This is a genomic window from Streptomyces sp. NPDC004629, from assembly GCF_042873595.1.
Classification (GTDB): Bacteria; Actinomycetota; Actinomycetes; order Streptomycetales; family Streptomycetaceae; genus Streptomyces.
On sequence record NZ_JBIALO010000031.1, the window covers coordinates 1 to 56255 of the forward strand.

The 56255-nt window shown below is 72.2% G+C and carries 47 protein-coding genes, 3 tRNA genes and 2 pseudogenes; 20 read left to right on the plus strand and 32 right to left on the minus strand.

Going from position 1 to position 56255, the window contains the following annotated elements; all coding sequences use genetic code 11:
* Window positions 1-430: 430 nt before the first annotated feature.
* Window positions 431-586 (plus strand): annotated as a pseudogene (locus ACFYTE_RS34025) (NUDIX domain-containing protein); the annotation flags it as partial.
* A gap of 401 nt (window positions 587-987) precedes the next feature.
* Here the strand turns inward: ACFYTE_RS34025 and ACFYTE_RS34030 are convergent.
* The 4 genes from ACFYTE_RS34030 to ACFYTE_RS34045 all read right to left on the minus strand — a co-directional run bounded on the left by ACFYTE_RS34030 (window position 988) and on the right by ACFYTE_RS34045 (window position 6111).
* Window positions 988-2925: a galactose oxidase-like domain-containing protein gene (locus tag ACFYTE_RS34030; RefSeq protein ID WP_388718974.1), complete on the minus strand. Its 1938-nt coding sequence runs from the start codon at window positions 2923-2925 to the stop codon at window positions 988-990.
* A complete protein-coding gene (locus ACFYTE_RS34035; protein WP_388718976.1) occupies window positions 2922-4928 on the minus strand; it encodes a glycosyltransferase family 2 protein in 2007 nt (668 codons plus the stop codon). Before ACFYTE_RS34035 ends, ACFYTE_RS34030 begins: the two co-directional genes overlap by 4 nt.
* A 321-nt stretch (window positions 4929-5249) precedes the next feature.
* The gene (locus ACFYTE_RS34040; RefSeq protein WP_388718978.1) at window positions 5250-5972 is read right to left on the minus strand and encodes a FadR/GntR family transcriptional regulator; all 723 of its coding nucleotides are present in this window, start codon (window positions 5970-5972) and stop codon (window positions 5250-5252) included.
* 65 nt (window positions 5973-6037) lie between these two features.
* Window positions 6038-6111, minus strand: a tRNA-Lys gene (locus tag ACFYTE_RS34045).
* Window positions 6112-6296: 185 nt separating this feature from the next.
* On the opposite strand from ACFYTE_RS34045, the gene ACFYTE_RS34050 reads away from it, so the two are divergent.
* The 4 genes from ACFYTE_RS34050 (at window position 6297) to ACFYTE_RS34065 (ending at window position 11448) form a co-directional block, all read left to right on the plus strand.
* Window positions 6297-7598 carry a peptidoglycan-binding protein gene (locus ACFYTE_RS34050; RefSeq protein WP_388718980.1) on the plus strand — a complete coding sequence of 434 codons (1302 nt, stop codon included), beginning with the start codon at window positions 6297-6299 and terminating at the stop codon, window positions 7596-7598.
* Window positions 7599-7727: 129 nt separating this feature from the next.
* Entirely contained in the window at window positions 7728-8849 is a 1122-nt protein-coding gene (locus tag ACFYTE_RS34055; protein WP_388718982.1) for an SPFH domain-containing protein, read from the plus strand.
* Window positions 8850-8946: 97 nt separating this feature from the next.
* A complete protein-coding gene (locus ACFYTE_RS34060; protein ID WP_388718984.1) occupies window positions 8947-9552 on the plus strand; it encodes a lytic polysaccharide monooxygenase in 606 nt (201 codons plus the stop codon).
* A 204-nt stretch (window positions 9553-9756) separates the two neighbouring features.
* The gene (locus ACFYTE_RS34065) at window positions 9757-11448 is read left to right on the plus strand and encodes an AMP-binding protein (RefSeq protein ID WP_388718986.1); all 1692 of its coding nucleotides are present in this window, start codon (window positions 9757-9759) and stop codon (window positions 11446-11448) included.
* Here the strand turns inward: ACFYTE_RS34065 and ACFYTE_RS34070 are convergent.
* From ACFYTE_RS34070 to ehuB, 6 genes are all read right to left on the minus strand, one after another.
* A tRNA-Lys gene (locus ACFYTE_RS34070) sits at window positions 11414-11487 on the minus strand. The genes ACFYTE_RS34065 and ACFYTE_RS34070 overlap by 35 nt on opposite strands.
* 145 nt (window positions 11488-11632) lie before the next feature.
* Entirely contained in the window at window positions 11633-12391 is a 759-nt protein-coding gene (locus ACFYTE_RS34075; protein ID WP_388718988.1) for an IclR family transcriptional regulator, read from the minus strand.
* 226 nt (window positions 12392-12617) lie between these two features.
* Window positions 12618-13337 (minus strand): ectoine/hydroxyectoine ABC transporter ATP-binding protein EhuA, encoded by a 720-nt coding sequence (ehuA, locus tag ACFYTE_RS34080; RefSeq protein WP_388719139.1) that lies wholly within the window; start codon window positions 13335-13337, stop codon window positions 12618-12620.
* 52 nt (window positions 13338-13389) lie between these two features.
* Entirely contained in the window at window positions 13390-14040 is a 651-nt protein-coding gene (gene ehuD / locus ACFYTE_RS34085; protein ID WP_388718990.1) for an ectoine/hydroxyectoine ABC transporter permease subunit EhuD, read from the minus strand.
* Window positions 14037-14765 (minus strand): ectoine/hydroxyectoine ABC transporter permease subunit EhuC, encoded by a 729-nt coding sequence (gene ehuC, locus ACFYTE_RS34090; RefSeq protein WP_388718992.1) that lies wholly within the window; start codon window positions 14763-14765, stop codon window positions 14037-14039. The genes ehuD and ehuC overlap by 4 nt, the downstream gene beginning before the upstream one ends.
* Entirely contained in the window at window positions 14762-15679 is a 918-nt protein-coding gene (ehuB, locus tag ACFYTE_RS34095; RefSeq protein WP_388718994.1) for an ectoine/hydroxyectoine ABC transporter substrate-binding protein EhuB, read from the minus strand. Before ehuB ends, ehuC begins: the two co-directional genes overlap by 4 nt.
* 47 nt (window positions 15680-15726) lie before the next feature.
* Here ehuB and ACFYTE_RS34100 point away from each other — a divergent pair, with 47 nt between their 5' ends.
* A complete protein-coding gene (locus tag ACFYTE_RS34100; RefSeq protein ID WP_388718996.1) occupies window positions 15727-16233 on the plus strand; it encodes a DUF3830 family protein in 507 nt (168 codons plus the stop codon).
* Here the strand turns inward: ACFYTE_RS34100 and ACFYTE_RS34105 are convergent.
* Window positions 16214-17602, minus strand: a complete 1389-nt coding sequence (locus tag ACFYTE_RS34105; RefSeq protein ID WP_388718998.1) for an amidase — start codon at window positions 17600-17602, stop codon at window positions 16214-16216. The two genes, ACFYTE_RS34100 and ACFYTE_RS34105, sit on opposite strands and share 20 nt — an antisense overlap.
* Window positions 17603-17616: 14 nt before the next feature.
* Window positions 17617-18564 carry a D-2-hydroxyacid dehydrogenase gene (locus ACFYTE_RS34110; protein WP_388719000.1) on the minus strand — a complete coding sequence of 316 codons (948 nt, stop codon included), beginning with the start codon at window positions 18562-18564 and terminating at the stop codon, window positions 17617-17619.
* A gap of 209 nt (window positions 18565-18773) precedes the next feature.
* Here ACFYTE_RS34110 and ACFYTE_RS34115 point away from each other — a divergent pair, with 209 nt between their 5' ends.
* The 3 genes from ACFYTE_RS34115 (at window position 18774) to ACFYTE_RS34125 (ending at window position 21701) form a co-directional block, all read left to right on the plus strand.
* Complete coding sequence (locus ACFYTE_RS34115) at window positions 18774-19559, plus strand: decarboxylase (protein ID WP_388719002.1); 786 nt, start codon at window positions 18774-18776, stop codon at window positions 19557-19559.
* Window positions 19556-20287 (plus strand): aspartate/glutamate racemase family protein, encoded by a 732-nt coding sequence (locus ACFYTE_RS34120; RefSeq protein WP_388719003.1) that lies wholly within the window; start codon window positions 19556-19558, stop codon window positions 20285-20287. Before ACFYTE_RS34115 ends, ACFYTE_RS34120 begins: the two co-directional genes overlap by 4 nt.
* Before the next feature lie 325 nt (window positions 20288-20612).
* Window positions 20613-21701, plus strand: a complete 1089-nt coding sequence (locus tag ACFYTE_RS34125) for an LLM class flavin-dependent oxidoreductase (RefSeq protein ID WP_388719005.1) — start codon at window positions 20613-20615, stop codon at window positions 21699-21701.
* Here the strand turns inward: ACFYTE_RS34125 and ACFYTE_RS34130 are convergent.
* Window positions 21680-23524, minus strand: a complete 1845-nt coding sequence (locus tag ACFYTE_RS34130; RefSeq protein ID WP_388719007.1) for a putative bifunctional diguanylate cyclase/phosphodiesterase — start codon at window positions 23522-23524, stop codon at window positions 21680-21682. The two genes, ACFYTE_RS34125 and ACFYTE_RS34130, sit on opposite strands and share 22 nt — an antisense overlap.
* Before the next feature lie 358 nt (window positions 23525-23882).
* Here ACFYTE_RS34130 and ACFYTE_RS34135 point away from each other — a divergent pair, with 358 nt between their 5' ends.
* Window positions 23883-25094 (plus strand): M6 family metalloprotease domain-containing protein, encoded by a 1212-nt coding sequence (locus ACFYTE_RS34135; protein WP_388719141.1) that lies wholly within the window; start codon window positions 23883-23885, stop codon window positions 25092-25094.
* Between the two features lie 151 nt (window positions 25095-25245).
* Here ACFYTE_RS34135 and ACFYTE_RS34140 read toward each other — a convergent pair.
* The 3 genes from ACFYTE_RS34140 to ACFYTE_RS34150 form a co-directional block, all read right to left on the minus strand.
* Window positions 25246-25319 (minus strand) — tRNA-Lys (locus ACFYTE_RS34140).
* Window positions 25310-25888 carry a bifunctional DNA primase/polymerase gene (locus ACFYTE_RS34145; RefSeq protein WP_388719009.1) on the minus strand — a complete coding sequence of 193 codons (579 nt, stop codon included), beginning with the start codon at window positions 25886-25888 and terminating at the stop codon, window positions 25310-25312. The genes ACFYTE_RS34140 and ACFYTE_RS34145 overlap by 10 nt, the downstream gene beginning before the upstream one ends.
* 145 nt (window positions 25889-26033) lie before the next feature.
* A complete protein-coding gene (locus ACFYTE_RS34150) occupies window positions 26034-26405 on the minus strand; it encodes a hypothetical protein (protein ID WP_388719011.1) in 372 nt (123 codons plus the stop codon).
* A 304-nt stretch (window positions 26406-26709) separates the two neighbouring features.
* Here ACFYTE_RS34150 and ACFYTE_RS34155 point away from each other — a divergent pair, with 304 nt between their 5' ends.
* The gene (locus tag ACFYTE_RS34155) at window positions 26710-27204 is read left to right on the plus strand and encodes a recombinase family protein (protein WP_388719013.1); all 495 of its coding nucleotides are present in this window, start codon (window positions 26710-26712) and stop codon (window positions 27202-27204) included.
* A gap of 79 nt (window positions 27205-27283) precedes the next feature.
* On the opposite strand, the gene ACFYTE_RS34160 is transcribed toward ACFYTE_RS34155, so the two are convergent.
* The 10 genes and pseudogenes from ACFYTE_RS34160 to ACFYTE_RS34205 all read right to left on the minus strand — a co-directional run bounded on the left by ACFYTE_RS34160 (window position 27284) and on the right by ACFYTE_RS34205 (window position 37156).
* The gene (locus tag ACFYTE_RS34160; RefSeq protein WP_388719015.1) at window positions 27284-28138 is read right to left on the minus strand and encodes a hypothetical protein; all 855 of its coding nucleotides are present in this window, start codon (window positions 28136-28138) and stop codon (window positions 27284-27286) included.
* The gene (locus ACFYTE_RS34165) at window positions 28119-29024 is read right to left on the minus strand and encodes an aldo/keto reductase (protein ID WP_388719017.1); all 906 of its coding nucleotides are present in this window, start codon (window positions 29022-29024) and stop codon (window positions 28119-28121) included. Before ACFYTE_RS34165 ends, ACFYTE_RS34160 begins: the two co-directional genes overlap by 20 nt.
* Window positions 29021-30061, minus strand: a pseudogene (locus tag ACFYTE_RS34170) (cupin domain-containing protein); the annotation flags it as partial. The pseudogene ACFYTE_RS34170 and the gene ACFYTE_RS34165, both read right to left, overlap by 4 nt.
* Window positions 30062-30248: 187 nt before the next feature.
* On the minus strand, window positions 30249-30995 hold the full coding sequence (locus tag ACFYTE_RS34175) for a Scr1 family TA system antitoxin-like transcriptional regulator (protein ID WP_388719019.1): 747 nt from the start codon (window positions 30993-30995) through the stop codon (window positions 30249-30251).
* Window positions 30992-31504: a DUF6879 family protein gene (locus ACFYTE_RS34180; protein WP_388719021.1), complete on the minus strand. Its 513-nt coding sequence runs from the start codon at window positions 31502-31504 to the stop codon at window positions 30992-30994. The genes ACFYTE_RS34175 and ACFYTE_RS34180 overlap by 4 nt, the downstream gene beginning before the upstream one ends.
* Window positions 31488-31697: a hypothetical protein gene (locus tag ACFYTE_RS34185; RefSeq protein ID WP_388719023.1), complete on the minus strand. Its 210-nt coding sequence runs from the start codon at window positions 31695-31697 to the stop codon at window positions 31488-31490. Before ACFYTE_RS34185 ends, ACFYTE_RS34180 begins: the two co-directional genes overlap by 17 nt.
* 170 nt (window positions 31698-31867) lie before the next feature.
* Window positions 31868-33217, minus strand: coding sequence for an AAA domain-containing protein (locus ACFYTE_RS34190; RefSeq protein ID WP_388719025.1), 1350 nt, complete (start codon window positions 33215-33217; stop codon window positions 31868-31870).
* Entirely contained in the window at window positions 33214-34734 is a 1521-nt protein-coding gene (locus tag ACFYTE_RS34195) for a hypothetical protein (protein WP_388719027.1), read from the minus strand. The genes ACFYTE_RS34190 and ACFYTE_RS34195 overlap by 4 nt, the downstream gene beginning before the upstream one ends.
* 255 nt (window positions 34735-34989) lie before the next feature.
* Window positions 34990-36165 (minus strand): hypothetical protein, encoded by a 1176-nt coding sequence (locus ACFYTE_RS34200; RefSeq protein WP_388719029.1) that lies wholly within the window; start codon window positions 36163-36165, stop codon window positions 34990-34992.
* Window positions 36119-37156, minus strand: a complete 1038-nt coding sequence (locus ACFYTE_RS34205) for a phosphatase PAP2 family protein (RefSeq protein ID WP_388719031.1) — start codon at window positions 37154-37156, stop codon at window positions 36119-36121. The genes ACFYTE_RS34200 and ACFYTE_RS34205 overlap by 47 nt, the downstream gene beginning before the upstream one ends.
* A 216-nt stretch (window positions 37157-37372) precedes the next feature.
* Here ACFYTE_RS34205 and ACFYTE_RS34210 point away from each other — a divergent pair, with 216 nt between their 5' ends.
* Complete coding sequence (locus ACFYTE_RS34210; RefSeq protein WP_388719032.1) at window positions 37373-37969, plus strand: histidine phosphatase family protein; 597 nt, start codon at window positions 37373-37375, stop codon at window positions 37967-37969.
* A gap of 6 nt (window positions 37970-37975) precedes the next feature.
* On the opposite strand, the gene ACFYTE_RS34215 is transcribed toward ACFYTE_RS34210, so the two are convergent.
* Entirely contained in the window at window positions 37976-39421 is a 1446-nt protein-coding gene (locus ACFYTE_RS34215) for a hypothetical protein (RefSeq protein WP_388719034.1), read from the minus strand.
* Between the two features lie 254 nt (window positions 39422-39675).
* Here ACFYTE_RS34215 and ACFYTE_RS34220 point away from each other — a divergent pair, with 254 nt between their 5' ends.
* Both ACFYTE_RS34220 and ACFYTE_RS34225 read left to right on the plus strand, forming a co-directional pair.
* Complete coding sequence (locus tag ACFYTE_RS34220) at window positions 39676-40062, plus strand: hypothetical protein (protein WP_388719036.1); 387 nt, start codon at window positions 39676-39678, stop codon at window positions 40060-40062.
* A gap of 370 nt (window positions 40063-40432) precedes the next feature.
* Window positions 40433-41302 carry a spermidine synthase gene (locus ACFYTE_RS34225; protein ID WP_388719037.1) on the plus strand — a complete coding sequence of 290 codons (870 nt, stop codon included), beginning with the start codon at window positions 40433-40435 and terminating at the stop codon, window positions 41300-41302.
* A 295-nt stretch (window positions 41303-41597) separates the two neighbouring features.
* Here the strand turns inward: ACFYTE_RS34225 and ACFYTE_RS34230 are convergent, their stop codons facing one another.
* Entirely contained in the window at window positions 41598-42128 is a 531-nt protein-coding gene (locus ACFYTE_RS34230) for a hypothetical protein (RefSeq protein WP_388719039.1), read from the minus strand.
* A 99-nt stretch (window positions 42129-42227) separates the two neighbouring features.
* On the opposite strand from ACFYTE_RS34230, the gene ACFYTE_RS34235 reads away from it, so the two are divergent.
* From ACFYTE_RS34235 to ACFYTE_RS34260, 6 genes are all read left to right on the plus strand, one after another.
* Entirely contained in the window at window positions 42228-42932 is a 705-nt protein-coding gene (locus ACFYTE_RS34235; RefSeq protein ID WP_388719041.1) for a response regulator transcription factor, read from the plus strand.
* Window positions 42929-44302, plus strand: coding sequence for a sensor histidine kinase (locus ACFYTE_RS34240; protein WP_388719043.1), 1374 nt, complete (start codon window positions 42929-42931; stop codon window positions 44300-44302). The genes ACFYTE_RS34235 and ACFYTE_RS34240 overlap by 4 nt, the downstream gene beginning before the upstream one ends.
* A gap of 186 nt (window positions 44303-44488) precedes the next feature.
* Window positions 44489-45949, plus strand: coding sequence for a cellulose binding domain-containing protein (locus ACFYTE_RS34245; RefSeq protein ID WP_388719045.1), 1461 nt, complete (start codon window positions 44489-44491; stop codon window positions 45947-45949).
* A gap of 189 nt (window positions 45950-46138) precedes the next feature.
* Window positions 46139-46978, plus strand: a complete 840-nt coding sequence (locus ACFYTE_RS34250; RefSeq protein WP_388719047.1) for a hypothetical protein — start codon at window positions 46139-46141, stop codon at window positions 46976-46978.
* A complete protein-coding gene (locus ACFYTE_RS34255) occupies window positions 46978-49113 on the plus strand; it encodes a bifunctional serine/threonine-protein kinase/ABC transporter substrate-binding protein (RefSeq protein ID WP_388719049.1) in 2136 nt (711 codons plus the stop codon). Before ACFYTE_RS34250 ends, ACFYTE_RS34255 begins: the two co-directional genes overlap by 1 nt.
* A 10-nt stretch (window positions 49114-49123) precedes the next feature.
* Complete coding sequence (locus tag ACFYTE_RS34260; protein WP_388719051.1) at window positions 49124-51298, plus strand: bifunctional serine/threonine-protein kinase/ABC transporter substrate-binding protein; 2175 nt, start codon at window positions 49124-49126, stop codon at window positions 51296-51298.
* Window positions 51299-51450: 152 nt separating this feature from the next.
* On the opposite strand, the gene ACFYTE_RS34265 is transcribed toward ACFYTE_RS34260, so the two are convergent.
* From ACFYTE_RS34265 to ACFYTE_RS34280, 4 genes are all read right to left on the minus strand, one after another.
* Window positions 51451-52878, minus strand: a complete 1428-nt coding sequence (locus ACFYTE_RS34265) for a GH1 family beta-glucosidase (protein ID WP_388719053.1) — start codon at window positions 52876-52878, stop codon at window positions 51451-51453.
* Window positions 52879-53001: 123 nt separating this feature from the next.
* Window positions 53002-53904, minus strand: coding sequence for a carbohydrate ABC transporter permease (locus ACFYTE_RS34270; RefSeq protein ID WP_388719055.1), 903 nt, complete (start codon window positions 53902-53904; stop codon window positions 53002-53004).
* Window positions 53901-54926 carry a carbohydrate ABC transporter permease gene (locus ACFYTE_RS34275; RefSeq protein WP_388719056.1) on the minus strand — a complete coding sequence of 342 codons (1026 nt, stop codon included), beginning with the start codon at window positions 54924-54926 and terminating at the stop codon, window positions 53901-53903. Before ACFYTE_RS34275 ends, ACFYTE_RS34270 begins: the two co-directional genes overlap by 4 nt.
* Window positions 54923-56251: an ABC transporter substrate-binding protein gene (locus tag ACFYTE_RS34280; protein WP_388719057.1), complete on the minus strand. Its 1329-nt coding sequence runs from the start codon at window positions 56249-56251 to the stop codon at window positions 54923-54925. Before ACFYTE_RS34280 ends, ACFYTE_RS34275 begins: the two co-directional genes overlap by 4 nt.
* Between the last annotated feature and the right edge of the window lie 4 nt (window positions 56252-56255).

A 56255-nucleotide genomic window follows, 5' to 3' on the forward strand; every position in this document is an offset into this window, starting at 1 on the left:
CACCCCCCAGGTCATGCCTTCGACAGGGGGACACAGTCATGCCGGGCCCGGAGGCCAGCGGCCCTCTTGCAGGACCGCGAAAAAGATAACGGGGGGGGATGCGTCAGTACCTGCGGGCACTCGCCTATCTCCGGGCGAGCGACTACCGGACGGGCAAGCGGCTGGTCCAGTTGGGCATGGCCACCCTGCAGCAGGCAGAGCCGGGGCATGTGACGGATGCCGTCACGGGACAGCTCCACCTCGGCCCGAGCCGCGAAGTCGCCCTGTACCGGGACGCCGCGGCTCACCTGACGAGCAGAGGCGTTGAAGTGCTGCTTCTCGACAACGGCGCCTACACCCCATCGGACGTAGCTCGGCGAATCGCCGACGCCATACCGGCCCTCCCGCTAGCCTCAGTCCCCTCCAACGCCCCATCAACCCCTCAAGGACCATGAGCGAAACGCCGGCCACGCCCGTCATCGACACCCACGTCATCCTTCGCGACGGCGACAAGATCCTTCTCTCCAAGCGGGGCGGCCCCTACGGCTATGGGCGTTGGCACATGCCGTCGGGGAAGCTCGACCAAGGCGAGCCTCTTCCCGATGGCGCCGCCCGCGAACTGTTCGAGGTGGTTCACCGTCCACGATTTGCCGGACGACATCATCGAGTACCCGCAGGCCGGCCTGTGCGGCTACCTCGACGGCAGCGGCCCCCTCGCAGAACACGGCTGGCGGTAGCCCCACCAAGACATACGGCCCCGCCCAGCCAAAACAAGCAGCCACGCCTAAACCGCGCCCCAAAGGGGCGCGGGGAACTACGCGACCAGCCAAAACGAACCCGCAGCCGCAAGGGACCCCAAGCCAACCCGGCGTATAGACGAACGCGACCAACCGAGACGGACCCGCAGCCGCAAAGGGCCCCGAGCCAGCCCCGCGTATAGGCGGACGCGACCGGCCAGAACGGACCCGCAGTTGCAGTCGGCCCAAGCCAGCGCAGCGCACCGCAGCCCTACGGGATCTTCACCCACTGTGCCTTGGACGGAGTCCCCTGGGCGTCGTCCACGAACAGCATGTACCACCCGGACTGCACCAGGTTCCGACCCTTCGGCACGGTCACCGTGATCTTGTCCCCGGACGTGGTGAAGTCCAGCGCGATGGACCGCTGGTCGACGTCCGTGACATGCGTGGAGGCGCTGGGCCTGATCAGCCGGACCTTTTTGATCGTCGAGGCGTGCCGGGAGGTGAAGGTCCCCGAGGCGCCACGGGCGATGGTCTGCGGCCCGCCGGACAGCGAGGGCCGCGAGTCCCGGTAGAGATACGGCGGCGTGTAGATCTCGATCCGCTGCTCGAACTTGCCCGGCTTGGTGTTCGCCTTGTCCGCGTACAGCGAGTCGGACCCGAAGAACATCACCCGCCCGTCGGGCAGCAGGATCGACCCGGAGTGGTAGTTGCGGCCCACCAGCGGGTCGGCCACCTGGGTGAAGCTGTTGCTGTCGGGGTGGTAGATCCGCGCCTGGTGGATGTTGGAGTCGCTGCGCCCCCGGTAGTCCTCCGAGCCGCCCGAGACCAGCACGGTGTCGTCGGGCAGGATCGAGGACTGCGGATAGCGGGTGCCCTTCTCCAGCGACGGCCCGTCCACGAACTTCGGGTCCTTGGCCTTCAGGTCGATCAGCCGGGTCTTCTTGCTGGACACCTTGGACTCGCCGACCCCGCCGCCGCCGATCACCAGGTACTTCTCGTCCTGCGCGGGCGGCAGCAGCACCGTGCCGGAGGTCTCCAACAGGTTCGCGTCGCCCAGCCCGGGCAGCTTGGTGAACTCATTGGTGTCCACGTCCCAGATGCCGGGGTCGCGGCCCACGTCGTCGGGGCCGTAGCCCGCGTTGGACCCCGAGTAGAAGATCTTCCCGTTCTCCATCAGGAACAGGGCCGGATAGGTGGGGAACTGCCGGATCTTCTCGGTGTACGTCCACTTCTTGGTCTTCGGGTCGAAGATCTCGTTCTTGCCCGGGACCAGCTGCCCGATGTCGTCGAGGCCGGAGACGCTGAGGATCCGGCCGTCGCTCAGGGTGGTCAGCGTCGGGTACCAGCGGGCCTCGTTCATCGGGTCGACCTTGATGTACTTCTCGGCGACCGGGTCGAACTCGTAGGCGTCCCGTATCCCTTGGAAGTCCTTCTTGTCGAGGGCGAGTTTCTGCGCGATGCCGTAGGTGTTGCGTGTGTCGGCGCCGGTCAGTCCCTGGACGCGGTAGTTGTCCTGGGTGCCGGTCTCGTACTGGGTGCCGCTCTGTCGCGCCTCGACATAGATCCGGCCGAGCCCGGGGTCGTTGCGCAGGAAGGCGCCGGTCGTCTTGTCGAAGACCTTCTTCGCGCGCGGCACCAGGACGGGGTCCTTCGACACGAAGGTCTTGCCGTTCTCCTTGCCGGTGAACTTGGTGCCGGCGGGCAGCGTGATCGGCTTGTCCGGGTTCTCGTTGTGCACGACCATCAGGCCGCCGGCCTTGGTGACGTCGCCCTTGAGCTTCTCGTACCGCTTGGTGCCGCCGGCGATGAGCAGGTTGCCGTTGGCCAGTTGGGTGTGGCCGGTGCAGAACAGGTCGTTGGGCGTGGGCACCTTCTTGATCGTGCCCTTGACCGGGTCCCAGATGCGGGAGTCGAACTTCTTCGCGTCGAAGTTCTCCTGGTCGTTGCCCGAGCCGGCGACCAGCAGCACCTTGCCGGTGTGCAGGAGCGCCGCGTGGATGGTGTGCTGGCGGTACTCCTCGGGGAACTCGATGATGTCCCACTTGCCGTTGGCGGCCTTGTACTCGGGTCTGTCGATCTTGTACTGGTGGTATTTCTCGGTTCCGAAGCGGTACAGCCACGGTCCGTTCATCCCGGCCAGCGCGAGTACCACCGCCGTGCCTATCGCGAGTCGACGAGCACGGCGGCGACCGGCACTGTCGTTCATTCCTTACGTCCCCCAAGTCCGCCCAGGGCGATTTGCATGGTCTGCTCGTTGGTCCCGTTCGAGGCGGCCCGGGTGGGCCGCTGCTGCGGGGCGTGCGGCGCGTGCGGCACGCCCGTCGCGTCCTGCGGTTCGTGGCCGGCCGCCGTGCCGGGCGCCGTGCCGGGCGCCGTGCCGGGCGCTGCGGCGCTCTGCGGGCCGGCCGCGGGCCGCTTGCGTTCCTGCCGGAGCATGTACCGCCAGGCGAAGATCGGCGCCGCGGTGATCAGCATGGCGAAAACGGCCCAGGTGATCATCGCAGGGTGGGAGTGCCCGAAGACGAAGCCGGCGGTGAGCGATCCGCCGAAGACGAGGATGAAGAACCAGTGGATCCGGAACGTCCCGAACAGCGTGTCGGGGCTGGCCGATTCGCCCTTGGGCGTCACCACGAACTTGCTCTTGCGGCGCAGTACGGCGTCCATCAGCGAGCGGGCGTAGATCGGCGCGGACAGCGCGGACATCACCATGCCGGCGACCCCGCCGGAGCCCTCCGGCTCGTGCGGGGAGACGTTGTGCCGGCGGTTCCAGATGTACAGGCCGATCTGGAGCGCGGAGGCGTTGCCGTAGAGCATCAGCCACACCGTGGGATCGATGTTCACGCCGGAGGCGCCCAGGCCCAGGAACAACGCGCAACTCAGCGCTGCCAGGATCCAGTTGAGGGCGGACATCGGATAGAAGATGATCATCATGGTGTAGTTGAAGAGCTTGCCGGGCGGCAGGGAGAACAGGCCCTTCCAGTACTGCTTGAGGATCGTCTCGTAGGTGCCCCGGGACCAGCGCAACTGCTGGGTGAAGAAGTCGGTCCAGGCGTTCGGGCCCTCGCCGACCGCGAGCACGTCCGGCGTGTACACCGACTTCCACTTCCGGCCGGTGGCCGGGTTCTTGGCGCGGTGCATCTCGAAGCCGGTGGCCATGTCCTCGGTGATCGAGTCGTACAGGCCGCCGATCTGCTTGATCGCCCTGATGCGCACGGCGTTCGACGTGCCCACGAACATCGGGGCGCCGTACCGGTTGCCGGCGCGCTGGATCAGCGCGTGGAACAGGAACTGCTGCGACTCGGCGGCCTTGGTGACGAAGGTGTCGTAGTTGCCGTACACCTGTGGGCCGATGACGAAGCCGACGTCCGGGTCGCGGAAGTAACCCAGCATCCGCTCCAGGTAGTTGGGCAGCGGCACATGGTCGGTGTCGACCGAGGCGAAGAAGTCGTACTCGGCGCCGTGCGCCTCCAGCCAGGCGTTGTAGTTGCCGTGCTTGGTCTTGGCGCGGTGCGGGCCCTTGGGCCGGTTCCAGTGCGCGACGCCCTTGCGGGAGAAGTGGTGCACGCCGAGCCGGGCGCAGACCTCCTTGACCTCAGGGTCGTCACCCTCGTCGAGCAGCCAGACGTGCAGCAGGCCCCGGTGGCGCAGCCGGACGGCCGCCTCCAGGGTCTTGGTGACCATCTCCAGCGGTTCCTTGCCGGGCACGAAGGAGGTCAGGAAGGCGACTTTGGTGCCGGTCTCGGGAACCACCGGGACGGGGTCGCGGGCGACCAGGGTGGCATGCGCGTTCGACAGCACGTTCATGCAGCGGAAGAACTCGATCAGACCGATGGAGACCAGCATCACGATGTCGAGCGCGGGCAGGAAGTCGTAGGCGGGGTAGTCGCGCTCGGTCCAGTGTTCGGGTTGCAGCAGCCACGCCAGCAGGACCAGCGAGAGCAGCGGGGCCGCGCCCAGCATGAGCGCGGCGCGTAGGCGGTGCGGCTCCTGCGAGAGCAGCGAGCGGTACTGCACCGTGTACGGCTTGCCGGGATCGGGCTGGGTGAGGGGGCCCGCCAGCCGGCTGTAGTGCTCGTAGTCGTATCTCGGCAGGTTCTTCTTGATCCGGCGGAACGTCCCCGTGTTGCCGGTGCGGTGTCCGGGCACCCGGAGCTGCGTGGTCTGTGACGGGTCGAGGTTCTGCCGGGCGCCCGTCGGCGTCGACGTCATGAGTCATCCCCCCACACGCGGAACACCGCGTGTCAGTCGGTTCGTTGCGCCCCCTCGGGTCCCCCTCGACCGTCACGGGCGCATCAGTGATGGGTCGCGGTCACAGCCCCCACGTCTCCCACACCTTATCGACATGGAACCGCGACGTTCCGGTTGCAGGGTGCCCCCCTCGACATCCGTTCGTGGACGGGTCCCCTCTCCCCCGTCGCTCCGGCAACCGGTTCTCTTCCCCCCAAGTGCCGCGTATAGGCGGCAGCTTGAACAACCAGGTTTCTACGGTGCCGAGCATGATCGCAAGATGCGAAACGCTGTGTTTACCGGTCATACGCGTTCATTGTGGGGCGTGTGGGGATCTGGTGGACGCGTCGCGACGGCCGGGGACAGCCGGGCGCGGATGTGGCCGAAGTGGTCTCTTATGGCCTCCTCCGCGCGCATGGAGTCGCCGGACCGGACCGCGGCCAGGATCTCCCGGTGCTGACGGCCGGTGACCCGCGGGTCCTGCGGCGGCTCCACCAGATCCCGCTGTACGCGGTCGAAGGCGTCCCAGAACGCCTCCAATACCTCGCTCAGCAGGGCGTTGTCCAGCCCCCGGTAGAGCATGGCGTGAAACGCCCGGTCGGTCTCGACGAGGCCGGCTCCCTGCGCGGCCCGCTGTTCCATACGGTCCACAAGGGTCTCCAGTTCAACCAGGTCGGACTCGGGGAGCCGTCCGGCCAGCCGGGAGACCAGCCCCGCCTCCATCGCCTCGCGCAGTTCGAGCAGCTGGAGCAGGGAGTCCTCGCCCCGGTGGTGCCCGGCGACCGTGCGGAAGGCAAGGCCCTCGACCATCGGGGCGAGGGACATCGGGCCGACGTAGGTGCCGAAGCCGTGCCGTATCTCCACGATGCCCATGGCCTGGAGGGCCTTCAGTGCCTCCCGTACCGAGTTCCGGCTCGCGCCGAGCAGCTTCATCAGCTCGGGCTCGGTCGGCAGCGGCGCACCGGAGGGCAGCCGTCGGTCGACGATGAGCTTCTTGATCCGCTCCTGCAGGTCTCGGGCTGCCATGGCCAGAGCGTATCCGGCCAAACAAGCGACAGGCCCTTCGGTGTGCGAAGGGCCTGCCGTCATCGTGCGCCGCCAGGGACTCGAACCCCGGACCCGCTGATTAAGAGTCAGCTGCTCTAACCAACTGAGCTAGCGGCGCCTGCTGACGCGAGAACTCTACCCGACCTCGGGGTGTGGTTCTGACCGCCGGGAGGCGGCGCGGAGGTGCCGGTCCGGGGCGCGTACATCATTCGGACCGTCAACATGCGCGTCGCGATGACAGTTGAGAAACTGACCAATGTGCACAAACGCGGACATTTCAGCCCGGAATGTGAGGGGGATCGCATGGCGACTCCGGTCTTCGAGGAATTCGATCCCGTGAGCGACTGCGAGTGCCCCGGATGTGTCCACTGGCGGCGGGTGAGCCCGCGTACGCTGCCCGGTCGGTTCGGCGGGCACCCGGCGGCCCGGCGGGCCCTGGTCGTGGCCGCCGCCACATCCGCCCTCGCCGCGGGCCATGCGGCGCCCGCCCTCGCCGTACCGTCCGCTCCGCCAGCCCCGCACCGGCCGGGCCTTCCGGCGGGCCCGGGCCCCGACACCCCGCAGGGCAGCCAGGTCCCGCTGCACGGGCCGAGCGGCAAGCCCGCCGTCTCGGCCCAGTCGCGCACGATCACCCGCACGGAGATCATCAACCGGGCCAAGACCTGGGTCGCCGCCCAGGTGCCGTACAGCACGGGCGCGTACTGGTCGGACGGCTACCGCCAGGACTGCTCGGGCTTTGTCTCGATGGCCTGGGGCCTGCCGGGCAACGAGTGGACGGGCAGCCTCGGCAAGTTCGGTGTGAAGATCAAGAAGGAGGACCTGCAACCCGGCGACATCCTGCTCTTCCACAACTCCGCCGACCCGCACAAGGGCTCGCACGTCGTCATCTTCGGCGGCTGGACGGACTACACGCACACCTACTACACGGCCTATGAGCAGACGCGCCCGCACACCCGCCGGATGGCCACCCCGTACTCCTACTGGAGTAATTCCGATAAATATGTCCCCTACCGCTACAAGGGCCTCGCCGCCGGCGCAGCGGGTGGCGGGGCGACCGCCGCGGTCAGGAGCGGGTCGTTCCCGGGGGCGGCCTACTTCGGACCCGGCGCGAACAACAAGTACGTCACCCGGCTCGGCGAGATGCTGGTGGCTCGCGGCGGCCGGGCCTACTACACCCAGGGGCCGGGACCGCGCTGGGGTGAAGCGGACCGGCGGGCGACCCAGGCGTTCCAGAAGGCCCAGGGCTGGAGCGGCGCGGACGCGGACGGCGTACCCGGACCGCGCACCTGGGAACTGCTGGCGACCGGGAAGGGCAAGGACATCCGGGCCGCCAGGGCCGGCGCGCCCGCGCCCGCCTCGCACGGTGTGCCCGGCTACCCGGGCCGCGCCATGTTCCGCCCCGGCGCGGAGAACACCTACGTCACCCAGCTGGGGCGGCAGCTGGTCAAGAAGGGGTACGGCCGCTACTACACGACCGGTCCGGGACCGCGTTGGGGCGATGCGGACCGGCGGGCCGTCGAGGCGTTCCAGCGCTCCCAGGGCTGGCGGGGCGGCGCGGCGGACGGCTACCCGGGGCCGGAGACCTGGCGGCGGCTGTTCGCCTAGGCCGCACCATTTCTCCCTATTTCTCATCTTTCTCCCCATTTCTTTCCCGTTTCTCGTCCTTCTCTTCTTTTCTCGTCTTCTCTGTCACTCACCTGTCATGACGCATCTGGCGCGGAGGCTGGAGCACGCATGAGCACGACGACGTCACACACGCCCGAGTCGGAGGGACCCGTCGAGGGGCCGTCCCGTCCGACCCGGCTGATCCACAACGAGTCGACCACCGAGATCCCCGTCCACCTGCTGTTCCGCGATGACCCCGCCCCGGTGTCGGTGCCGCTCAAGCCTGCGGTGGTGGCCCGCCGGCGGGGCACCGGCGAGCAGCCCCGGCTCAGGCGGCAGGGGCCGGTACGGGCCCGGAAGGTGCCCGAGGTCGATCCGCTGCTGGTGGAGCGTCCGGCGCGGGCGCTGCCCGGGGCCGCGGGTGTGCTCGCCGGCCTGGGCGGGGTCGCCGGGTGCGTGGCCACCTCCTGGTGGGCGGGGGTGCTGCCGCGGCTCGCGGCGGACGCGCTGTGGCTGCCCGGGTACGCGGGCGCCGGTCTTGGTCCGGCCCAGTGGGCGGCGTACGCGGGGGCCGGGGCGCTCGGCGCGCTGGGCTTCGGCGGGCTCACCCGGGGCGCGACCGGCCGGGCCTGGGTGCTCGGTCTGTTCGGCCGCTACCGGGGGACCGTGCGGCGCACCGGCCTCATGTGGGTGAACCCGATGCTGCGGCGGCGCCAGGTCGATGTGCGGCTGCGGCACTGGCGCAGCAAGCCGATGTCGGCCGCCGACGGCAACGGGGTGGCGCTCAGGGTGGTGGTCCTCGTGGTGTGGCGGGTGCGGGACACCGCGCGGGCCGTGCTCGGCGTGGCGGACCACGAGAGGTATCTGCGGGAGTGCGTGGAGGCGGCGCTGGCCCGGGTGCCGGTGGACATGCCGGGCGGGGCGCGGGGGGCCGCGGAGGCGGCGGGGGAGGCGCTGACCCGGCTGGTGGCGGCGGACGCGGCGGGCATCGGGCTTGAGGTGTTCTCGGTGCAGCCGGTCCGGGCCGAGTACGCGCCCGAGGTCGCCGCGGCCATGCACCGGCGCCGGATCGCCGCGCTGGACGCGCAGCAGCGCTCCTCCATGCTCACCTCGGTGGTGGACTCGGTGGAGGACACGGTGACCCGGCTGACCATGCGCGGGCTGGTCGAACTCGACGACTACGAGCGCAAGGCGCTGGTGCGGGATCTGACGGTCGCCTTCTGCGCGGGCCGTACCGAGTCCGCTCCGTGATTGGTATGGACATGCCCAACTGACGGCAATAATCTGAGACTTGGTCTAGACCTGCACGGCTCAGTGAACTTCCCCCACGTTCTCCAGGAGCGGCAGCATGCGTACACAGACCAAGTTGTCCGCCGTCGTGGTGGGTCTGGCCACCGTCGGAGCCTTCGCGCTCTCCTCCGGCGGGGCCAGCGGCCACGGCTACACGGACCTGCCCATCAGCAGGCAGAAGCTCTGCCAGAACGGAACGGTGGCCAACTGCGGCGACATCCAGTGGGAGCCGCAGAGCGTCGAGGGTTCGAAGGGCTTCCCGGCCGGCGGACCCGCCGACGGCCAGCTCTGCAACGGCGGGGTGAGCCGGTTCGCCCAGCTCAGCTCGCCGACCGCGCCGTCCGGCGGGGCCTGGCCGACCACCAAGGTGACCGGCGGTCAGAGCTACACCTTCCGCTGGCAGTTCACCGCGCGGCACGCCACGACGGACTTCCGGTACTACGTCACCAAACCGGGCTGGAACCAGAACCACGCCCTGTCCCGCTCCGACCTCACCACCACGCCGTTCCTCACGGTCCCCTACAACAACCAGCAGCCGCCGGCCACGCTCTCGCACAGCGGCACCCTGCCGACCGGCCTGAGCGGACACCACGTCATCCTCGCGGTCTGGACGATCGCCGACACGGGCAACGCGTTCTACGCCTGCTCCGACGTCACGTTCTGACCCCGCCCGGCCAAGGCCCGCGTGCACCGCACGACGCCACCCCCGCACGCGGGCCCACCACCCGTGCGACCCGCTCGACGCGGCCAGGCGCGCCGCAGGACCCTGACGCGAACGAGAAGCCCGGCAAAACGAAAGAACCCGGTGACGCAGTCGCCGGCACCCTTGCCTCCACATCTGACGCTACGTCAGCTACCGTGCGGCGGCATGGAGTTCCGTAGGGGTACGGTGGCGGAGTTGGTGGCGGGGCGGTGGGGGGACCGGCGGCCGGGGCTGTGGTTCGAGGAGCGGGTGCTCAGCCACCACGAGGTCGCGGCCGGCGCAGCCGCCCGTGCCGCGCTGCTGGCCGACCTGCTGCCGGCCGGAGCCGAACCGCACGTCGGGGTGCTGCTCGACAACACCCCGGAGTTCCCGCTGTGGCTGGGCGCCGCCGCCCTCGCCGGCGCCGCGGTCGCCGGGATCAACCCCACCCGCAGGGGCCCTGAACTGGCCCGCGACATCCTGCACACCGAGTGCCCGCTGCTGGTCACCGAGCGGGCGCGGCTGCCGCTCCTCGACGGCCTCGACCTGCCCGGCGTACGGCTGCTGATCACCGATACCCCGGACTACGCCGACCTGCTCGCCCCCTACGCCGACGCCACCCCCGACCCCTCCCGGGCCGCCCCGGAGGACCGGGTCCTGCTCTGCTTCACCTCCGGCTCCACCGGCGCCCCCAAGGCCGCGCTCTGCTCGCAGGGCCGGCTGGCTGCCGCCGGACGCTCCCTCGTCGACCAGTTCCGCCTCGGCCCCGACGGCGTGCACTACATCTGCATGCCCCTGTTCCACGGCAACGCGGTGATCGCCGACTGGGCGCCCGCGCTGGCGGCCGGCGCCGGGGTGGCGCTGCGCCGGCGGTTCTCCGCGTCGGGCTTCCTGCCGGACGTACGCCGGTTCCGGGCGACGTACTTCACCTATGTCGGGCGGGCCGTGCAGTACGTGCTGGCCACCGAGCCACGCCCGGACGACGCCGACAACCCGCTGCGGCTGGGCTTCGGCACCGAGGCGGGTGCGGTGGACGCGGCGGCCTTCGAGCGGCGGTTCGGGGTGCCGCTGGTGGAGGGGTACGGCTCCTCGGAGGGCGGCGCGGCGGTGCGCTGGACGCCCGGCACGCCCGCCGGTGCGGTGGGGCGCGGCGCTCCCGGGCTGGCCGTGCTCGACCCGGCCGACGGCACGGAGTGCCCGCCCGCCCGCTTCGACGAGGCCGGCCGGCTGCTCAACGGCGACGAGGCGATAGGCGAGCTGGTCAACCGGGGACCGAACCCCTTCGAGGGGTACTGGCGCAATCCGGCGGCGGAGGCCGAGCGGCGGCGACGGGGGTTCCCCGGGTCCGGCGAGACCGGCGGCGGGGGAGGCTGGTACTGGACCGGAGACCTGTTCTGCCGTGACGCCGACGGATACCTCTACTTCGCGGGCCGCGGCGACGACCGGCTGCGGGTCGACGGTGAGAACCTGGCCGCCGCGATGATCGAGAACATCCTCGCCCGGTACCCGGGTGCCGACGCCGTCGCCGTCTACGCGGTGCCGGACCCGGTCACCGGCGACCAGGTGATGGCGGCGATCGCGGGGACCTTCGACCCGGCGGACTTCGCCGCCTTCCTCGCCGCCCAGCCCGACCTCGGGACGAAGATGGCGCCCCGGTTCGTCCGGCTGGTGGAACGGATGCCGGTCACCGCCACCAACAAGATCCATCGGGCGGAGCTGCGCCGCCAGGGGCCGCGGTGCGCCGATCCCGTGTGGTGGCGGCCGCCGGGCGAGGAGGCGTACCGGCGGTTGACCGCACAGGACGCCGAAGGGCCCCTCGTCGCCACGAGAGGCCCTTCACCGGTGCGCCGCCAGGGACTCGAACCCCGGACCCGCTGATTAAGAGTCAGCTGCTCTAACCAACTGAGCTAGCGGCGCATGACTCCCGCCGTCCGCGTCTCGCGGTCGGCGACGAAGAAAATACTACCCGGTCCGCGGGGATGCTCCGGACCACCCCGGATCCGGTGCCGGCGGTGCGGCCGGCGCCACCGGTGCTCGATCGCCAGCGACAGCAGCCCCCGTGCTAGATCGCCAGCGACAGCAGCACCGGTGCCGCGTTGCGGTTCAGGGCGTCCGCGGCCTGCCGCAGCCGGTGCGCGTGCGCCACCGGCAGTGACAGCGCCAGACAGCCCACCGAGGAGCCCGCCGTGATCGGCACCGCCGCGCACACCGTGCCGACCGCGTACTCCTGGAGGTCGAGCACGGGCACCGTCGGCGGCTGGGACTCCAGACGGGACAGCAGCAGCCGGTCGCTGGTGATGGTGCGCGAGGTGAGGCGGGCCATCTTGTGCCGGGAGAGGTGATCGCGGCGGGCGTTGTGGTCGAGCTGGGTCAGCAGGCTCTTGCCGACGGCCGTGGCGTGCGCGGAGGAGCGGAAGTCGACCCACTCGTTGACCGCGGGCGTGGCCGGGCTGTCGGCGTACTGGGTGACCTTCACCTCACCGTCGACGTACCGGCTCAGATAGACGGCCGCGCCGACCGAGTCCCGCAGCCGGACCAGGGTGAGCTGGAGCTTGTCGCGCAGCGCCCGCTCCCCGTCGTGCGCGGAGCCGAGGCGGCTCAGCGCGTCCCCGGTCACATAGGCGCCGTCGGCGACCTGCTCGACGTATCCCTCGCGGCGCAGCATCCGCAGCAGCGCGGTCAGCCGCTCGTGGCCGAGGCGGGTCCGGCGGGCCAGCTCGGTGTCGGTGACGCCCGTGGTGTGCCGTGCCACCGTCTCCAGGACGCGCAGGGCGTCCTGGGCGGAGTGGTACGGGGCGGTCGGCTCGTGCATCAGCGCCACGGTGATCCCCCCTGCGCTTGCTGTCTGGGCCGTGATCCGGACGGCGGATCGTTTCCACGATAACGGTCAGGCGTCCGCTGGGGAGGGGGCCTTGACGAGATCATGGTGCCCGTAACCTGCGGTATCGCCGCACCGGCATATGCCTACGGCATGCCCCAGCGGGTGACCTGCTGTGTTGACACCCTCACCTGCTGCAATTGCACCGCCAGGGCGAAAAAAAAATCGGTCACAGGACGGCGCCAAGGAACTCCCGGGTGCGCTCCTGCTCCGGATCGCTGAAGATCCGCTCCGGTGACCCCGCCTCGATGACCCGGCCGCCGTCGAACATCAGGACCTGGTCGGAGATGTCCCGGGCGAAGTTCATCTCGTGGGTCACGCACAGCATCGTGATGTCCGTGCTGCGGGCGATGTCCCGCAACAGGTCCAGGACGCCCGCGACCAGCTCAGGGTCGAGCGCGGAGGTCACCTCGTCCAGCAGCAGCACCTGCGGCCGCATGGCCAGCGCCCGAGCGATCGCCACCCGCTGCTGCTGGCCCCCGGACAGCTGGGACGGGCGCATGCCGCACTTGTCGCTGAGGCCGACCAGCTCCAGCAGCTCGCGGGCGCGCGCCTCCGCCTCGTCCCTGTCCAGGCCGAGCACGGTGACCGGGGCCTCGGTGATGTTCCGCAGCACCGTCATGTTCGGGAACAGGTTGAACTGCTGGAACACCATCCCGATCTTCTTGCGGACCTCGCGGACCTCCTTCTCGGAGGCCGGGAACAGCGGCTGCCCGTCCACCGTGATGGTGCCCTCGTCCGGCTTGGCCAGCGTCATCAGCAGCCGCAGGATCGTGGTCTTGCCGGAGCCGGACGGGCCGATCAGGGTGACGTGCCGGCCCGCCTGCACGGACAGGTCGAGCCCGTCGAGGACCGTGTGGTCCCCGAACCGCTTGGTCACCCCCGCCATGTGGATCAGTCCGGTCGGACGGTCCTCGGCGGCGGTCGGCTGCTTACTGGTCTCAACGGACAAGGCGACGCTCCAGGGTGCGCAGAAGGAGGGAGGCGAGGTAGGAGATGACGATGAAGGCCACGCCGATCACCGTCACCGGCTCGGTGAACTGGAAGTGCTGCTGGGAGAAGAGCCGCGCCCGGCCCAGCATCTCCAGGACGGTGATCGTCATCAGGATGGGCGTGTCCTTGAGCATCGAGATGACGTAGTTGCCGAGCGGCGGCACCACCCGGCGGATCGCCTGCGGCAGGATCACCGCCGTCCAGGTCCTGCGCACCGACAGGCTCAGCGCCGTCGCGGCCTCCCACTGGCCGACGGGCACCGCCTCGATGCCGGCCCGGTAGACCTGCATCGTGTACGTCGAATAGTGCAGCCCGATCGCGAAGACGCCGGTGGTCAGCGCGGAGAAGGTCAGGCCCCACTCGGGCAGCACGTAGAAGAGGAAGAACAGCTGCACCAGCAGCGGGGTGTTGCGGACGAACTCCGTCACCACCCCGACCGGCCAGCGCACCCACCGGGTCGGCGTCCGCATCAGCAGCGCCCACACCAGGCCCAGGCCGAACGAGAGCACCGAGCCGAGCGCCAGCGCCTGCAATGTGACCAGCAGGCCGTCCCAGAAGTGCGGCATGAAGTCGCCGACGGCGTTCCAGTCCCAGGTCATGCCGCACCACCGCCCGCGGCGCCCACGCCGGTCGTCTGGGCGCGCTTGACCTCACGCGCCGTCTTTTCCGTGCCGGGGTCCTTGCCGAGCCCGGCCTTCAGCCGCTTCTCCAGCGCCCGCATCAGCCGGGTGATCACGAAGGCGATCACAAAGTAGATCAGCAGGACGTAGGTGTAGACCTCCGCGCTCTGCTGGAGCGCCAGCCGCACCAGATTGGCGCTGAACGCCAGATCGCCCATGCCCATGACGGACACCAGCGCGGTGCCCTTGAGCAGTTCGACCACCAGATTGCAGAAGGAAGGGATCATCTCCGGCACCGCCTGCGGCAGCAGGATCAGCCGCAGCCGCTGAAGGGGCGTGAAGCCGAGGGCGATGCCGCCCTCCTTCTGCGCCGCCTCGACCGCGTTCAGCGCCCCGCGCACGACCTCCGAGCCGTAGGCGCCGTAGGTCAGCCCGAGCGCCAGCGTGCCCGCCCACATCGGCACCAGCTGCCAGCCGAAGGCGATCGGCAGCACGAAGAACACCCAGAAGATCATCACGAGTGCCGAGGTGCCGCGGAACACCTCGGTGTAGAAACCGGCGACGAAACGGACGATGCGCAGCCGGTGGGTGCGCGCGATACCGACGACGAAGGAGACCGCCGCGGCCAGAAGCGCGCTGAAGACCAGGAGCTGGATCGTGGTCCAGACTCCCTTGAGTACGAGTTCCCAGAGCCCGGTGGTCATCCGCCGCACAGCTCCTTCGCGGTGAGGTCGGTCATCTCGGCCTGTGTGAAGCCGAACGGCCGCAGGATGCGCAGCAGCTCACCGCTCTTCTTCAGCTTGCGCAGCTCGGTGTTGAAGGCGTCCCGGAGCTTTGTCTCCGTGGGCCGGAAGGCGAATGCGCCGCCGTCCACGTGCGGTTTGCCGTCGACGAGCGGGGCGAAGGCCGTGGTGGCCTCCGCCTTGGCGGACTTCTTCACCACCTCACGGGTGGTCACGGCGGTCCCGGCGAACACGTCGACGCGTCCGGCCTCGACCGCGTTCAGCCCGGCCACCTGGTCCGGGACGATCAGGATGTCGCTCTCCTTGTACCCGGCTTCGACTGCGTACTGGATCTCGGCGTATCCCGTGCCGGTGGCGAACTTCGCCTTCTTGGCGACCACGTCCTGGTAGTCGTGCAGCCCCTTCGGATTGCCCTTGCGCACGATGAAGGAATCGAGCATCTGGTAGTCGGGGTCGGCGAAGATCACCTGGGCGCAGCGGTCGGGGTTCACATACATCCCGGCCGCCACGACGTCGAACTGCTGCGAGTTCAGTCCGGGGATCAGCGAGCCGAACTCGGTCGGCACCGGCTGCACGCCGTCCACACCGAGCCGTTTGAAGATGACCTTCGCCAGCTCCGGTGCCTCACCGGTCAGCCGGCCGTCCTTGTCGATGTAGCCGAAGGGTATTTCGCCGGCGATCCCGAGCCGGACGACACCCTGCGCCCGCAACCGGTCCAGCAGGTCGCCGCCGTTCGTCGCGGACGCCGTGGCGACGCGTGAGCAGCCCGCCGCGCCCAGCGCGCCGAGGGCCGCCACGCCCGCGAGCACCGCCCGCCGGCTGCGTCTGTGCCCGTACCCGGTTGTGTGTACGCCGTTCCCAAGTGGTGGAGCCATGGCCGCGCGGCTACCCGGGACCACACGAGTTATGCACCATGGATTCCATGACGGATTCCACGACCGCCCGATTCCTGGACGTCTCGCTGGTCAAGCGGGATGTCCGGTGCACGGTCCGGCTTCTGGACGACCGTGCTCCGCTCACCTGCGCCGCGGTGTGGGACGCCCTGCCGCTGTCCGGTGACGTCTATCACGCCAAATACGCGCGCAACGAGATCTACGCTCTCTTCCCGCCCTTCGCGGCATCCGAACCGCCCCTGGAGAATCCGACGGTCACCCCGATCCCCGGGGACCTCTGCTATTTCTCCTTCGCCGGCGCGGAACTGGGCACGCGCGCCTACGGCTACGACCGCGAGGTCCGCCCCGGGACCACCCTGGTCGACCTGGCCCTGTTCTACGAGCGCAACAACCTGCTGCTCAACGGCGATGTGGGCTGGGTGCCCGGCATCGTCTGGGGCCAGGTCGTCGACGGACTCGACCGGATGGCCGAGGCGTGCAACGACCTGTGGCGGTCCGGGGCCGCGGGGGAGACGCTCAGCTTCCGCCGCGCGTGAGCCCTGCCGCGTACAGCGCGTGGGCGGCGCGCAGCACCAGATCGTCCCGGTGCCGGGCCGCGACCAGCTGGAGACCGATCGGCAGCCCCGCGTCGTCCGCCCCGACGGGGACGGTCGCGGCCGGCTGCTGGGTGAGGTTGAACGGGTACGTGAACGGCGTCCACCCCGTCCAGCGCCGGTGGCCCGAGCCCTTCGGCACCTCCGCGCCCGCCTCGAACGCCGTGATCGGCAGGGTCGGCGTGACCAGCAGGTCGTACCTCTCATGGAAGCGGCCCATGCGCCGGCCGAGGTCCATGCGGACGTCCACCGCGGCCAGGTAGTCCAGCGCCGAGAGCCGGGCGCCCGCCCCGCAGATCTCGCGCAGCCCGGGGTCGAGCAGCGCCCGCCGGTCCGGCGGCAGCCCCTGCACGACCCGGGCGGCGCCGCCGAACCACAGGGTGTGGAAGGCGTCCACCGGGTCCGTGAGGTCGGGGTCGGTCTCCTCGACGTACGCGCCCGACTCCGCGAGCCCGGCCACCGCCCGCCGCACCGCCGCCGCCACCGCGGGACGCACCGCCACCTGGCCGCCCAGCGACGGCGAGTACGCCACCCGCAGCCCGTGCACGCCCCCGCCGAGGGCCGCCACGAACGAGCCGGGCGCCGCGGGCAGCGCCGACCAGTCCCGGGCGTCGGGCCGGCCGATGACGTCCAGCAGCAGCGCAGCGTCCGCCGCGTCCCGGGTCATCGGGCCCACATGGGACAGCGTGCCGAAGGCGCTCGGCGGATACAGCGGCACCCTGCCGTACGTCGGCTTCAGCCCGAAGATCCCGCAGAACGCGGCCGGGATGCGCACGCTGCCGCCGCCGTCCGTGCCCAGCGACAGCGGGCCCGCGCCCAGCGCCACCGCCGCCGCGCTGCCGCCGCTTGAGCCGCCCGCGGTACGGGCGGGATCGTGCGGATTGCGGGTCACCCCGGTCAGCGGGGAGTCGGTGACACCCTTCCAGCCGTACTCGGGTGTCGTCGTCTTGCCGATGAACACCGCGCCCTGCTCGCGCAGCCGGGCCACCGACGGCGCGTCCTCGGCCCACTCGCCGTCCGCCGCTACGGTCCGCGAACCGCGCAGGGTCGGATGGCCGCGCAGCAGCAGGATGTCCTTGACCGTCACCGGCACGCCGTCCACCAGCCCCGCCGGCTCCCCGCGCCGCCACCGCCCGGCCGACTCCCGGGCCTGTTCGAGCGCATCCTCCGAAAGGAGCCGGACGAAGGCGTTCACCTCCGGCTGGATCCGCGCCGCCCGCTCCAGGGCGGCGGTGGTGGCCTCCACGGGACTGAACTCGCCCGTGCGGTAGCCGTCGAGGAGTTGTACGGCGGTCAGGTCGGTCAGCTCCATGCACCCTCCCGGGGTCAGCGGCCCGGCACGTATCCGCGCTTCTTGTCGACCACGTTCACCAGGGCTCTGCCCGCCGCCCACCGCTCGTACAACTCCACGAACTGGGAGCTGAGTTCGTCCCGCCAGCCGACCGTGTCGCCGCTCATGTGCGGGGAGACGATCAGCCCAGGCAGCCGCCACAGCGGGCTGTCCCGGGCAAGCGGCTCGGTGGCGAACACGTCCAGGGCCGCGCCCGCGATCCAGCGCTTGGACAGCGCCTCGACGAGCGCGTCCTCGACGACCAGCTGCCCGCGGCCGACGTTGATGAAGTGCGCCGAGGGCTGCATCACACCGAAGCGGCGGGCGTCGAACATGCCGTGCGTCTGCTCGGTCAGCGGCGCCGCCGCGATCACCCAGTCCGCCCGCGCGATCAGCCGGTCCAGGTCGTCGGGGCCGTGTATGCCGGTACGCGGGACGCGGCCGACGACCGCGGGCGTCACCTCCAGCGCCTTGAGCGTGCGGGCGATGGTCCGGCCGATCGGCCCGGAGCCGACCACGCACGCGCGCGTGCCGGCCAGCCGCCGGGCCTCGCGGTGCCGCCAGGTCCGCTGCCGCTGGAGGTCCAGGGTGCGTGGCAGGTCCTTGGCGATGGCCAGCACGAGCGCGGCCACGTACTCGGCGATGGGCCCATCGAAGATCCCGCGCGCGTTGGTCACCACGGTGTCCGAGTCGGCCAGCTCCGGGCACATCAGATGGTCGACGCCCGCGCTCGCCGTGTGCACCCAGCGGGGGCGCGGACCGCCGCCCGGCCAGGCATCGCGGACCGCGCGCGAGGCGAAGTCCCACACCAGCAGGACGTCCGCCGTCGGCAGCAGCCCGGCCAGCGTGCGTGCGTCGGCGTGCACGACGCGGGCCCGGCCGGTGAGCCGGCCGAGGCGGGGGAGCGGGTCGGCATCGAGCACGAGGAGCGTCGGGACGGACATCGACAAACCGTTCCTCCGGGGTCCGTGGCGGGTGTCGGGCGGGACGGGCGGCTCGGGGCGGCGTGGGACCGGGCCGGACGGGGCGCTGCGGTCAGGGCGTCTGACATGGGCGGATTGACCACGCTCGCACCCGAACCTACCTTCGTCAACACGGGCGTACCCGCACCCTGTTGCCCGCCCGTTTTCACCCCGTGAGGCCGGTGTCTGCCATGGACGTCTCCTTTCTCGGCGGTCCCCGCCCGCAGCGCGGCGTCGGTGTGGTCGCCCCCTTCGACTTCGCGCTCGACCGGGAGCTGTGGCGCTGGGTGCCGGACGAGGTGTCGCTGCACCTGACGCGGACGCCGTACGTGCCGGTCGAGGTGAGCCTGGACCTGGCCCGGCTGGTCAGCGAGCACGAAACCCTCGGCGAGGCGGTCCGCGCGCTGACCGCCGTCGAACCCGAGGTGGTGGCCTACGCCTGCACGTCCGGCAGCTTCGTCGGCGGGATCGCCGGGGAACGGGCGATGGGGGAGGCGATGGTCCGGGCCGGCGCGGTCCCGGCCGTGACGACGTCCGGTGCGCTGCTGGAGGCGCTGGCCGAGCTGGGGGTGCGGCGGGTGGCCCTGCTGACGCCGTACACGGAGTCGGTGACCCGCGCCCTGCGGGACTATGTGGCCGAGGCGCGGGTCCGGGTGACCGGGTGCGTCTACATGGGGCTGACCCGGTACATCTGGCGGGTGCCGTACCGGGACGTGGCCGCGATGGCGCACCGGGCCGCGCGGGCGGGCGGCGCCGACGCCCTGTTCATCTCCTGCACCAACCTGCCGACGTACGACGTGATCCCCCAGCTGGAGGCGGAGCTGCGCATCCCCGTGCTCTCGGCCAACCAGGTCACGATATGGGCGGCGCTGCGCCGACTGGGTACCCGAGCTGTGGGGCCGTACCAGGCGCTGCTGGACGACGCGGCGCGCGGATGGCCCGCACTGCCGGAAGAACAGCAGGAGGGCTGGACATGACCGCACTCGGATTCCTCTACCCGGGGCACTCCGCCGAGGACGACTATCCGCGCACCGAGCAGCTCCTGGGCAGCGACATCCGGGTGGAGCTGGTCCATACCGACATCGGCGAGGACGCGCACCGGGTGGACACGCTGCGGCGGATGGGGGCGCCGGAGCGGCTGGCGGCGGGCGTCGAGACACTGCGCCTGGCGGGCGTGGAGGCGATCGTGTGGGCGTGCACCAGCGGCAGCTTCGTGTACGGCTGGGACGGCGCCCACGAGCAGGTCCGCTCGCTGGCCCTGGCCGCGGGCATGCCGGCCTCCTCGACGTCCTTCGCGTTCGTGCACGCGCTGCGCGAGATCGGGGTGCACCGGGTGGCGGTCGGCGCGACCTATCCGGACGACGTGGCCGAACTGTTCGCGGACTTCCTGCGGGCCGCGGGCACCACGGTGACCGCCGTACGGCCGTCCGGGATCGTCACGGCCGCGGAGGTCGGCGACTGGGGCGAGCGCGAGCTGTTCGACCTGGCCCGGCGGGCGGACCGGCCGGAGGCGCAGGCGCTGCTGCTGCCGGACACGGCCCTGCACACGGTGGCCCACCTGCCCGCGCTGGAGAAGGAGCTGGGCAAGCCGGTCCTCACGGCCAACCAGGTCACGGTGTGGGAGGCGCTACGTCTGACAGACCGCAGGGTGAACGCCCCCACCCTGGGATCCCTGTTCACCCACGAGCCCATAATCCAGGCCTGACCCACCCCTGCCCCCAAAGGGGGACGCGGGGAACAGCGCACCCAGCCACAACGGCGCCGCGGCCAACGGCCGGCAGGCGCCCCCGAAGGGGGGCGCGGGGAACTGCGCGATCAACCACGACGGCGCCGCGGTCAACGGATGGCAGGCGCCCCCGAAGGGGCGCGGGGAACTGCGCGATCAACCACGACGGCGCCGCGGTCGACGGACGTACCGCGGGCGGGGCGCACACCGGGAGTCGGCCCGGCATGGTGGCCGGGAATAAACCGGAGACCGCCTCCTGTTACCGCCCGGAAGACAGCGCACGGCGGAATACAGGAGGCGCACCGTGGCGGCAGACGAGATCCGGGGGACGGCCAAGGGGACCGCCCCCGTCCCCCTCTCCGTACTGGATCTGGTGACCGTCGGGACGGGCAGCACCGCCACCGACGCGCTGCGCACCGGCGTCGAGCTGTCCCGGTTCGCCGAGGCGCGCGGCTTCCACCGGTACTGGGTCGCCGAGCACCATTCCATGCCGGGCGTCGCCTCCTCCTCGCCGGCGGTGATCCTCGCCCACCTCGCCGCCCACACGGAACGGATCCGGCTCGGCTCGGGCGGGGTGATGCTGCCCAACCACGCCCCCCTGGTCATCGCCGAGCAGTTCGGCACGCTGGAGGCGCTGGCGCCGGGCCGGATCGACCTCGGGCTGGGGCGGGCGCCGGGCACCGACGGGGCCACCGCCGCCGCGCTGCGCCGCACCGACACCCTGAACGAGGGCGCCGACGACTTCCCGCAGCAACTGGCGGAGCTGACCCGGTTCCTGGACGACGACTTCCCCGACGGCCATCCCTACCGGCGAATCCACGCCGTTCCCGGCCCGGTGCAGGCCACCGCGCCCGGCGGTGTCCAGTCCCCGCACCGCCCGCCCGTCTGGCTGCTCGGTTCCTCCGGTTTCAGCGCCCGGCTCGCGGCCCTGCTCGGCCTGCCGTTCGCCTTCGCGCACCACTTCTCCGCGCAGAACACCATCCCGGCCCTCGACCTGTACCGGGAGAACTTCCGGCCCTCCGACATCCTCGACGAGCCCTACGCCCTGATCGGTGTCTCCACGCTCGCCGCGGACGACGAGCGGGAGGCGCGCCGGCAGACCCGGGCGATGGCGCTGAACATGGTGCGGCTGCGCACCGGCCGCCCCGGCCTGTTCCCGGACCCGGCAGAGGCCGAGAAGCACGAGTTCAGCCCGATGGAGGAGGAGTTCGTGCGGTCCTGGACGGGTAACATCGTGCACGGCGGCGCCGACGAGGTGCGCGCCGGACTGGACGCGCTGCACAAGCGCACCGGCGCCGACGAGTTGATGCTCACCTCGCACGCGCACCGCGGCGATCTGCGGCTGCGCTCCTACGAACTGATCGCGGACGCCTACGAGTTGCCCACCACGTAGGACTGCGTCGCCAGCAGTTCGGAGATGCGGTCCGGCGGCACCGGCCGGGAGTAGAGCCAGCCCTGGCCGGTGTCGCAGCCGATGTGCCGCAGTCGGGTCGCCTGCGCGGACGTCTCCACGCACTCGGCGGTCACCGTGAGCCCGAGCCGGTGCGCCAGTTGGATCATCGCCTCGACCACGACCTCGTCGGCCGGATTCGGCCGGTCGCCGGGGTCGTCGTACTGGAAGCCGCGCACGAACGAGCCGTCCAGCTTGAGGACCGACACCGGCAGCCGGCTCAGATACGCCAGGTTCGAGTAGCCGGTGCCGAAGTCGTCGATGGCGATCCGCACCCCCATGTCGCTCAGCGCCTGGAGGGCCTCCAGCGGGCGGCCCGCCGACCCCATCACCGCCGACTCGGTCAGCTCCAGCTGCAACAGGTGCGGGGCGAGGTCCGTCCGGGCGAGGGCGTCCGCCACATCGGCCACCAGATCGGAGTCCCAGACCTGGCGCACCGCCACGTTGACGCTCACGAAGATCGGCGGCTCGTCCGGGTGGTCCAGCTGCCAGCGGCGCGCCTGACGGCAGGCGGTGATCAGCGCCCAGCGGCCGAGCGGCACGATCGAGCCGTCCTCCTCGGCGAGTCCGATGAACCGATTCGGCGTCAGTGTGCCGAACTGCGGGTGGTGCCAGCGGGCCAGCGCCTCGACCCCGCGCAGCCGGCCGTCCTCCATGCCGACCAACGGCTGGTATTCCAGGGCGAATTCGCCGCGGTCGATGGCGGGGCGCAGGGCGGAGGAGAGGGCCTGCCGGGTCATCCGGTGCGCGTTGCGTTCCGGGTCGAACAGCGTCCAGCGGCCCTTGCCGTCGGCCTTCGCCCAGTACAGGGTCGTGTCGGCCGCCTGCATCAGGCCGGTGGCCGTCGTGCCGGCCGTGTGCCGTTCGACCACGCCGATGGAGGCCGTCAGGGACAGCCGCCGGCCCGCGAGGTCGAAGGGGGCGCGGAGCGCGGTCAGCGCCGACTCGGCCAGCTCGGCGAGTTGGTCCGTGCCCGTCGAGTCCTCGACGAGCAGGGCGAATTCGTCGCCGCCGAGCCGCGCCACCAGGGGGGTGCCCGCCCGTCCGCTCCCGGCCTCGTCCGCGATCTGGGTGAGCCGCTCCGCGACGGCGGCCAGCAGCCGGTCGCCGACCCGGTGGCCGAGGGTGTCGTTGACCGCTTTGAAGCCGTCGAGGTCCAGGTAGCACAGTCCGACCCGGCCGGTGCCGCCCTGCTCGTAGGTGTCCGCCTCCAGTGCGGCCGTCAGCCGCTCGAAGAACAGCGTGCGGTTGGCCAGCCGGGTCACCGGGTCGTGCATCTGCAAGTGCCGCAGCCTGGCCTGGAGTTCGCGGCGGGCGCTGATGTCGGCGACGGAGAGCAGGATGCCGTGCTCGGACTCGGCGAGCGGGGTGACGGTGACCTGCGCCCACACCACGCGGCCGTCGGGCTGTTTCAGTCGCCGGGTGCAGCGCAGCTTCGCCTGCCGGCCGCGCAGCACCTCGCGGTAGGCGTGCCAGGCACGGGCGTCCGAGGTCAGGTCGACCAGGTCGGCGGCGACGCGTCCGGTCAGTGCGGCGGCGTCGGTGCCGAGCAGCGTGCCGAACGCGTCGTTGGCGGTGACCACTCGGCCGTCGCGGTCGACGATCGCCATGGACAGCGGGGCTGCCGCGAAGACTGAGCGGTAGGCGTGTGCCGGCGACCCGGCGTTCGGCCGCCGGGCACCTGAAGACATAGTGTTGTCACTCTCTGTGACGGCGGACCGGTCGAGGTCTGCCGCGGGCGTCGGCCCTTCGGACGTTCCGCTCACCGCTCGCTCCCGCAGTGCCACTCGATCTCTGTCCGTGCAGGAAAGTGTGCCGATCATAGAGGCTGGCCCGAGGGCCTTCCAGCCGGCTTCCAGTGTCCCCGATCGACCCACGGTTCCGACAGATCGTTTCTGCCCGTGCCTGGACGAGTTCTTAGGGCCGACGACCGCTTGTGACGTTCCGTGAGTGATTTGAGGCGTCGGCCATTCGAGGGTGTGACGGGTACTCACTCTTCTGGTGCAGACAAACAGGGCGTAGTGGAGCAAAATCCCACAGGCTGGGTGCGGTGTCCGTGCAACCGCACCCGGAGGTCTCCCCTTGCCGCCCCATCTGCGCAGTGCCGCCGCCGTGTTCACCACGATGTCGGCGCTCGCCGCGACGTCGATCCTCACCGTCCCGTCGGTGGCCGAACCGTTCTCCACGACGCCGTGCGCCCTGCACCGGACCGACGCGCATCACTCTGAGGGAGTGGATACCTGGAACTCCGCCTATCCGCGCCCGACCCGCCCGCTGGACGCCGTGCTGGTGTTCCTCTCGTTCCCGGACTCGGCCCCGCGCAGCACGCCCGCCCAACTGGCCGCCGACCATTTCCCGGCCACCAGCCGCTTCTTCGAACAGGTCTCCTACGGCAGATTCACCCTGCGCCCGCATCCGCTGAAGCGCTGGCTCCGCATGCCGCGCCCCTCGACGTCCTACGTCATAAGGCGTGACTGGAGCGCCGCGCAGCGGGCCGCCTATCTGCGGGACGCGTTCGCGGTGGCCGACCAGGACGTCGACTTCTCGCGCTACGACATCGTCTACTTCGTGGCCGATCCGGACGCGCCCGGCGTGGATTCCGACGCGACGAAGGTCGTCAACCTGGACACCCCGGTGCGGGTGGACGACACGGACGTACGCCGGGTCGTCACGGTCTTCGAGGACCATCCGCCGGACCGGCTGGTCCTCGCGCACGAGACCGGGCATGTCTTCGACCTCCCGGACCTCTACCACCGCCCGGTGGACGGCAAGGGCGACTGGGACACCTACGTCGGCGACTGGGACCTGATGGGCAGCCAGTTCGGGCTGGCACCGGACCTGTTCGCCTGGCACAAGTGGAAGCTGGGCTGGCTGGATCCCCGCCAGGTGGTGTGCGTACGGGGCGCCGGACCGACCCGGCTGACCCTGGAGCCGCTGGCCGCCGGGGAGCCACCGGACGCCGGGACCGCCGGGTCACCGGCGTTCGGCCTCGGTGGCGGGGTGAAGCTGGCCGTCGTGCGCACCGGGGCCGAGAGCGCACTGGCCGTCGAGGCGCGCGGGCCCGCCGGGAGGGACCACGGTGTCTGCCGGCAGGGTGTGCTGGTGTACCGGGTGCACAGCGGTGCGGCGTCCGGAAGCGGCCCGATGGAGGTCGTGGACGCCCATCCGCGCACCGAGGCGTGCTGGGAGGGTTCGGTCTACCCGCCGCTCGCCGACGCACCGGTCGCGCTCGGCGAGACCTTCACGGTGCCGGGGGACGGCGTCCGGGTGGAGGTGGAGGACCGAACGGTGTCCGGCGCGTGGACGGTGAAGATCACACCGACGGTCAGGGGCTGAGCCGGCCGAAGAACGAGGGGTGAGGCCCTGCGGCGCGTGCCGGGCGACCGTGCGGCGCGTGCCGGGCGGCCGTGCGAAACACGCAGCCGTGCAAAAACAGAGATGGCGAGGGGTTCGCGGTTGATGCGAACATGCCTCGCCATCGTCGTCGTGCGCCGCCAGGGACTCGAACCCCGGACCCGCTGATTAAGAGTCAGCTGCTCTAACCAACTGAGCTAGCGGCGCCTGCTGACATCGTAGACCTTAGCACCCTGGTCGGCGGGAGGAAAAATCGATATCCGCACGGTTTCCCGGGCCGCCCGGACCGCCGCCCAGAGCACCACCTCGGGGCCGGGAAGCCACGGATGCCGGGTGTCGGGGGCGACCAGCCAGCGGGAGCCGTCGCGGGCGGCGCGCTCCTCGCCGTCCGGGGCGCGCAGGGCCGGCACGGTCACCGCGTCCCCGGTGCCGTGGCACAGCAGTGGCGGTACGCCGCAGGTGCGGCCCCCACAGCCCCACTCCTCCCAGGCCAGCAGCGAGGGCAGGCGCTGGGCCGTGCCCGGGGCGGCGAACAGGAGCACACGGCCCCGGACGACCGCGACCGGCCCGCACCCCGGGCCCTCGACCCACAGCCGGTCCAGCATCCGGCGACCGAAGATGGCCGGCGCGTTCACCACGTCGAAGGCGGTGCCGCAGGGCAGGACGAGCGGGGCGTCGGGCCGCTCCTCCCACAGTGCGAGGGTGCTGCGCGGATACGTTCCTGCGGAGGCGAGCCAGGCGGCGCCGTCGGTGGTGACCTTCCGTGTGCTGCTCATGGCACCTAGATCTACCGCCAGTGAAATTTACGTCGCTGTGAGTTGCGAAAATTCGGGACGGGAGGACGGAAGGGGGAGTATCTTGCCACCTGGCATATGCCGTGGGGCAGGTGCGGTGCCATCCGCCCCCGGCGTCGCCCGGATGTCACACGGGATCGGCGGTGCCACGCCCCTCGGCGTCGGCCCCGCGCATCAGGTCCCGGCCGAACTCCACCATCTTCTTGGCGTAGTCCTCGGTCCATTCCGCCCGCTCGGCGATGTCCGCGGGCGTCAGCCGGTCGAAGCGGCGCGGGTCGGCCAGCTGGGCCGCCGCGATCGCCTGGTACTCCACGGCACGGTCGGCGGCGGCGCGGAACGCCTGGGCCAGCTCGGTCGCCCGCGCCAGCAGGGCCCGGGGGTCGTCCATCGACTCCAGATCGAAGAAGTGCTCGGGATCGGCGACCGCCGCCACGGGCTCGAAGAGCAGGGGCGCGGGGCGTAGCCGCGGTTCGTTCCGACGCGGCGTGGGCTCCGCCATGTCTCGTCCTCCTCGTACGGTTTCCTGGGCCGCCCCTCAGGCTGCACCCCCCTCCATTCTCCCGCGCCCCCACAACCACCTGACGACCGCCGTTTCATCCCTCCGTCACGCCGCTGTCCGACCGGCGCCGGGGCGGGGGTGGGCCGGGCGTCGATCGCTCGGACGGGGTGGGCCGGGACACGACCCGGGCCTCACCCGGCGCCCGACCGCGGACCCGGTCCCACCGACATGCTGCCGCGACCCGGCCCCCATGCCCGTCGTGACGCGGCCCCGTCACGCGCTTCGGCCGTCTCGCAGGGTGCTCATGGCTGCCAGGGGACTCGGTGCTCTGCCAGGAGGGGTCCTCAAGGTGCGGCGTATCAGCCGTGACACCGAGGACAGCTCCGCCCTGCTCCGTCAGGGTGAGGAGCTGGACCGTGCGGCCGAGGAAGGCCGCTGCACCGTGGCTGGGGAAGTCGAGGATGTCTGTGTGTCCGGCGTGGTCAACCTGGACGACCGGCCGAAGCTGGGCCGCTGGATGAACGACCCGCTCTGGCACGAGTGGGACGCGATCATGGTCACTTCGCTGGACCGGATCACTCGGGATCAGCACCACTGGGACAGGTTCGCGGAGCGGAACGGTCGGGCAAGACGGGTCGGCCGGCCACCGTTGTCACACTCCGTGGTGACGATTCCGAGTCCGAGCCAGAACCGGTCTCCCATCCTTCCGCCCCCATGCCGGCCGAAGCAGAAAATTGCGGGGGGTCTGGTCTTCTGGGACACGCCTGGCGTCCCTCCGTTGTGGACGACGACAAGCTAGCGATAGCCCGCCCGGCATGCCAAAAACCCTGTCCCGGCACATCGGTAAGAGCGCCTGAGGCGGGCGCACAGCGACGCGGTCAGGCGCTCACCTCGGAGCGCACCGGAACGGGCGGGCGCACTCCCGTGAGTGCCTCCGCTCGGGCAACGAGGTGGGGCGCAAGATCGGGGTACCAGCCACGGGCTACGGCTTGCAGCATCTCTGCCAGGGCCGCGAGTTCCCCGATTCGACCGGCTGGGGTGTCGAGGATCGGCGCGAACTCCTTGCGGATGCGGGCGGCTACGTCGGGAACGAGCAGGCTATGCGCGTGGAGGAGTCCCGCGTCGTAACCGAACGGCACCCAGCCCCACCGCTCCCAGTCCAGAAGGCACAGGGGCGCGGCGGTGAGGTTGCCCCAGTGCAGGTCACCGTGACCGGTCACCCGCTCCACCTTGGCGGGTGCCGGGACGCCGAGAAACTGGGGGAAGGCCCGTTCGATCCAGCCGTCCCGGACGGTCGTCTTCACGCCCTCCGCTTCGGCGAGCAGGGCAAGGGCTTGGCGAAGGTCCGCCCACCACTCGTCAGGCAACCCGGGGTCGTGGTCGATGTCGGCCCGGTCCGGGGACACCACGGGTTGCGTGAGGTAGTCCAGGACTTCCGCCTCGAAGGCCCACTCGCCGTCAGTCCAGTCGTGCACCCCGTGCAGGCGGGGGCGCGGGACGCCGTCAGGCACCAGCTCCGAGGCACCGACGATGCCCTCCCCTTCCTTCCTGCCCGCGTTGCGCTTCGCCGTCCGGCTGACCCGTAGCCACCGGTCCCCTGCCCGGCGTCCGAGGGTGACACCGAGGAAGCCCCACGCCAGCGGACCCGAGCACGTCAGCCCCAGAGCCCTGGCCGCCCGGTCGTGGGCGGCCCCCATCAGGGCCTGTACCTCCTTATTCAGAGGCGAGTTCATCCGTCACCCTCCTGAGTTCCTGGGCCGTCAGCGGCGCAGCCAGAGCGTTGGCCACATCGTCCCAGTGCTCGCGGGTGCTCGCGGAGGTGAGAACGACATCGAGGCCGGGGCACGAGCCAGCAGTCAGCAGGGCAGCGGCTGCGGCCGACAGGCCGGGACGGATGAGGTTCACCAGTTCGCGTGTCATGACCTCAAGGAGTTTGCCCCCGTGCAGGGGCGCGGAGCCGAACGTGATCAGCCCGGCGTCCTTCGCCTGCACCAGTGGTCCGCCGCCGTTCAGGGCCTGTGTGATCGGGGCATCCATGATCAGGCTGACGGGCATCTGCAAGCCCGTGAGGTGGTGCTCGGCGGAACCCGCCGCCTGCCGGGCGAGCGCGAGCAGCTCGGGAACGCTGAACGCTCCGGAGGTCAGGCCCGACCAGGTGGCGACGCCGTACCCGCCGATCCTGCCCGCATGGGCGAACTCTTCCAACGCCGTGAAGGCTTCCCGTACACGCCCGTGCAGAGTGGCACGGTCAAGGTCGTGCCCGTGGTGCTCGGGGTTGTGCACGAACACCAGGTCCACACGCCCGAGCGCGGCCAACGAGTGCTCCGTCTGCCAGCGGACGAAGTCCCGTTCAAGGCTGTGCCTCCTGGCCTCCCCTTCCCGGGTGAGCACGCCCTCAGCCAGGGCGCTGCGGCCCTGTCCCTCGGTGAAGAACCCCGTCTTCGTAGCTACCCGAACGGTGGGGTAGTCCCCGAGCACCAGGCGCAGTTCCTCATGCGCCCGACCACGACCGTAGTTGGGTGCTGTGTCCACCCAGGGGCTACCGGCTGCCAGGGCGGTGCGTGCCGCCTGACTGACGGCACGCACGCGGTATGTCCCCAGGCAGAGCGCGGCGGTCACAGCGCCGTTCCCACGACTGCGACGGCATGGCCGTCGATGAGGACGGAGACCAGTTCGGCCACCTCCTTGACCTCCAGTCCGGCGGAGTCGGCCAGCTCGCCCAGCGTGGTCGGCTGGTTGGTCAGCAGCGTGCCCAGCGCAGGCGCGGCGGACTCCGTGAAGTCCCAGGCGGTACCGGCCGCCGAGAAGGTGACCGTGCCCTGTGTCGGGTTCGCCGTCAGGCGGCCCCTCGGAGTGGTGAGCTTGACGGTGATCTCGCCCCGTGCGGGGAGTCCGTCGACGTACGGCAGGGACGGAATCGCGTGGCCCAGGTCGGTCGTGTCGATCGACTCTGCCCACCGCTCCACGAGGCGCGGGGCTGCCATCATGTCGGCCACCTCACGGCGTACGGCGTCGATGAAGTCCGACTGGTCCGCCAGCGAGCCGAAGCGCGGAATGTCCCTGCGCAGCGCGAGGGACGCCCGGAGTTGATCGACGATCCACAGCATCAGGTCAGCGCCCGTGTGCGGGACCATCCCGAATGTGAGGTGCAGGGATTCAGTCCCCTGGTCAGCGGTGACCGCGTGCCACCACCCGCGCGGCAGGTAGAGCACGTCACCCGGGGACAGAACGAGGTCTGCCAAAGGGTCGCCCTCCGGCTCCTCCGGCGCCTCCACGTCCCGGAAGGTGGGCGCTTCACGGGTCATCCCCCACAGGCGCCACCGCTTGGAGCCGTGCAGTTGGACCACCACCACATCGTGGTCGTCCCAGTGCCGGCCGAAGCCTTCCCGCTCGGTCCACGAGGCGTACACGTTGGCCTGTACGGATGTCCCGAGAAAGCGTTCCAGTCCCTCCGCAGCCGCCCCCACGGCGGGGTGGATCTTCTCCACAGCATCGAGGACCAGCGACGCCCCGTCCCTGAGCTGGGCATGGAAGTCGTACGGCTGGATGCGAGACCAGGTGACCGCGCGGCGGTTCGTGGTCGGGATCGCGTAGCGGTGCAGCGGGACCATCTCGCCGTCAGCCGACAGGCGCAGCCGGGGCGGCTCCAGCCGCTGACATCACCCCGATCCCGGGGGCGACAGGCGCCCCGTGCACCGAGGGCACCCACACGGCGGGTACTTGGTCGGCGAACCCAAGATCACCGCGTTGCGCGGGTTCACCTTCACCGTGTGCACCGGGCCGTACGTCCTACCGCCGTCGTACGACAGCCGCAGAGCCATGCTAGTTCTTTCTCGTTATGGACTAAAGATCATGAACGGCAAGCGGCAGACCACTCCGCCAACAAGGCCCGTACTTCGTCCCCGAACAACGCATAATCTTCCAGCGTGGAGAACAGGTGTCCATCGGAGTCATGGGCTTGTACCCCGCGATTGGGATGACGCCGAGCTTCACGTTCGTAAGGTGAGTCAGTGAGGCCAGCCGGTCAATCTGCATTGCCATCGCAGCCGGAGGCAGGAGCGGCCACCTAACAGCCTGCTCAGTCAAGATGAAGGTAAACCGCTTCTTCGTGTCGTAAAGAACCTCCTGCCGCTCCAGCTTCCTCGCGATCGTCTTAGTGACATCGGCCGGGGAATGAGCAAGGCTGGCCCGGATGTACTCGGGGGTGGACAGCAGTCCTGTAATCATCGAGAGCAGGAAGAAGCGGAACTCCGTAGACGAGGATTCAAGTGCTGCAAGTTCAGTCTGCTTCTTCTCCAGGCCCCTGCGCCGCAGCGAGCGCAGGTCTTGCCATTCGGTGTTGGCCAGCCTTGCAAGGGCGATGACCTCCTCGATGACCTCGGGCGGAGCCACGACGGCCCGGAGGATTCTCTCCAGGTCCAGCAGGCTCGGTTGGGCTTTCCCATTCTCGATCCGACTGATCTTCGATTGGGACATGTTGCAACGCCGAGCGAGCCGGTCCCCAGTGAGGCCGGCTCGCTTGCGTAGTACTTTCAGCAGGGCCGCAAGTTCCTGCTTCGGCTGCCCCAACTGCTCAGGGTCGAACGTCACCCGCTCACGTACTCCAGGAATGGAACCGACTCGGCAACAGCAATCCGCTTCCACTGTCGGTACGGCTCCGGATCACCCTCGTACAGTTCCCGGTTTATCTGCGTCCCGTCCGCCCGGTAATTCATCAGGACCACCTTGGACTCATCGAACATCCAGAAATCCTGATCCGGAAGTCCCGGGTTCTCCCGGTCGGTGAGGTCGAGAATGCGGATATCCTCGCCCGTCTTTACGTGGTGCCGGTAATAATACTCGAACTCGAACCGGAGATAGTCGGAGAGCGGGCGGGTCACGACATGGACCCTGCCGACACTCTTTCCTTCCGAGGCCCATTGCCGAACCTCGTCCATCCAGGCCGACGTGTAATCGTCGGGCGACTTCTCCCCGGCGAGAAAACGCTTCAGCTTCTCCGCTTCCTGGGGCATGGTGTAGACGGGCAGCGTTTCCAGCCGCCACGCCTCACGCTCCATGGAATCGAAGCAGTCATTCCACGCGTCACCATCCAAGTGCACGGAACGCCTCCCTGAGAACCGCCTCCGGGATCTCCACGAGCCCTTCCCCAGTGGGCGGGGTGAAGGCGTCGGACACGTCGCCCTGCACCACGAACGATCCGGTCGCCGTGCGGTACACGTTCGGGCAGTCCTTCTCCCCGCACTCCCCGTTGCCGTTGCCCGCGAGCCGGGTGAGTGCAGAACGTTCGGACATGCCAAACCCCCTTGCTCCGGCCCCGTTTGGGCCGCCTGGCCAACGACAGTAGAGGGGGTGGCGCGACGCGTCTATGCGGGACCGCGACTATGCGTGTCCCTGCATAAAGTGGATCCCCCGGTCCCTGGTCATGCTCCGTGCCAGTCACATGACCAACGCGTCACCGCAGCTCATGGCTGCCAGGGGACTCGGTGTTCTGCCAGGTGGGCCAGTACCGCATGGTTCGCCTCCCAGCCGTCCGGGAATTTCACCAGCGTGCCGAGCTGGACCGGGTCGGTCGACGGGTACTCGTCGAGGAGTTCGGTCACGCCCGCCCGGCACACCACGATGCAGGCGTGCCGGTGCCGTGAGGCGAGCACGCACAGGCGGCCCGTCTCCAGGTGGAAGGCGGTGGCGTCGGGGCGGCCGGACAGCGGGTGCAGCACCACCGTCACGTCGTACTCCCGGCCCTGCAACCGGTTCGCCGTGTCGACCGTGACGTCCGCGACGCCCAGTTCGGACAGCGCCGCCCGCACCGCCGCCGCCTGGTCCCGGTGTGCCGTGCCGACGGCGATCCGGCCCGCGGTGAGCGGGACCGGCCCCGTACCGCGCTCGGAGGTCGCCGCGCCCCCGCGGTCCAGCAGCCGGCGGACGACCGCGGCCACCGCCCGCACCGCCTCCGGATCCGTGCGCGGTGTGTGCCGCGCGGGCAGTTCCAGCAGGCCCCAGCCCGAGGCCGCCGCCTCGTCGATCACCCGGTCGGGTCCTGAGCCGTCGGACGGCACGGCGAAGACGAGCGCGCGGTCGCCGTGGTCCGTGCCGCTGCGGAACGGCGTGTACGGATAGAACGCGTCCGAGACCAGGGGCGCCGCCGAGGCCGGCAGCCGCCAGGACACCGGCAGCCGGTGCTGCGGCAGTTCGGGATTGTGCGCGAGCAGCGTCGTCACGGCGGACGCCGACGGGTCGTACGACAGCCCCGCCCACTGCTCGCTGCCCACGATCGCGAACGGGTCCAGCTGGCCCGGGTCGCCCACGAACAGCGCCCGCTCGAACAGCCCGGCCACCGCGAGCAGCGCGTCCGAGCGCATCTGGTACGCCTCGTCGACGATCGCGTGCCGCCACGGCTCGTCCACCGTGACATGCGCCCACTTCGCGGCCGTGGACAGCACCACCGGAACGTCGGCCAGGTCCGCCGCCTTCGCCGATGTGCGCACGCTCGGCAGCTCGTCCAGCGCCTTGTCGTACGGGTCGGCGTCGCTGCTGTGCAGCCGGCCCACGGGCAGCTCCGGGTTCTTCTCGGCGAGCCGCAGGACCAGGTCGTCGACCTGCGCGTTGGTCTGCGCGACCACCATCAGCGACCGCCCGGCATCGGCGAGTTCGAGCGCGGCACGGACCACGAGCGTGGACTTGCCGGCGCCGGGCGGGGAGTCGACCACCACGCCCCGGTGCTCGCCGTGCAGGGTGTCGTGGAGGATCGCCTCGGTGGCCCGGGCCGCCGAGGCACCGGGGTCGAAGGTGCCCGCCGTTCTGCCCTCGGTCACAGCACGTCCTCCTCGGTGACGGGATCGGCGGCCTCCGGCACGGCCTCGCCGGGCGGCCCGCCGTGCGTCCACGGGGTCTGCTCCGGGTCGGGCAGCTTCGCCCCGCCGCGCTGGTCGTGCTCGAACAGCGTGAAGCACAGCCGGTCGCCCTTCTCCGGCACGGACCCGGCCTCGGGCTCCTTGCCGCGGCCCATCTTGTCCAGGATCCGCAGCACGATCAGCCCCTCGCCCTCGTACCCGGCGAACTGAGCCGACTGCGGTCTGCCGCCCAGCGAGCGGTACGCCTTCGCCCGCTCCCCGAGGTGCGGCCGGTCGTCCGTGCGGACGGTGACCAGCGGGCGCGGACTGGGCCGCTTGCCTTCGCTGTACGCCATGACCACATCCGTGACCTCGCCCGCGAACGCCTCCCCGGCCAGCCGCCGCCCGGCCATCACCAGCGGGTCGTCGAGGGCTTCCTGAGCCTCAAGGCGGGCCTGTTCGCGCTCGCGCGCGGCCAGCTTGTTCGCCGCGGTGACCGCGTCGTCGCGGCGCGGCTGCGGGGGCTCGCCGGCCCGCACCCGGTCGCGGTGGCCGGTGAACGACCAGCGGTCCCGGGTCCACCGCTCCTCGACATGCGCGCCCTCGGGCAGCGTCCGCAGCAGGTCGAGCCCGCGCCACACGGCGTCCCAGGTGGGCCGCGTACGGCTCTCGACCAGGGCGTGGATCTCCCGTTCGGCGGCGGTGACCGCACCGAGCCGTACGTCGGCCTCCAGACCGTCCTCGGCTGCCGCGAGGGCTGTGCGGGCGCGGTGGTGGCGCTCGATGGCGGGGGCCAGCAGCCGGTTGTCGAAGGCCGGGTCGGTGGCGGGGCCCGCGGGCGGGTGCAGCAACTGTCCCGCGGTGTCCCGCGCCCGCTCCACCCGCTCGGCCGCCGCGGCGCCCGACTCGCCGTCGGGCGGATCGATCCAGGCCAGCAGTGCGCCCAGGTGCTGGTCCTCCAGGCTCGACTGGCCGGTCGCCCAGTGCCGGGCCAGCACGTCGGTCAGCGCGAGCAGCAGCGAGGAGCCGGGCACCCGGGCGCGCTCCGCGAAGTGGGTCAGCCACCGGCCGAGCAGCGGCACCCGCGGCGGCGCGGGGTACGGCGCCTGCGGGTCCTGCTCGGCCGTGCGGCGAAAGCGCGTGGAGCGGCCCAGCAGCCGTACGAAGTCGACGCCCGCGCGGCTCGGCACGATCAGCTGGGGCGCGTCCGCGCACAGTTCCGTGAGGACCTTGACCCGCTTGCCGGTCTCCGGGTCGGTCTCGGTGCGCTCCGCGTCTTCGACCAGGTCGGCGTACCCGTCGAGGTGCGGCAGGACGATGTCGGCGAGTTCGGCGAAGAAGGCGAAGCGCAGGTCACGGTCGCGCGGCTGCGGTACGACCAGCAGGCGGGGCGCGTCCCGGTCGGTGCCGACCAGGGCGCCGAGCGGGGCACCGGCCTCGCCTGCGGTGGTCAGCGGCACGAACACCAGGGGCCGGTCGGACAGATGACGGTGCCGCACGGTGGCGGGGGGGCGGGCCCCCCCCCCCCCCCCCGCCCCCCCCCCGCCCCGGGGGGGGGGGCGCCCCCACGGGCCCCCCCCCCCCCCCCCCCCCCGCCCGGGGCCCCCGCGGGGCCGCGGGGGGGCCCCGGGCCCCGCGGGGGTGGTCCGGGGCACAAACCCCCGGGGGGGGGGGGGGGGTGGGGGGCGCCCCCGGGGGGGGGGGGGGCGGCCCCCGCCCCCCCGCCACGGCCTCCAGCCGGCCGAGGGTGGCGATCAGCGACAAGGGGCCACCTCCCGGCCGGCCCGCGCTCCGGGAAGCGCCGACTCGCCCGGTGCAGCCGCGTGCAGCGCCTCCGCGCGCAGGGCCGCCGCCCGGCGCAGCGCGGCGACCGCCGCGTCGTCCGGGTCGCCGCTCGCGCCGCGGGCCGCCGACAGCACGTCCTCGACCGTGGTCAGACCGCCCAGCTCGGCGCGCAGCGGACGGCCGAGTGCGGTGACCGCGCCGGCCGCGCGGGAGCGTGCGCGGCAGTGGAAGGCGAGTTCGCAGGCGGCCAGGCACTCGGGTGCGTACGTCGCCGGCACCGAGTCGACCGCGGCCGTCAGCTCGGTGGCGGGCCGGTCGGGGGCGAAGCAGGTGCCCTCGGGCAGGGCGTCGGCGATGTCCTGGATGCGGGTGAGCCGGGCCAGCTGGCGGGCGGTGACGGCGCGCTGCTTGCGGACGTCGACGGCGGAGGCGGCGGGCAGGTTGGAGAAGTCCTTGGGGCAGACCAGGAGGATCCGGTGGCGCACCCGCGGGGCCGCATCGAGGCGGGCGGCGACCTCCTCCAGGGCCAGCACGTACACCGCGGCCTGCCGGGCGGCGGCACCCACCTTCGCCGGGTCCGCCGCACCGTCCAGCATCGGGAAGGACTTGATCTCCACGACGGACCAGCTGCCGTCCGGGTGCACGACCACGGCGTCCGGTTCCAGGAACGTGGGGGAGCCCGCGACGTCGAGGGCCAGCATCGGATGGTCGAGCAGCGTCCAGGTGCCGGGGGCGGTGGTGGCCTCGCGCAGCGCCAGCGCCGTACGGGCCGTGCGCCCCTCGGGGCCGATCGCGGCCAGGTCGGGGACGGCGGCCTCCCGTGGCGGCTCGGCGGCCGGGTCGAGCGTGGTGTGCACGAGCCGCAGCAGTTCCGCGCCGGCGTCGGCCTTCACCCGCGCCTCGAAGGCGTTGCCGCGGGTCAGGGCGAACTGGGACTGGCCGAAGACGGCCGGTGCGCCCAGCGCCTCGGCCAGCGCGGTCTTGTCGATTCCGGCACTGTCCAGGATCGCCCGCCTGCGGCAACCCGGGTTCGCGGCGAGCGCGGCGAGGGCGCGCGCGTCCAGCGCCTTGGCCGGGACGTCGGGGCCGCCGCGCAGTTCAGCGAGTCTTCCCCAGACTTTCGACTTCGCCGGAGTGGGGGACACTCCAGTCCGGGGTGGCGTCTCCCGCGTCCCTGGGGGAGTTGTCCGGCCCGGCTCCGGACCCGAGCCGATCCTCGCGCTGCCGTGGAAATCGTTCACCCGTCGAAGTCTGGCATCCGCCACCGACAATCGGGGAACCAGTGCCACCGGAGCGTCCCGTGCCGGCGGGGGCGGCCGGGGCGAGCCTGGCCCGCAGCGCGTTCCCGGCCTGTGCGACGGGCGGTGCGAGACGGGCCCGCGCCGCGGCGACGGCCCGCGTCACATACGGCGCGAGCAGCAGCCCGGCGCCCATCACGACGGCGCCCGCGACCGCGTCCAGCAGATAGTGGTTGGCGGTGCCCATGACCACGATCGTGGTCAGCAGCGGGTAGGCGACGCCGAGGACCTTGGTGAGGCGGGTGCCGCCGTACCGCCACAGCATCACCCCGCACCACAGTGACCAGCCGACGTGCAGGCTCGGCATGGCCGCGTACTGGTTCGTCATGCTGCCCAGCCCGCGCGGGGCGCTGGCCTGGCCGCCCCACCAGCCGTACGAGCTGTACTGGGCCATCGTGTCGACGAAGCCGTGTTCCGGCGAGAGCAGCCGTGGTGGGCAGGTGGGCAGCAGGGTGAAGCCGATCAGGCCGATGAACGTGGACGTCATCAGCCAGGTGCGGGCCGCGCGGTAGTGCGTGTCCCGGAACCGGAAGACCCAGATCAGGATGACCGGCGTGACCAGGTAGTGCAGGGACGCGTACCAGAAGTCGGCGGGCACGCCGAGCCACGCCTCGCGCGTGAACAGCCGGTTGAGCGGGTGCTCGGCGTTGATGTACAGGAACTTCTCGATGCGCAGGATCGCCAGCCCGTGATCGACGGCGGTCGAGACATCCCCCCGGGCGAGCAGCCGGCCGGCCGAGTAGCAGCCATACACCAGCAGGATCAGCGGAAGTTCGGTCCACCACCGCAGCCGGAACCGCGAGAGCACCCTGGTGCCCGGTGTCTCGGTCTGCGGCATCCGATCGCCCTCCCCCTCTTCCCGCGCGGCGCCCCGCGGGCCGACCGTGCCACTTTACGGTGTACGTGGTCCGCCCGTGCCTGGGGCGTTCCAGCCCTCAAAGACGCCGAGATCGCCCGCCGGGTTGCCCCTGCCGGGCGTGCGCGATGATGGACGGGTTCCGCTTCCGTTCTCGCTCGTTTCCCGCTCCGTCGCCCGTCCCGAAAGGTCCCCGTCATGGCACCGCGCATCCTGTTGGCCCGGCACGGACAGACACAGTGGTCGCTGTCCGGCCAGCACACCGGCAGGACCGACGTGCCGCTCCTGGAGGAGGGGCGCCGGGGCGCCAAGCTGCTCGGCGAACGGCTGCACCGGGCGCCCTTGGACGGCCTGCCCGGGGCCGAGGTGCGCACCAGCCCGCTGGCACGCGCGCGTGAGACCTGTGAACTCGCCGGGTTCGGCGAGCGGGCCGACACCTGGGACGCGCTCCTGGAGTGGGACTACGGCGCCTACGAGGGCATGACCCCCGCCGAGATCCAGGCCGTCCGTCCGGGCTGGCTCATCTGGCGCGACGGCGTCCCCGAGGGGGAGAGCCCGGCCGAGGTGACGGCCCGCGCGGACCAGGTGGTGGCCTGGGCCCGGTCGGCGGACCGCGACATCCTGGTCTTCGCCCACGGGCACATCCTGCGCTCCATAGGGGCGCGGTGGCTGGGCCTGCCCCTGGACTTCGCCGCACGCATCCGCCTCAACCCCACGTCGCTGTCGGTCCTCGGCTGGGCGTACGGCGAACCGGCGATCGAAAGCTGGAACGACCAGGGGCACCTCGCCGAGTGAGCGGAGTCACACACCGCGCGGCAGTGAGGCGTGCCGCTCCAGGAACTCGGAGACCCCGAAGGCCCCGCGGTGCGGCAGCAGTACGCGTGCCGTCCCGGCCAGCATCGTCTGGATACGGGACGACTGGACCTGGTCCAGCAGCTCCAGGACCCGCAGCCCGGCCTGCGCGGCCTCGTCGGGGAGGCCCCCGCGCGCGAGGTCGTCGGCCAGTTCCGCCGTGTACAGGGCGATGTTCCGGGTGAAGTGCGGGTCCTGGAGCCGGGCCGCGCGGCGCGCGTGCCGGGCCGCGCGGGGCCAGTCGCCCAGCGTCGACCAGCACTGGGCCTCAAGCCCTTCCAGTTCGGCCTCTCCGTAGAACGTCATCCACTCGGGGTCGCCGTCCGAGGGGCCCCGCGCGAAGAGGGCGTGTGCGCGGGCCAGCGCCTGTTCGCAGCCGATGCGGTCGGCGAGCCCGGCCCAGCCGCCCGCCTCGCGGAGCGCGAGCAGCGACATCAGGCGCGCGGAGCCGAGCGGGCGCCCCACCCGCTGTGCGGCCTGCGCCGCCCGCACCGCCTCCCGCGGCCGTCCGGCGTCCCGTGCGAGGAACGCCGTGTTGCAGAAGGCGTGCGCCTCCAGGGCCGGGTCCCCGGTCACCCGGGCGGTCGCCAGCGCCTCCGCGTAGTGCGAGCGCGCGTCGTCGAAGCGGCCGGAGTCGTGCGCCAGCCAGCCCACCGAGATGGCGAGTTCACCGGCGCCCGAGTGCAGCCGGTCGGCGGTGGCCTGCCGGGTCGCACCGGCGTCCAGCAGCGCGTACGCGGCGCGCAGAGGGGCCGCCGCGCGCCGGTAGAGGCCGTCCGCGCCGTGCCGGTCGTCCAGCAGCCGGATCCGGCGGACGGCCTCTTCGAGAGCGGCCGCCTCCGCCGATCCGGCGCGCCGCGGCGGCCGGTCCGCGGGCGTGGCCGCGGCGTCGATGGTGAGGCCGAAGGGCCCCAGGGCGGCGGCCACCGTGGCGCCCCCGCCGGTCATGAATGCGCGACGCAGCACGTCGCTCTCCTCGTGGTTCTCGTGCGTCTCGTACGGGTCCTGCGTGTCATACCGTTCGACGGCCGCCCCCGTGGCACCCGCGGTGGGCACCGGGTCGGTGCCGCGCGAGGGTGCTGCGTCCCCGGCCGGGCGTGCCCCGCGTCCGCGGACGGACGACCGGGGCGCGAAGCCGAGGTCGGCGAGCGTGCGGCCGGGGAACATGTGCAGGAACACCCGTTCGTACGCGTAGTTCGGGCAGCGGATCTCACCCGCCTCCACCCGGCCGACATAGCGCGCGTCACAGCTCACCCGCTCGCCGATCTCGCGAGCGGCCCGCCGTACCAGCGCCGCGAACTCGGCGGGTGAACGCCGGCCACGCAGTCGCCGGAAGGCGAGGTTCGGCCGCGGTGGGCGGTCGGGCTGTGACGAGGTCACCGTTGACGACGTCATGGCCGGGGGTCCTCTCGTGCGAACCGTCGAACCATGCCGGATCCGAGGTGAGTTGTGCGTGTGGCATCCTGTTCCGGCGAGCAAGAACGTACCGGTTGTGACGGTCCCGCCACGCAGTGTTTGGCCACAAATCGGATATCTGCCCCGTGATCTGCCATGAACTGCCATCCTTTGCGGCGGACTTGCGCGTAGCTGTTGACGCTCTGCCGCGTTGAATCGGGTGGACAGCAGGAGGCTGCGTGGTGGAGGCCGGGATGGAGACCAGCCGGAGCAACGATCCTTGTACCTCGTCGCAGGCGGCGTGCGACCTCGTGACGGTGCCGACCCGGCAGGGGTTGGAAGCCGTCGACATCCTTCGGCGGGGGGCCGGGGACGGCGTGGGCCCCGTGCTGCACGACGACGGGGGCGGCACCCTCGGCTTCCTCGTGCCGCCGGGCACGGCCGCCGCCTGGGACGTCCCGGGCAGCACGTGCACCGAGACCGACGGGCGCGGCCTGAGCCTGAATCCCGAGCCCCCGGTGGAGGGCTCGGACTGGCTCGTACCGCCCGGCGAGGCCGACCCCGCCACGGACCCGACGGTGCTGCGCCGCGCCCTCGGAGAGGCGGCCCGCCTGATCAAGGCGGCGGACAGCTGCCGCTGAACACCCCGCCGGCAGGGCCTGTTTGCGCGGACGCCCGACCGTGCGGCGGCCTCCGCGGGCGGCCTTCGGCCCGACGCCGATCGCCGCGCGGCGGCCTTCGCGGGCCGGCCTTCGGCCCGACCCCGGTCCGCTGGGACCGGCCGCCGGCCGTCGGCGGCACCGCGGCCGGGCGCGGCGCTGCCATCGCCTCTCCAGGCGCCGCGTCGTCCGGGCGGGCCGTCCGTACCGGGCCGCCGAACGCCGGCACCTGCCCGTCGCGGTGCGCGCACCCGTAGTGAGGGTGCGCGCACCGGACGTCACCCGTGCGCGGCTTCCGCGGACGTTCCTCCCGTGGTCGGTGGGCGGGTGTGACGGCTGCGAGAATGAGGGCGTGGGCAGGGCAAGGAATTCCCGGCGCGGGCCGGCGGCCGTCGACGCCGTCGCCGAGAGCGTCGACGGCGGGCTGGCGCAGCTGATACCCGACCCGGACCGCGGACGGGCCTGGACGCTGCTGATCGACGGTGCCCCGCAGTCGCACGTCGACCTGGACGATCCCGCCCACCTCTCCTTCGAGTACCAGCGCCGGCTCGGACACGTCGTCGACCTGGCGGGCCCGCCCGGAAAGCCGCTGCGCGCCGTGCACCTCGGCGGCGGCGCCTGCACCCTCGCCCGGTATGTCGCCGCCACCCGCCCCCGCTCCACCCAGCAGGTGGTCGAACGCGACGCACGCCTTGTCGAACTCGTGCGCAGACGGCTGCCGTTGGACCCGGCCGCCCGGATCCGCGTGCGCTCGACGGACGCGCGCACCGGCCTCGCCAAGGTCCCGGACGGCTGGGCCGACCTGATCGTCACCGACGTGTTCAGCGGTGCCCGTACCCCCGCCCACCTCACCTCGACCGAATTCCTCGACGAGGTCCGCCGCGCGCTCGGCCCCACCGGTGTCTACGCCGCCAACCTCGCCGACGGCCCGCCGCTCGCCCATCTGCGCGGCCAGATCGCCACCGCCGCCGCCCGGTTCGCCGAGGTCGCGCTGGTCGCCGACCCGGCGGTGCTGCGCGGCAAGCGGTTCGGCAACGCGGTCCTGGTCGCCGCCGACCGCCCGCTGCCGGTCGCCGAACTGACCCGCAGGACCGCCTCCGACCCGCACCCCGGCCGGGTCGAACACGGCAAGCCGCTCACCGACTTCACCGGCGGCGCCACCCCCGTGACGGACGCGGCGGCGACGGCCTCCCCACCCCCGCCCCCCTCCGTCTTCCGCTGACCCCCTCCCGCACCCGCCCCCACCCCACGCCCCGCACCGGTCGACCTCGCCCGGCCCCGTCTCCGCCTCCCCGCAGCCCGCACGCGGGCCGACTCGGCGCCTCCGCGCCCGGTGCACACGCCGGCCCCCGCACCTGCATCCCTACGGCCCCGTCGCCCGGCACGGCGCAGAGCACGGCGGGCACCCACCGACCGGCGCGGCGGCGCGCATGGGCCGACTCGGTGGCGGGGCGGCTCGGCGGTCCTGGGTCTGCGAGCCCGTCAACCACCATGCTCGTCGGCCGAGTTGACGCGGCTCAGTAGGTGCCGATCTCCACGCGTGGCGGTCCGTCGTGCCATGTGCAGAACACCGAGACCCGGTCCGCACCGCGGGTGAACTCCACCCGGATCCAGCTCTCCGTCTTCCACACCTGCATCGACCACCCCGTGCCCGGGGTCGCCGAGACCAGGGACGCGCTGGTCTCCCCGAGGTCGAACACCGCACGCCCGCCGTCGGTGTCGTAGCCCCTGACCCGGCCGGAGGCGGTGGGAGACGGCGACGGCGCGGGACTGCTCGGCGCGCTACGGGCGGGCGCCGGCCTGCGCCGTGCGGACGGTGTGTCCGACGGCTGCCGAGCGGGGGCCCGCGACGCGGACGGCGGCCGTGCGGTCGCCGACACCAGCGGCTTCGCGCCCTGCGTGGTCGCGTCGGCCGCCGTGATGGGCAGGGCGCGGGGCGGGTCGTACGCCGTCCCCGCCATGACCGTGTGCACACCCCACCACGACAGCGTGACCGCCGCGCCCGTGGCGAGCGACCACGCCAGTACGTGTACGAATCCTCTGCGCATCGCCGGCCATACTGCCCCACGCGCCCCACGGACCGCACCCGGCGGGAGTTGTCCACAGGCACCCGGACGGTGTGGGCCGCATGGCGTACGGTGCGGCGCATGGCAAGTGTGCTCGTGGTCGAGGACGACCAGTTCGTACGCTCAGCGCTCATCCGGCACCTGACCGACGCCTCGCACACCGTGCGCAGCGTCGGCACGGCACTGGAGGCGCTGCGCGAGGTCGCCCATTTCCGCTTCGACGTGGTCATCCTCGACCTCGGACTGCCCGATCTGGACGGGTCCGAGGCCCTGAAGATGCTGCGCGGCATCACCGACGTACCCGTCATCATCGCCACCGCCCGGGACGACGAGGCGGAAATCGTCCGGCTGTTGAACGCGGGGGCGGACGACTATCTGACCAAGCCGTTCTCGGTCGACCACCTGTCCGCGCGCATCGCCGCCGTCCTGCGCCGGGCCCGCGCGTCCGCCGCCGACGCCGCGCCGCCCTCCGTGCTGCGCGTCGGCGGTCTGAGCGTCGATCCGCTGCGCCGCCAGGCCGAGTTGGACGGCGTACGGCTCGACCTGACCCGCCGCGAGTTCGACCTGCTCGCCTTCCTGGCCGCCCGGCCGGGCGTCGTCGTACCCCGCAGGGAACTGCTCGCCGAGGTCTGGCAGCAGTCGTACGGCGACGACCAGACCATCGACGTCCATCTGTCCTGGCTGCGCCGGAAGTTGGGGGAGACGGCCGCCCGGCCGCGCTATCTGCACACCCTGCGGGGCGTCGGCGTGAAGCTGGAGCCGCCCGGAGGGGAGTCCGCGCCATGAGGTGGGCCCTGGTCAAGGTGTGCCTCGCGGTCACCACGATGGTCGTGGTCGCCTTCGCCGTGCCGCTCGGACTGGTCATCAAGGAGATGGCCCGCGACCGCGCCTTCTCCAACGCGGAGCGCGAGGCCGCCGCCCTCGCCCCGGCGCTGTCCATCACCACCGACCGGGACAAGCTGGAGCGGGTGGTGGCCTCCGCGGGCTCCGACTCCGGGATGGCCGTGCACATACCGGCCGTGGACGACACCGCCGCCGTCGACATCGGCCGGCAGCGCGCCGCCGACCGGGACATCGGCACCGTGCGCAGACTCGGCCGCGCCTCCACCTCGGAGGTGCCGGGCGGTTCGACGCTGCTCCAGCCGGTCGCGCTCAGCTCCGGCGCCATCGCGGTCGTGGAGGTGTTCGTCCCCGACTCCGACGTCGGCAAGGGCGTCGGCACCGCCTGGGGCGTCCTCGCCGCGGTCGGCGTCGCCCTGGTCCTCGGCTCGGTCGCGGTCGCCGACCGGCTCGGCGTGCGGATGGTGCAGCCGGCGCAGCGGCTGGTCGAGGGCGCGCACAAGCTGGGCGAGGGCAAGCTGGGGGCGCGGGTGCACGAGGACGGGCCGAACGAACTGCGGCTGGCCGCGGTCGCGTTCAACTCCATGGCCGACCAGGTCGTCCAGCTCCTCGCCAACGAGCGGGAGCTGGCCGCGGACCTGTCCCACCGGCTGCGCACGCCCCTGACCGTGCTGCGGCTGAACGCGGCCTCGCTCGGCGACGGGCCCGCCGCCGACCAGACCCGGGCCGCCGTCGAACAGTTGGAGCGCGAGGTCGACACCATCATCCGCACCGCGCGGGACGCCAAGCCGCAGACGGCCGCGGCCGGGCCGGGAGCGGGCTGTGACGCGGCCGAGGTCGTCCGGGAGCGCATGGCGTTCTGGTCCGCGCTCGCCGAGGACGAGGGCCGCAAGTGGCGGGTGGCCGGGGTGGAGCGCCCGGTGCGCATCCCGGTGGCCCGCGCCGACCTGGCCGCCGCGCTCGATGCGCTGCTCGGCAACGTCTTCCGGCACACCGCCGAGGGCACGGCCTTCGCGGTCGACGTGCACAACGGCGAGGACGCGGTGATCGTGCTCGTGTCCGACGCGGGCCCCGGCATACCCGACCCGGAGGCGGCGATGGCCCGCGGCCGGGGCTCCGGCAGCGACGGCTCGACCGGACTGGGCCTGGACATCGTGCGCAGACTCGCCGAGTCCACCGGAGGGGACGTGCGGATCGGCTCGTCGGTGCTGGGCGGCACCGAGGTGCGCGTCTGGATCCAGCTGGCCGGGCGGGAGCCGGTGCGCCGAGGACACCGCGGCGCGGTCCGCCGCCGCAGACGCCCGGCCCTGAGATGACCCCGTGCCGCACGTTCCCGCACGCGTCCACCCTGCTTCTGGTCTCGACCTTTAACCGTCCCCGATCCCTTCCTTAAGCGCACCCTAAGAACCGCAACGCCCGCCCGGATCAATCGCTTTGCCCGATTCCGGATCGCTAGCGTGCTGCCGCACCCACCCCCGTGAACAGCGAAGGCAGGCACGCGCATGAGCACGCACCGGCGCAGGATCAGAGGCAGGCACAAGGCGTTGGGCGGTCTCATGGCGGCCGCCGCGGTCGCCGGCGGCGCCGTCCTGCTCACCGGCACCGCGCAGGCGGCCGGCGTCGGCGCCGCGTACACGAGGACCAGCGACTGGTCGACGGGGTACACCGCGCAGTACGTCGTCACGAACAACAGCGGCGGGCCGCAGCGGGACTGGACGCTGGAGTTCGACCTGCCGGCCGGCACAAAGCTCGGCTCCCTGTGGAACGGCGAGTCGAGCGTGAACGGCCGGCACATCACGGTGAAGCCGCCCAAGTGGCAGACCGAGGGCCTGGCGGCCGGCGCATCGCTGACCGTCGGCTTCGTGGTCAACGGCACCGCCGATCCCACCGGTTGCCTGGTCGGCGGCGTGCGGTGCTCGGCGGACGACGCGGCGACGCCCGAGCCGAGCGGCCGCCCGAGCGACGCACCCACCCCGACCGCGACACCGTCAGCCCCGGACCCGGACCCGGCGACCCCGACCCCCACGGGCAGCCCGTCCCCGTCCGGAAGCGCCGGCACCGGCACGGCCGCCGGCGCGGGCTTCGCCCCGTACGTCGACACCTCCCTGTACCCGGCCTTCGACCTGCTGGCGAGCGCCGCGGCGACCGGCGTGAAGCACTACAACCTCGCCTTCGTCACCGACGGCGGCGGCTGCACCCCCAAGTGGGGCGGCGTGACGGACCTGTCCGGCGACGGCGTCGCCGGACAGATCGGCGCGCTGCGCGCCGAGGGCGGCGACGTCCGGGTCTCCTTCGGCGGCGCCTCCGGCTCCGAACTGGCCACGACCTGCTCCTCGGCCGACGCGCTGGCGGCGGCGTACGGCAAGGTGGTGGACGCGTACGGGCTCACGAAGGTCGACTTCGACGTGGAGGGCGGGGCACTGCCCGACACCGCGGCCAACACCCGGCGCGCCCAGGCCATCGCCCGGCTCCAGGCCCGCCACCCCGACCTGGACGTCTCCTTCACGCTGCCCGTGATGCCCGAGGGCCTTACCCAGGACGGCGTGAACCTGCTGGCCGACGCCAGGTCCAACGGCGTGCGGATCGACACCGTCAACATCATGGCGATGGACTACGGCGCCGCGTACAGCGGTGACATGGGCGACTACGCCGAGCAGGCGGCGACCGCGACACAGGCGCAGATCAAGAGCGTGCTCGGCCTCTCGGACGGCGCGGCGTGGCAGGCGGTCGCGGTCACCCCGATGATCGGCGTCAACGACGTGTCCTCCGAGGTCTTCAAGGTCGACGACGCCACTCAGCTCGTCGACTTCGCCACGTCCAAGGGCCTCGGCCGGCTGTCCATGTGGTCAGCGACCCGCGACAAGCAGTGCGCGGGCGGCAGCAGGCCCACCGCCGACGCCACGTGCAGCTCGATCGTGCAGGACCCGTTCGCCTTCGCCAAGGCGTTCGCCGCCTACCGCTGACCCGACACCCTTGTGGACCGCCCGACCCGGAGCCGTGATCCAAGGCCATTCCGGGACACGGGGGCGGCGCCCCGGCCGGCCTCCCCCCACCCGGCCGGGGCGCCGGTGTGTCCGCGGTTGTGATCGGATCGTGCTGACAGCCGGTGAAGTCAACGGGGATAATGGGGCGTTGTGTGGTGGGGGAGATCCTTGAGAAGCGGCGCCGCCGCTCTTGTGTGCGGGCTGCTGCTGGCCGGGTGCACGGATTCCGGCGAGCCGTCGGCGACCGGCCGGCCGTCGGCGTCCCGAGCGGCCAAGGGCGGCGCGGCGCCGAGCGGTTCCGCGACGACATCCGCCGAGGGCCCGACGCAGCAGGCCGATCCGGCGAAGCTGCCGGCGACCGCCGGGGCCGCGCGGACGCTGATCCGCTCGGTGATCGCCGACGAGGGGACCGTCGGCGACGGGGCCCGGCGCAGCACGCCGTACGAGAGCGACCCGGGCACCTGGGCCGTGCTGGGCGAGGACTGCACCTGGCGCCGCCAGGCACTGCGCGGCGACGTCCTGGCCAACCTGCGGCGGAACTTCGAGGTGCCGGGGGCCGACGGCGCGGCCGGACTGCGGCTGTCGGCGGAGGTCACCGTGCACCGCACGACGCTCGACGCCGCCTGGGACCAGGCCCGGATGCAGGAGGAGGCCATCCAGTGCCCGGAGCAGACCCTGCGCGCCGGTGAGCGGCTGACCGGCCTGACCTCGTCCGCGTACGCCTGGGGCGAGGGCGGCAACACCTACAGTGACGACTCCCTGATCGAGAGCGGCCGGTGCGTCGGCGAGACGCACGGCGGCCCCCACCCGTACTGGTGGATCCAGGCCACCTTCGGGCCGGTCGTCGTCAGCGCGTCCCTGTGCGGCGGCACGGAGCGGGCGCGGGACGCGTCCGTGGACCTGGTCCAGGCGTACTTCACGCAGATGCTGCGGAACGTGAAGGACGCGATCGCCCGGCCGGCCGGCGCGCCCGCGCCCACCGCGTCCGGCGCCCAGGGGGGCGAGTGATGGAGCGACTGCTGCCCTCCGACCCCTCCCGACTGGGCGACCACCGGCTGCTCGGACGGCTCGGCTCCGGCGGCATGGGCGTGGTGTACCTGGCGCGCACGGGCGACGGTGACCTCGCCGCCGTCAAGGTGATCAAGGCCGAGTACGCCGACGACCCCGAGTTCCGGGAGCGGTTCCGGCGCGAGACGGCCGCGGCCGGGCAGGCCCGCAGCCCCTGGGTGGTGCGGGTGACCGGCGCCGACCCCGAGGCCCCGGCGCCGTGGCTGGCGACCGCGTTCGTCCCCGGTCCCTCGCTCGCCGAGGCCGTCGCGGAGTGCGGACCGCTGCCGGTGCCGGCGGTGCGGGTGCTCGGACACGTGCTGGCGCGGGCGCTCGAAGCCGTCCACGGCGCGGGCCTGGTACACCGGGACGTCAAACCGGGCAACGTGCTGCTCGCCCTCGACGGCCCCCGTCTGATCGACTTCGGCATCGCCCGGTCCACCGCCCCCGGGGCGACCGCGCTCACCTCGGACGGCGTGGTCGTCGGCACGCCCGGCTTCCTCTCCCCGGAGCAGGCACAGGCCCGGCCGACGGGCCCGGCGAGCGACGTGTTCTCGCTGGGCTGCGTCCTCGCATACGCGGCGACCGGACGCCTCCCGTTCGGCACCGGCGCGGCCGACGCCCTGCTGTACCGCACCGTGCACGACCGGCCCGACCTGGACGGAGTCGAGGACGACGGGCTGCGCGCGCTGCTGGCGCGCTGTCTGGCGAAGGAGCCCGCCGAGCGGCCCACGGTGGCCGAGGTCGCCGCCGGCCTCGCCGAGGACGTCCCCGCCGACCCGGCCGACTGGCTGCCCGAACCGGTCGTCCGCGTGATCGCCGACCGGTCCGCCCGGCTGCTGGCACTGCCCGAGGTGGAACCCACCGAGGCGGACACCGCGCAGCGCGGCGGCACCTCCCGGCGGCGGCTGCTGTCCCTGGCGGCGGGCGGCGCCGTGCTGGTCGCGGCCGGCGGCGGCACCGCGCTGTGGGCGGCGCTGCGCGACGGCGGCGAGCGGCCGCGCACACCGGCCGGCCGGCGGTGGACGATCGGCGTCCAGGCCGATCTGAGCGGGCCGCAGCAGACCGCGGGCCGGGCCCAGGAGCGGGCGGTGCGCCTGGCCGTCGACGCCTTCAACTCCCGCGCCGGCAAACCCTTCACGCTCACCGTCGAGTCCGTGGACGACCGGGGGAGCACGGCCGGCGCTCGGGCGGCGGCCCGCCGGCTGACCGGCGACCGCGATGTGCTCGCCGTGCTCGGCCCCACCGGCTTCACCTCCGCCGCGGCCTGTCTGGCGGCGTACGAGAACGCCGGGCTGCCCCTGCTGACGGTGTCCGAGCTGTGCCTGTCCGCACCGGACTCCGCCCAGGTCCTCGACCCCCGCGTCTACTTCCGCTGCACCCCGGCCAACATGGTCGGCGGCTACCTCACCGACGCCGCGCTGGCCGGTCTGGGCGCCGCGCGGCCCGGCGTGCTCATGGACCGTGCGGGCAGACTGACCGGCCGGGAACCCGTCCAGCTGGCGTACCGCGTGGCCGCCGGGTTCAAGCTCGACCCGTACGTCCGGATCGTGCCCGCCGCCGCGCCGGACCCGGCCGCGGTCGTCTCCGACATGCTCGCCCACGACATCGACGGCCTCTACTACACCGGCACCGCCGAACGGGCCGCGCTGGTGGCGCGGGCCCTGGCCGAACGCGGCTTCGACGGGCCGCGGTTCCTCGACACCCCCGCCGCCACGGACGCCTTCACCGCCGGCGCGGGCGAGGCCGCCGACGGCTGGCAGGCCCTCACCTCGTTCGCCGCCCCGGACGCCCCCGCGGTGCGGACCTTCGCCGCCGCGTACCGCGAGCGCTACGGCGCCGCCCCCGGCATCTGGGCCGTCGAGGCCTACGACGTCGCCCGCCTCGTCATCGACCGGCTCACCGCCGTCGAGCGGAGCAAGGGGCGGCGGCCGAGCCGGAACGAACTCGCCGCGGCCCTGCGCGCGGCCGACTACAAGGGGGCGGCGGCCACGTACGCCTTCGAGAAGGACGGCACGTTCAAGGGCGGCCGGCTCAGCCATCTGCGGGTGTCCGGCGGACGCTGGCGGTACGTCGGCCCGGTGCCGCTCACCTGAGGCGGGCGCGATGCGGGCACTGACGGCGGACGACCCCGCCACGGTCGGCGGGCACCGGCTGCTGGCCCGGCTCGGCGCGGGCGGCATGGGCGTGGTGTATCTGGCGCGCAACCGGGGCGGGCGGCTCGTCGCGCTCAAGGTGATCCGCGCCGAGCATGCCGCCGAACCGCAGTTCCGGGCCCGGTTCCGGCGCGAGGCCCGGCTGGCCGCCCGGGTGCGGGGCCGCTGGGTGGTGCCGGTCACCGACGCCGACCCCGAGGCCCGCGAACCGTGGCTGGCCACGGCGTTCGTGCCCGGTCCCACCCTGGCCGAGGCGGTGGCCGGGCACGGCCCGCTGCCCGCGCGCGCCGTGCTGATCCTCGGGCAGCGCATCGCCGAGGCGCTGGCGGACGTGCACGCGGCCGGGCTGGTCCACCGGGACGTCAAGCCCGGCAACATCGTCCTCGGCCGGGACGGGCCCCACCTCATCGACTTCGGCATCGTCCGCGGCGGCGGAGCCACCGCGCTGACCGCGCCGGACGCGGTGATCGGCACCCCCGGCTACCTCTCCCCGGAACAGACCCGCGCCTACGGCGACGAGGTCGGCCCGGCGAGCGACGTGTTCTCGCTGGGCTGCGCCCTGGTGTACGCGGCCTCGGGCCGGCCCCCGTACGGCGGCGGCGACCCGGCCACCGTGCTCTACCGCACCGTCCACGAGGAGCCGGACGTACGCGGCCTCGACCGGCTGCCCGGCCCGGCGCGCTCCGCCGTCGCCGGCTGTCTCACCAAGGACGCGGCCCGGCGGCCCACGGCACCGGACCTGAGCGCGGCCCTGGCCGCCGCGGGCAGCCGCCGGGACCCCCGTGACAGCGGGCAACTCCCCGACTCCGGTGACTGGTTGCCGCCCGCACTGGTGCGGCTGGTGGCCGCGCGCGCCGCCCAGGCCCTGGACCCGCCCCCGCGCCCGCCCGGAGCCGCCGCGGGCCCCGCGGGCGCCGCCCCCGAGGACGCCCCGGCGCCCGGCCGCCGCCGGTTCCTGGCCGTCGGCGCGGCGGCGGGCGGGGTGCTCCTCGCCGGGGGCGCCGGGGCGGCCGGCCTGCTGCTGCGCGACGGCACGGGCGGCGGCACGGCACCGCCCGAGCACACCATCGGCCTGCACGGCATCGGCCCGGAGCAGCAGCGCGGCGCCCGGCTCGCCGTCGCCGCGCACAACGCGGGCACCGGCATCCGGTTCCGGCTCGCCCTACGGGCCGTCGCCGGCCACCAGCGGGCCGACGAGGCCGTCCGCGCGGCCCGGCTGCTGGTCGCCGACCCGGCGGTGCTCGCGGTCCTCGGCCCCACCGCCGCCACGGCGGTGCACGCGGCGGCGCCGGTGTACGGGGCCGACGGTCTGCCGACGCTGTTGGTCTCGGCGACCGCCACCGCGCGGGACGCGGCCCGGGAGCGCGCCCTGTGCGTCACCCGGGTCGGCGACGACGCGCTCGGCCTGCCGCTGTCCGTCTATCTCACGCAGGCCCATCCGTCCCGGCGCACCGCCGTCGTGGAGGACCTGGCCGCAGGACCCGCGGGCCGCGAACTGGCGCGCATGATGGCCGCGTTGCCACCCGGCGGCGGCGCCACGACCCGGCACCCGGTGGCCGCCGAGGGGACCGACTTCCGCGCGGCCGTCGCCGACGCGCTGGCGACGCGGCCGGACGCCGTCGTCTACGCCGGTACCTCGCCCACCCGGGCCGCCTCCTGCGCCCGCGCGCTGCACCGGGCCGGCTTCACCGGCGCCCGCGTCGCCGTGGAGCCCGTGCTGCGCGGCGCGTTCCTGGACGCGGCGGGCGCGGCGGCCGACGGCTGGGTCCTCGCCGCTCCCTACGCCGAGCCCCGGTCGATGGACACCACGGCCGCCCGCGCCTTCACCGCCGCCCACCGCAACCGCTACGGCGCCGATCCGGCGCGGTGGGCGGCCGAGGCCCATGACGCCGTCGTCCTGATCGCCCGCACCCTGGACGCGCTCGGCGGCGGCCCGGACCTCACCCGGGGCCAGGTCACCGAACGCCTGTTCCGGACACCGGTCCAGGGCGTCGCCAAGCCGATCCGCTTCGACACCGCCCGCACCCTCGACGACACCGACGCGAGCTTCCTGTACGGCGCCGCATCCGGCCGCTTCCACTTCCTGAACCGCTACGACCAGATCACCCGCCCGTTCACGCCCTGAGCGGTTCCGGTGAAGCACGCCGCGGTTCGACAGCGCCCGAAGGGGCGCGGGGCTGTATCGATTTGCGGCTCCGCCGCGTGGGCGCGCCCAGCCACGACGGGTGCCGCAGCCAACCGACGGCCCATCGCGGCAAACCCAGCGGAGCCGCCGGCTCAGACACCGTCCGTCGGCGGCAGTGCGCCGGAGCGGGCGGCCTGCCCGTACCAGCGCGCGCTCGACTTCGGCGTCCGCTCCAGCGTGGCGTAGTCGACGTACACCGTGCCGAAGCGCTTCTCGTAGCCGTACGCCCACTCGAAGTTGTCCATCAGGGACCACAGGTAGTAGCCGCGGACATCCGCGCCGTCCGCGATGGCACGGCGGACCGCCGAGAGATGGCCGTGCAGATAGGCGATGCGCTCCGGGTCGTGCACCCGGCCGTCCGGGTCCGGCTTGTCGTCGTAGGCGGCGCCGTTCTCCGTCACGTACAGCGCCAGGTCCGGGGCCTCCCGGGAGTACCGCATGATCAGCTCGTGCAGGCCCGTCGGGTCGATCGTCCAGCCCATCTCCGTGCGTTCGCCCGGCGTCTGGTGGAAGGCCACGCCGTCCGCGGCCGGCCAGGGCGAGTGGTCGCTCGTTCCGTGCCCGTCGGCCCGCGGTCCGGTCGCCTCCGGGTCGGCCGCCGAGACCAGCGTGGGCGTGTAGTAGTTGAGGCCCAGCGCGTCCAGCGGCTGGTGGATCGCGCGGAGGTCGCCGTCCCGGACGTAGGACCAGTCGGTGACCGACGCCGTGTCCCGGAACAGCGTCTGCGGGTACGCCCCGTGCAGCACCGGGCCGTGGAAGACACCGTTGGCCAGGTCGTCGATCCGGCGGCCCGCCGCGAGGTCCGCCGGGTCCTGCGAAACGGTGCGCACCACCGAGGAGTTGAGGCTGATCGCGATCGTGTTGCGGGCCGGCAGCACCGAACGCAGCGCCGATGTGGCCAGTCCGTGCGCCAGGTTGAGGTGGTGCGCGGCCCGCAGCGAGGCCGCCGGGTCGGTCCGGCCCGGCGCATGCACCCCGGAGCCGTAGCCCAAAAAGGCGCTGCACCAGGGCTCGTTGAGGGTGATCCACTGTTCCACCCGGTCGCCCAGCGCCTCGCCGACGATCTGCGCGTACTCGGCGAACCGGAGGGCGGTGTCCCGCTCCGGCCAGCCGCCCGCGTCCTCCAACTCCTGCGGCAGGTCCCAGTGGTAGAGGGTGACGGCCGGCTTGATGCCGGCGGCCAGCAGCTCGTCGACCAGACGGCGGTAGAAGTCCAGGCCCACCTGGACGGCCGGGCCCCGGCCCGTCGGCTGCACCCGCGGCCAGGAGATCGAGAACCGGTACGCGTTCAGGCCGAGGCCGGCCATCAGCGCCACGTCCTCGCGGTAGCGGTGGTAGTGGTCGACCGCGATGTCACCGGTGTCGCCGCCGGCCGTCCTGCCGGGCGTATGGCTGAAGGTGTCCCAGATCGAGGGGGTGCGGCCGTCCTCCCGTACCGCCCCCTCGATCTGGTACGCGGAGGTCGCGGCGCCCCAGAGGAAGGCGGGAGGAAAACTCACGGAGGTAACGGGCTCAGGCATGGAAGCGCTCCCATCGAATGGTCGTGGAGACCGGTGGGGTGGTGGAGAGGAGAACGGGGAGGGGCGGGGCACGGGGGCCGGGGCGGCGGTGGCCCGGCCCCCGGGGCTCCGGGGTCCGTGGGGTCAGCCCTTGATCGCGCCCTGCATGATCCCGCCCACGATCTGCTTGCCGAACAGCAGGAAGGCGACCAGCAGCGGCAGCGTGCCGAGCAGCGCGCCCGCCATGATCACCGCCTGGTCCGGCACATAGCCGGTGCCGAGCGAGTTCAGGGCGACCTGCACGGTCGGGTTCTGCTGGTTCAGGGCGATGATCGGCCACAGGAAGTCGTTCCAGGCGAACACGAAGGTCAGCAGGCCGAGCACGGCCATCGCCGGCCGCGCCGCCGGGAACACCACGTGCCACACGACCCGCAGACTGCTCGCCCCGTCCACCCGGGCCGCCTCGATCAGCTCGGTCGGCAGCGCCTGCACCAGATACTGCCGCATGAAGAACGTGCCGAACGCGGTCACCAGGCTGGGCAGGATCACCGTCTGCAACTGGTTCGACCAGCCCAGGTCCGACATCCACAGATACAGCGGTACGACGGCGAGCTGCGGCGGGATCATCATGGTGCCGATCGTCAGCACCAGCAGCAGGTTGGAGAACCGGAACCGCAGCTTGGCGAAGGCGAACCCGGCGAGGGTCGCGAACAGCACCGTGCTGACCGTGATCGTGCCCGCCACGATCAGGGAGTTGACCATGGCGGTGCCCAGCCCCGCCTCGTCCCAGGCGGACTGGAGGTTCGAGAACAGGTTGCCGCCGAACCACAGCGGCGGTGGGGTCTCGGCCAGCCGCCGGTCGGTGCGGGAGGCCGCGACCGCCGTCCACACCAGCGGCGCCAGCGAGACCAGTGCGAAGACCGCCAGGACGACATAGGTGACCGGACCCGCGTGCAGTTGCTTGCCCGCGCCCATCACCCGGCGCCGTCCGCGACCACGCCGCTCGGTGCCCGCGCCGCCCGGGAGGGTGAGTTCACTGGTGGTCATCGGGACTTCCTCAGGCGTCGGGTGAACAGCATGTTGATCACGGCGACGATCACCAGGATCAGGAACATCGACCAGGCGATCGCGGACGCCTTGCCCAGGTTGCCGATGATCCAGCCCTGGTCGTACATGTACAGGCCGAGCGTCTGGTACTGGTGCTCGGAGCCGCCCTTGGAACCGCTGACCCCGCCGAACAGCAGCGGCTCACCGAACAGCTGGGTCGCGCCGATGGTGGAGACGACCACCGTGAACAGGATCGTCGGCCGCAGCTGAGGGATCGTCACATGCCGGAACTGCTGCCAGCGGTTGGCGCCGTCGATCGCCGCCGACTCGTACAGGTCGGTCGGGATGGCCTGCATCGCCGCCAGATAGATCAGCGCGTTGTAGCCGGTCCACCGCCAGATCACGATGGACGACACCGCGAACTGCGAACCCCAGTCCGACTCACGCCAGTTGACCGGATCCACACCGAAGAAGTGCAGGATCCAGTTGACCATGCCGCCGTCCCACGAGTACAGCAGCGTGAACACCAGCGTCGCCGCGGCCACCGAGGTGGCGTACGGGGTGAGCATCACGACCCGCCACACGGTCGAGCCGCGCAGCCGGTAGTTCAGCAGATGCGCGAGCCCGAGCGCGGCCAGCAGCTGCGGCACGGTCGAGATCACCCCGATGCTGAAGGTGTTCTTCAGGGCGTTCCAGAAGAAGTCCGACGACCACAGGTTCTGGTAGTTGTCCAGGCCCGCCCAGGTCTGGTGGTCCAGCGACGACAACTGCACGTGATGCAGCGAGTACCAGGCGGTGTACAGCAGCGGGACCAGCGAGAAGGCCCCGAAGAGTATGAAGAAGGGGGCGATGAACGCGTACGGCGACGCCTTCATGTCCCAGCGGTACCACCGGCTGCGCCAGGAGTCGGCGCCCGCCGGCGCACCGCGACCGCGAGCGCCCCGGGCCGCGCCCGGCTGGGAGCCGGGCGCGGCGTCGGCACTCGACGCGGATCGCGCGAGAGCCTGCTTGGAGCTGGTCACTGGCCGAGCACGTCCTTGATCTCCTTGGTGGCGGCGTCCCAGCCCTGCGTCGGGTTCTTGCCCTTCTGCTCCACCTGGAGGATGCCGATGTCGGTGATCGCGGAGTTGATCGGCTGGTCCTTGATGCCGAAGTACTGCGTCGGGATGGTCTTCGCAGAGTCCGCGAAGATCTGCGTGATCGGCGCGTTCGAGAAGTACGCCGTGGTGTCCGCGGCCGGCTTCAGGCTCGCGTACGCCGACGGGGTCGACGGGAAGCTGGCCTGCTTGGCGAAGACCTTGGCCTGCTGCTCGGGCGCGGTCAGCCACTTCGCCAGGGCGATGGCCTCCTTCTGGTGCTTGCCCGCCGTCGGCACGCCGATGAAGGAGCCGCCCCAGTTGGCCGCGGTCGGGGCCGCCGCCACGTCCCAGTTGCCCTTGCCGGAGTCACCGGACTTCTCCTGGATGTAGCCCATCATCCAGGCCGGGCAGGCCACCGTGGCGAAGGTGCCGTTGGCGAATCCCTGGTCCCAGGGCTTGTCGAACTGCTTCAGCTTCGCGGACATGTCACTGGTGGCCACGGTCATCGCGGCGTCCCAGGACGTCTTCACGCCCGCGGACTTGTCCCAGACGACATTGCCGCTGTCGTCGTAGTAGCGCTCCTTCGCGCCGCCGAGGGCCGCGTTGTAGACCGAGGAGGCCGAGTCCACGAACTTGGTGCCGGACGGCGCCTTCTTCATGTAGTCCTTGCCCAGCTCGACGTACTTGGCCCAGTCGCCCTTCCACTGCTCGGCGAGCTTGGTCCGGTCCGTCTCCAGGCCGGCCTTCTTGAACAGGTCCTTGCGGTAGCAGATGGCCATCGGGCCGATGTCCGTGCCGAGCCCGATCGTCTTGCCGTCCTTGGTGGTGGCCTGGGCCAGCTTCCAGTTCAGCCACTGGGACTTGTCGGCGTCCTTGCCGAGGTCCACGAACTTGTCGGCCTGGGTCTGCACGGCCTCGGTGATGTTGCCGACTTCGATGGCCTGGATGTCGTCGGTGCCGGAACCGGCCTGGAGCCGGGTGAGCACCTTGGGCCAGTAGACGTCGGTGCGGGTGGTGACGTTCTCCTTGATGCTGATGTCGGGGTGGAGCTTCATGTACTCGTCGTAGAGGCCGGCCTGCTTGTAGCCGAAGACACCGAAGGTCCCGATGGTCAAAGTGGTCTTGCCCGTGCCGTCGCCGTTGCCGCCGCCCGATTTCGACGAACCGTCGTCGGAGTCGTTGGCGCAGCCGGCCAGCACTCCCGTAGTCAGCGCGGCGACGGCCGCGAAGGCCACCAGCCTGCGGGACCGGCGGGTACTCGTGCGCATTGAG

Excerpts from the sequence above, each read along its gene's own strand:
- ACFYTE_RS34055 (WP_388718982.1), top strand. The coding sequence starts at position 7,728 with ATGAGCACGACGACGTCACACACGCCCGAGTCGGAGGGACCCGTCGAG.
- ehuD (WP_388718990.1), bottom strand. The coding sequence starts at position 14,040 with ATGACCTGGGACTGGAACGCCGTCGGCGACTTCATGCCGCACTTCTGG.
- ACFYTE_RS34065 (WP_388718986.1), top strand. The coding sequence starts at position 9,757 with ATGGAGTTCCGTAGGGGTACGGTGGCGGAGTTGGTGGCGGGGCGGTGG.
- ehuC (WP_388718992.1), bottom strand. The coding sequence starts at position 14,765 with ATGACCACCGGGCTCTGGGAACTCGTACTCAAGGGAGTCTGGACCACG.
- ACFYTE_RS34280 (WP_388719057.1), bottom strand. The coding sequence starts at position 56,251 with ATGCGCACGAGTACCCGCCGGTCCCGCAGGCTGGTGGCCTTCGCGGCC.
- ACFYTE_RS34265 (WP_388719053.1), bottom strand. The coding sequence starts at position 52,878 with ATGCCTGAGCCCGTTACCTCCGTGAGTTTTCCTCCCGCCTTCCTCTGG.
- ACFYTE_RS34060 (WP_388718984.1), top strand. The coding sequence starts at position 8,947 with ATGCGTACACAGACCAAGTTGTCCGCCGTCGTGGTGGGTCTGGCCACC.
- ehuA (WP_388719139.1), bottom strand. The coding sequence starts at position 13,337 with ATGGCGGGGGTGACCAAGCGGTTCGGGGACCACACGGTCCTCGACGGG.
- ACFYTE_RS34115 (WP_388719002.1), top strand. The coding sequence starts at position 18,774 with ATGGACGTCTCCTTTCTCGGCGGTCCCCGCCCGCAGCGCGGCGTCGGT.
- ACFYTE_RS34245 (WP_388719045.1), top strand. The coding sequence starts at position 44,489 with ATGAGCACGCACCGGCGCAGGATCAGAGGCAGGCACAAGGCGTTGGGC.
- ACFYTE_RS34230 (WP_388719039.1), bottom strand. The coding sequence starts at position 42,128 with ATGCGCAGAGGATTCGTACACGTACTGGCGTGGTCGCTCGCCACGGGC.
- ACFYTE_RS34205 (WP_388719031.1), bottom strand. The coding sequence starts at position 37,156 with ATGCCGCAGACCGAGACACCGGGCACCAGGGTGCTCTCGCGGTTCCGG.
- ACFYTE_RS34155 (WP_388719013.1), top strand. The coding sequence starts at position 26,710 with ATGGCTGCCAGGGGACTCGGTGCTCTGCCAGGAGGGGTCCTCAAGGTG.
- ACFYTE_RS34255 (WP_388719049.1), top strand. The coding sequence starts at position 46,978 with ATGGAGCGACTGCTGCCCTCCGACCCCTCCCGACTGGGCGACCACCGG.
- ACFYTE_RS34215 (WP_388719034.1), bottom strand. The coding sequence starts at position 39,421 with ATGACGTCGTCAACGGTGACCTCGTCACAGCCCGACCGCCCACCGCGG.
- ACFYTE_RS34220 (WP_388719036.1), top strand. The coding sequence starts at position 39,676 with ATGGAGACCAGCCGGAGCAACGATCCTTGTACCTCGTCGCAGGCGGCG.
- ACFYTE_RS34120 (WP_388719003.1), top strand. The coding sequence starts at position 19,556 with ATGACCGCACTCGGATTCCTCTACCCGGGGCACTCCGCCGAGGACGAC.
- ACFYTE_RS34160 (WP_388719015.1), bottom strand. The coding sequence starts at position 28,138 with ATGAACTCGCCTCTGAATAAGGAGGTACAGGCCCTGATGGGGGCCGCC.
- ACFYTE_RS34030 (WP_388718974.1), bottom strand. The coding sequence starts at position 2,925 with ATGAACGACAGTGCCGGTCGCCGCCGTGCTCGTCGACTCGCGATAGGC.
- ACFYTE_RS34040 (WP_388718978.1), bottom strand. The coding sequence starts at position 5,972 with ATGGCAGCCCGAGACCTGCAGGAGCGGATCAAGAAGCTCATCGTCGAC.
- ACFYTE_RS34145 (WP_388719009.1), bottom strand. The coding sequence starts at position 25,888 with ATGAGCAGCACACGGAAGGTCACCACCGACGGCGCCGCCTGGCTCGCC.
- ACFYTE_RS34240 (WP_388719043.1), top strand. The coding sequence starts at position 42,929 with ATGAGGTGGGCCCTGGTCAAGGTGTGCCTCGCGGTCACCACGATGGTC.
- ACFYTE_RS34110 (WP_388719000.1), bottom strand. The coding sequence starts at position 18,564 with ATGTCCGTCCCGACGCTCCTCGTGCTCGATGCCGACCCGCTCCCCCGC.
- ACFYTE_RS34150 (WP_388719011.1), bottom strand. The coding sequence starts at position 26,405 with ATGGCGGAGCCCACGCCGCGTCGGAACGAACCGCGGCTACGCCCCGCG.
- ACFYTE_RS34135 (WP_388719141.1), top strand. The coding sequence starts at position 23,883 with ATGTCGGCGCTCGCCGCGACGTCGATCCTCACCGTCCCGTCGGTGGCC.
- ACFYTE_RS34105 (WP_388718998.1), bottom strand. The coding sequence starts at position 17,602 with ATGGAGCTGACCGACCTGACCGCCGTACAACTCCTCGACGGCTACCGC.
- ACFYTE_RS34185 (WP_388719023.1), bottom strand. The coding sequence starts at position 31,697 with ATGTCCGAACGTTCTGCACTCACCCGGCTCGCGGGCAACGGCAACGGG.
- ACFYTE_RS34270 (WP_388719055.1), bottom strand. The coding sequence starts at position 53,904 with ATGACCACCAGTGAACTCACCCTCCCGGGCGGCGCGGGCACCGAGCGG.
- ACFYTE_RS34210 (WP_388719032.1), top strand. The coding sequence starts at position 37,373 with ATGGCACCGCGCATCCTGTTGGCCCGGCACGGACAGACACAGTGGTCG.
- ACFYTE_RS34235 (WP_388719041.1), top strand. The coding sequence starts at position 42,228 with ATGGCAAGTGTGCTCGTGGTCGAGGACGACCAGTTCGTACGCTCAGCG.
- ehuB (WP_388718994.1), bottom strand. The coding sequence starts at position 15,679 with ATGGCTCCACCACTTGGGAACGGCGTACACACAACCGGGTACGGGCAC.
- ACFYTE_RS34035 (WP_388718976.1), bottom strand. The coding sequence starts at position 4,928 with ATGACGTCGACGCCGACGGGCGCCCGGCAGAACCTCGACCCGTCACAG.
- ACFYTE_RS34100 (WP_388718996.1), top strand. The coding sequence starts at position 15,727 with ATGACGGATTCCACGACCGCCCGATTCCTGGACGTCTCGCTGGTCAAG.
- ACFYTE_RS34260 (WP_388719051.1), top strand. The coding sequence starts at position 49,124 with ATGCGGGCACTGACGGCGGACGACCCCGCCACGGTCGGCGGGCACCGG.
- ACFYTE_RS34050 (WP_388718980.1), top strand. The coding sequence starts at position 6,297 with ATGGCGACTCCGGTCTTCGAGGAATTCGATCCCGTGAGCGACTGCGAG.